Raw genomic sequence first — 49,426 nt, forward strand, 5'->3', positions numbered from 1 at the left:
GATTCGGTCCGATGCGCCTAGAAGCTCTTGAGAAGCGCCTCGTTCGTAGGGAACTTCTGCAGCAACGTCAGCAACCCCTGCATCGCCTCATCGGGCTTCTTCCCCGCGAGGACGCGGCGGAGCATCTGAAGACGCGGAAGAAGGTCCGGCGGGACCAGTTTCTCCTCCTTGCGGCTCCCGCTCTTCGCGATGTCGATGCAGGGAAAGATCCTCTTCTCGAAGAGGTCGCGGGATAGGACGAGCTCGGTGTTTCCCGTGCCCTTGAACTCCTGGAAGATCACCTCGTCCATGCGCGATCCGGTATCGACGAGGGCCGTGCCGACGATCGTGAGGCTTCCCCCTTCCTCGATCTTCCTTGCCGCGCCGAAGATCTGCCGCGGGGCCTGCATGGTCGAGGCATCCAGCCCGCCGGTCAAGGTCCTGCCCGTCCCCGAGAGGACATTGTTGTAGGCCCGCGCGACGCGCGTGATCGAGTCCAGGAGAAGGAGCACGTCCTCGCCGGCGAGCACCTTCTGCAGGACCTCGGCCATCGCCTCCTCGGTGCGCTCCACATGCTCGGTCGCGGAGAGATCGGACGACGCGGCATGGACCTTGGCCCTGACCCCTCGCCGGAAGTGCGTGACTTCCTCGGGACGCTCATCGACCAGCAGCACATGGACCGCCATCTCGGGGTGATTGCGCTCGACGGCGTGGGCGATCTCGATCAGGAGGGTGGTCTTGCCGGCCTTCGGAGGGGAGACGACCAGGCAGCGCTGTCCCCTGCCGATGGGGGCGATCAGGTCCCAGGCCCGCGTCGAGAGGTCCCGCGGATCCCCCTCGAGCCTGATTCTCTCGAACGGATCGATGCTCGTTCCCCGCTGGAGCATCGCGAGGAGGCCCTGGAGATCCGCTCCCCTCTGTCGAGGGGCGGCCTGAGGAGGACGGGCATGAGGGAACCTCCGCTCGCTCCCCCGCGATCCCGCTCTCGGGCGGCGACGGTCGCCGCGTCCACTCGACCCGACGTTTCTTGCTGGCACTCGTTCTCCTGAACTGGTGACGCCACGCCCCCGCCTCACTCCCCGGCGAGCCTAGCCCTTCCCGCGCCCGGATGACAGCGCGAGATGCCCGCCGGGAGGCCAGGTCCGGGCTGGCGGCCGACTCTACCCGGTCCTAAGCTCGGTGCTCATGAGGGGCATCTGTCTCACGCTCGGCTGTCTCGCGCTCGGCTGTCTCGCGGCCTGGGCCGCCCTATCCCCGCCCGCTGGGGCGAATGAGGCAAGCGTGCTGGAGACATCCTTCGTCGGGCCTTCGGCCGGCGAACGGCTTGACCTCTATTTCGAATCGAAGGTCCCCCTGGGCTTCTCCGGCGTCGTTCTGGTCTACAAGGACGGACTGATCGTCCTCCACGAGGCGTACGGCTCGGCGGACCGCTCGACCGGCGCCCCCAACACGGTCCAGACCCTCTTCCCGATCGGAGGAATGTCGAGGCAGTTCGCTCTCGCGGCCGTCCTTCGTCTCGCGCACGAGGGGAAGCTCGACCTCAGCCGGCGGGTCGACGCGTTGCTGCCCGGGGATATCGTGGACGGCGCGGATCGAACCATCGCCGAGTTGATCGCGAGGGCGGATGTCGAATCGGGCCGCCTGCTCGAGGCTATCGTCGAGACCGCCTCCGGCACGAGCTATGAGGAGTACCTGCGCGAGAGGATCTTCCGCAAGGCGGGCATGACCAGCACGACCTTCGCGCACCGCCTCGCGCGAGATGGAGAAGGGATCGCGCGCGGCCACGAGGGGCCCCACGCCCTCCTCGAGGCGATGGGTCGCTCCTCGACCCTGCGCCCCTTCCTCTCGATGCTGGACTCGAGCCTGAGGCGAGCGGCGATCCGGCTTCGGCCGGCGGAGGCCTCTGCCGCCGGCGCCGATGGCCTCGGAATGCGCGAGATCGCGACGACAGCCGCGGATCTCTTCCGATGGGAGCTTGCCTTGCGCGGCGGGGAGATCCTGCCGGCGGAATCGAAGCATCTCCTGTTCGGGGTCCCGCGCGGAGCCGAGAGCCGCTGGTTTCTGCCGTTTCAGATCTCTGGCGACTCCCCCGGGTACCAGACCGGGCTTCTGCGCCGCGGCGACCGTGACGTCGTGATCGTGATCCTCCAGAACACCGATATCGGATGGCGGCGCGCTCTCGAGGCGGGAGTGGAAGGAGCTCTCTTCGGCGGAACCGAGACGGGATTGAACCTGGTCATCGCGCTGATCGCGGTGGCCGTCTCGATCTGGCTCTTTCTGGCCACGCTGCGGACGAGACGCTCGAGGCGCCGGAGGCGGCCCCGTCTCGGTCCCCTTCTCCCTTGATCGGAAAGGGCCTAATATGCCGGCGGAGTTGGGTGTCGGAGTCTGTCGTCCCACAAGAAGGAGGTTCGCCATGAACCGTAGCCGTTCGTCGAGAGGAGCAATCGTCGGCTGTATGGTCCTCGGAGCCATCTCCCTGTGCGCCGCGCCCGCGCCCGCGACCACCACGCGGTGGAGCAGCATGCAAGTCCCGGTCGGCCTCGGCCGGGATGACGCGAGCGTGGAGTACTTCCCGACCCTTGCCGACGAGATCTCGAGCGGCATCTATGCCGACCCGGGTCTGGACCGAGGCTGTCCCTGTCCCCCTGGGATCTGCCGAGAGGAATCGGCCAACCTCGCGCCGTCATCGAGAGTCCCAAGGGTCCTGTGGATTCCCCCTCTTCGATCCCCTCGCCTCTTCCTGGCCGCGCGAGGATCAGAGGAAGTCCGCATCGGAGCGACGGGATGGCGGCCGGGCGGAGTCATGATCGGGATTGCCGGGCTCTACAGCCACAGGTTCGATCAAGCGACGGAGGAGTACCGCCTGGTGACGCAGTCCGGGCCGGAACTGCGTCATGGGGACCGGTCTACGAAGAGAGATCTCTACTACGGGATCCTCGGGTGGCGCGCGGGGGATCCGGGCGGAACCTGTCTCGACGGAGCGCTCGGATTCGGATTCGATCGGCGCTCGATCGAACGGCGCCAGATCGATAGCCCGCGCGAGGAGATCCTGCGGACCGATCCGATCGACCGGCCGAGCTGGCAGGCCACCGGTCTCTTCACACAGCCACTCCGGGGAGGAAACCTGCGCGCCCTGTTGGGAGGCGGATGGGAGCGAGGCGAGCAGGACGTGAAGAAGTACAGCATCGACGGGCTCGATGTCGCTCCCGGACATCGCGCAGCCGGACCGCGCACGAGCAGCGTCTATGGAGATCTGGCCTGGATGGGGCAACTCGGACAGGTTCGCCTCTTCTGCTGCGGCCTCTCCCTCACCCGGACCCAGATGCGCGACACAGATTTCCCCGGCCCGGTTGTCTCGATCCGTCAAACGACGGCGCGCCGGTTCCAGGCGACCGCTTTCGCCGGAGCCGAGGTCATCCCGCTTCCGTGGCTCGCCCTCCGCGCCGGAGCTTCGAAGTGCTACGAGGATGTTCGTTCGAGCAGCGAGCTGGAGCGGAGCTGGCCGCACGCCTCCGTTTCAGTGAATGAGACAGACACCAGCCGCGGCTTTCGCGCCCCGGCGGTCACGACAGGGATCGGGCTTCGCCACAAGAAGCTCCGCGCCGACCTTCAGCTCGACCTGGGGACCGCGCTCTCCTACATGTTCAACAGGGCGTCCGTGAGCTACGAGTTCTAGAGTGGGTTGAGGGCATCTGGTTCAAACTGGCGGCTACACATCGGGCCGCATCCCTCCGATAGATAGGCGGGGCGGCGGCCGGGGGCGGGGAGAACTCCCCGATCCGGCCGGGGCTCCGCCCTTTCACGGAGGGATCCACAGCATGGCCACGCAGAGCGTCCTGTTCCTTGAAGTCATCGAGTGGTTCGACCCGAGCGGCAAGGAGATCGTTCACCGGGTTCCCGAGCAGGGGTCGGCCGAGATCAAGTGGGGCGCGCAGCTCACCGTCAGGGAGAGCCAGGCCGCGGTCCTCTTCTATCAAGGCCGGGCCTACGACGCCTTCGGACCGGGGCGCCACACCCTGAAGACCGCCAACGTGCCGATCCTGACCAAGATCCTGAGCATCCCCTGGGGGATGACCAGCCCTTTGCGGGCCGAGGTCGTCTTCGCGAACATGAAGCTCTTCACGAATCTCAAGTGGGGGACGCGCGAGCCGGTCGCCTTCAAGGACGCGGAGCTGGGGCTCGTGCGCCTGCGCGCCTTCGGCATCGGCAACATCCGCGTGGCGCAACCTGTCCTCTTCATCAACACCGTCGTCGGGACGCAAGGGATCTACTCGACGGCCGACCTCGAGGAGTACCTGAGCCGCGTGATCGTCTCGCGCCTGAACGACCACCTCGGCGAGGAGCTCGACACTCTTCTGAATCTGCCGGGGCGTTACGAGACCCTCTCGCAGGGCCTGATCGCCCGCCTCAGGGACGACTTCGACCGTCTGGGGCTCGCCCTGGCCGACCTCTACATCGATTCGATCACTCCCCCCGAGGAGGTCCAGCGGGCGATCGATGACAAGAGCCGCCTCTCCCTCTTCGAGGACCTCAACAAGCTGCTTCGGATGAAGGCTGCGATGGCCGTCGAGAAGGCTGCCGCCGCCGAGGGGGCGGCCGGGACGGGCCTGGGCATGGGGATGGGGATGATGATGCCCGCCTTCTTCGCCCCTCATCTCGCTCACGGAATGCGGGAGGAGATCGGTCCGGCCGGCAAGGACGCGATGACCCAGGAGGGACAGGCATGGGGGGCCGTCTCGACGTGCTCCGCCTGCACGCATCCGATCCAGGCGAGCGCGCGGTTCTGCCAGCATTGCGGCCAGCAACAGATCATCCACGCCCGGTGCGCTTCCTGCGGCGTGGAGTTGCCCCCGGACGCCAGGTACTGCCCGGGCTGCGGAGTCGCGGCATCGGAGAAGCCTCGCCCCAGGACGTGCCCGCATTGCGGGACCGAGAACATGCATCATGCGACCCACTGCAACCAGTGCGGCGAGAAGCTCGACTAGCCCGTCCCTGCGGATCCTGCATGAGTGCCCGCAGTGCGGGGGCCCGGTCGATCTCGAGGAGACCGATCGGCTCCTGACTTGCGGCTATTGCCGCGTCCGGCTCCAGATCGCGGGACCGGGCCCGCGCCGCCTCTTGCTCCCGCCGAAGGATCCGTTCGATCCCGACCTGTTCTACATCCCCTACTGGCGGATCAAGGGGCAGGTCCTGACCTGCACCTCATCCGGGCTCGTCCACTCGATCGTCGATCGCACCTTCAGGGCGATCGAGGACGACGCCCTCCCCTTGACCCTCGGCTTCCGGCCCCAGGCGATGAGACTTCGCTTCGCGACGCCCGAGACGCAGGGCCGCTTCCTCGCTCCGAGCGTCACGCTCGAGACTGCGGTGGCGGCCACCCTGAGATCGCTCCGCAGTCCCCTAGAGGAATCGAGGATCTTCGAGACCCTCCTTGGCGAGACGATGAGCGTCGTCCACCTTCCGGTGATCCTGCGCGACGGCATTCTTGACGCGGTCGTGGGGGCGCCGCTCACCTCGGCGGACAGGCTCCTCGCCGCGCGGCGCGGGCCGCTCGCGGCCGCGGGCCGGCGGGTCTCCGCGGGGGGCGGCCGCCCGCTGGATGCCGCGAATCAGATCGACAGAGAGAATCTCGGCGTGCAGTTCCTGCCGACCCTCTGTCCGGAGTGCGGATGGAGCCTGATCGGCGAGCGGGACAGCCTCGTTCTCGTTTGCCCCACCTGCCGGACCGCTTGGGAGGCCGACGACCGCCGCTGGAGCAAAGTTGCCCTGGCCAGCCTTCCCGGCGTATCGGAGAGCGCCCGCCTCCTCCCCTTCTGGCGCATCCGGGCGAGCATCGAGGGCCTGTCTCTGAGGACGCGGGTCGATCTGGTCCGCCTGGGGAATCTGCCGGAGACTCCCGGCGTCGGTCGCGAGGACGGGCCCCTCCACTTCTGGAGTCCCGCCTTCAAGCTCCACCCCGAACACTACCTCCGGATCGCCGCCACGATGACCCTCGCCCGCCCGGAGCCGTCAGCCGAGGCGAATCTGGAGAGCCTCCCGATCCACCCAGTCACCCTCGCGCGAAACGAAGCGATCGACGCCGTCAGGGTGATCGTCGCGCGCATGGCCCGTCCCGCCCGCCCGGTCATGTCTCGCCTTGCCGGGGCGCGCATCGATGTCGAGGAGGCGACCCTGGTCTGTGTCCCGTTCGAGTCGCATGGATCCGATCTCATCCAACACGCGATCCCCCTCTGCGTGAACCGGAACCTCCTCGAGCACGGCAGGCACATCTGACCGGCGGCGCGACCGCTCGCCTCTCGGATCCGGTCGAAGACGTCCAGCGCCCTGCCCTCCGAGCCACGCGCGGCGCCGTGCTATCCTCCATCCTTGTGAAGCGCAGACGGCATCTCGGGCTCCTTTCGCCGATCGCGGCGCTCGCGCTCCTCTGTTCGCCGCACCAGGCCGCGCGGCCGCAGTCCTCCGTCGACGCTCCGCGCGTCGGCCTGATCGAGATCGAGCGCCTCCCGATCTTCCCGAACAACGCCGAGGCCGGGCTTCCTTGGTTCATGCGGGCGACCAATCGCCTCCACGCGATGACGCGCGAAACGGTGATCCGGCGCGAGCTCCTCTTTCGCGAGGGGGATCCCATCGACACGCTTCGCCTGCGGGAGTCGGAGTACCTCCTGCGGCAGCGCGGGCTATTCGAGTGGGCCGCGATCGATCATCAGGTGCGCGACAGCATGGCCGTCGTTCGCGTTCGAACACAGGATCTCTGGACCCTGGGGATCATCCTCTCCTACGAGAAGCAGGCGGAGATCTCCTCCCTGACATTCGGCATGCGCGACCGCAACTTCCTCGGAAGCGGCAACACGCTCTACTGGTCGCAGATGCTCTCGACCGACCAGGACGCCTTCATCGGGATGGTCGAGCTGCCCCGCCTGGCTGCGACCCGCGGGAGCCTGTCGTTGCAGTTCTCGGAGCAGGGCGAGGCTGCCACGCGCTCCATCGGTCTCGGGCGGCTGCCCGAGACTCCGCTCGATGAGTGGGGATGGGGCATCGGCGGGCATCTGACCCGCGGAGAGAAGCGGTTCTTTCAGTCCGGCGAAGAGGTCGGCTCGTCGGGCTTCGAGAGACAGAGCGCGGGCGTCCACCTGGGGCGCTACCCGTCCGGAGCGCTTCAGGTCGGCTACGGCGCCGGATGGGTGGAGCGACGGATCGATCCGCACGGTGAGGCGAAGAGCCTCCTCGAGGAGGCGCCCCCCCCGCCGGCCTTCGAGAAGCGAAGGCACGGCGGGCCCCTCGCCTTCGCATGCGCGACGAGCCGCCGCTTCGTCCCCGCGATGAACCTCGAGCGCTATGGCGTGGTCGAGGACTATCCGGTGGGCTTCATGGGCCACCTCACCGCCCTGCCCAACAGGAGATGGCGAGAGGATCGAGACCATGCGTTCCTGCTCCAGTCGACTCTGGCCGGCGCCTTGATCCCCCTGCCTCATCTCAGCATCGGTATCGAGGCCTACGGCGATCTCTTCCTCCGCTCGGACCGCCGCGCGGGAGATCGGCTCCTTCGCGGCGCGATGACGGCGATGTGGCAACCCTCTCCCAGGCTTCTCACGATCGCCCAGGGATTTCTCCTCCGAGGCAAGGAGCGCCCCGCGACTTCGGTCCACTACCTTGGGGGCGCCTCGGGCCTGCGCGGCTTCACCACGCGGGAGTTCGAGGCGAGAGACTATCTTCTGGCGACGCTCGAGCAGAGGATCTGGAGCGGAATCGAAGTGGCGTGGGTCGGAATCGGCGCCAACCTCTTTGTCGATGCCGGGCTCCCCTCTCCCCGGGAGGGATTCCGCGGCGTCTCCTGGCGCGGCGGTTTGGGCGGAGGGCTCCTTCTCGGCCTGCGCAAGTCATCCCAGAAGCCGATCCGCGTGGAGATCGCCTGGAGAACCGACCGAGAGGCAGATCCGACCGTGTCGATCGCGACCAGCACGGTCTTGCGTCTGATTCCCAAGCTCGCGATCCCGACGCCGATCTTCGACCCGCCCCGCTAGGGGAACTCGACCGGATCTGAGGGGCGGCCGGACGGCGGCAGGCCCGACCGGGAGTCGGGGCCGGGGCTTTCGTGAACTAGGAGGGCTATTGGGGGGCTTTCTCCGCCCGGGAGGTCTCCGGATTCAGGAAGTCGTAGAGTGCCTTCACCTCGGCGTATCCCCGGCTCTGGCGTCCGGAGGAGCTTGTCCCCATCCATCGACTGAGCTGTCGCTTGACCACTCCTCTTCTTGCGCCGCCGACAAAGAACGCCTCGTAGATCATCTCCTCGATGTTCTCGATCCTCTCTCGATCGGTGACGCTTGCAAACGAAGCGAGCAGCTCCTTTCGATGACACGCCAATCAAGGCCGTCCGACTGGCGGTGTCCTGTCGAGCCATCTCCCTTCGATCTCCTGTCGAATCCCCTGTCGAGTCTCCTATCGAGCCATGTCCTATCGAGCCATTGCGAAGCCAACGGCCAAGCCGTATGCTGGTTGCGCTCGGCAAAGCAGGAGGAGCGCCATGAAAGCCCTCGCAGTCCGAATCCTCTTGCCGGCGATCGCGCTCGCCGGCATCGCCAACCTCGGTTTCGGAGCGATCCCCTATCTCACCTGGGATGATGCGGAGGTGGTGGATTCGCCGGTCACGATCCTCCCGTCCTCCTCCGGAGCATCGGCCATCTACTGGGAAGGCCAGTGGCGCGTCGTGTACGAGAAAGAGGGCGACATCTACCTCTGCACCAAGGATGCCGCGGGATGGGCCACGCCGTTTCCCGTTGCGGACGGTGCCTCCGACTCACGCAACCCGCACTTGGCGGACATGATGGGGAACCTCTGCGTCGTGTGGGAGGACGATCGGTCAGGCCATACTGAGATCTGGTCCCGCAGACTTCATGCCGGGCAGTGGACGCAGGAGGAATGTCTCACCTGTGACGACGTCTCCTCCAGGGCTCCGGCCGTCGCCGCGACCTACTACGCCGGTATGGTCGCATGGGAGGACAGCACAGCGAGCTCCTTTCGCCTGTGGGCAAGAACGTGGTCCGGCACAACATGGGGACCGCCATCCAGCGTCTCGACGAATCCGGCCAACGCCCGCGATCCGTCTCTGGCTTGTTCCTGGATGCAGACGATCTTCGTATCTTGGGCCGATTGGCGCCACGGACTCCCTCAGATCTACGTGAGAGAGTGGGAGTCCGGGTGGGGAACCCAGGAACGAACACCGCCGGTCTCATCGCCGTGCCGCCATCCATCGATCCAATCCTCCGTCTGCTGCGGCGACGCTCTTGTTAATGACATCTCAGTCGCATACGAGGTAACCGAACCGGACGGCATCACGGAGGTCTGGCGCACGGACCGGCGCTTCTACGACTGGACTGTGGAGCGTGTCTCGACCGACGATCAGATCCCGTCAATCTGTCCCAGCACCGCCGGTCTCGACTACAGCGTCGGTGAGTGTGGGGATGGGGGTTACGTACCCAAGTACTATGAAACCTTCACTGAGGTCCTGCTTGGCGGTCTCCGACGACATACGGCGGTCGAGCATCCCGGGGTTGGAGCGGATCAGTTCGACGTTCTTACCGAGAGCGGGCTCGACAAGTCTTCGATCGCCCTGACCACGGACGAGCAGTTCGCCGACATCTTGGTCTTCTACATCGAGATGAGGGACGGCGTTCCCACGCTTCTCGTGCGCCACGGGGTTGCGCCGCGTTACGACAGCGTAGTCTACGAGACCCCGCGCGCGTTGCTGATCTCGCCAGCCGGCCTCCCCGGGACCGCTGTCCGCGCCTACAACCGCTGCCCAATCATACCCCCGCCTGTCGGCCACGCTCTCGAGATCGAGTTCTCCGCCCCGCTCGATGCCGCCCTCACGTGGGACGCCGGGCAGGAACACCCGTTCGTCCATGCGGTCACCGACAGCGGGGGCGTGGCTCTTTTCTCTATCTCCGGCGGCGGTTGTTCCCAAGCGGGGTCCGCGGACCTCAGTTGCGACGGATTCCAAATGCCCCTGCGAGTATGGCCCGGCGCCAAGTCCCCTGACGTGAACGGCGACTGCGTCGTCCTCGAGGACGACGTCGCTTACGTCAAGGCCCGGCTGGGTTCCAATGACTTCTGCGCTGATCTCGACGGATCAGGGCTCGTGAATGAAACCGACCTGGCGCTCGTAGAGGCCACCCTGGGAGATATCTGCCCATCACTTGCGGCGATCGAAGATACCCGCGAGGGGCGCACCATGAGTCTCACCTCCAGCCCCAATCCGGCGAGCAGGAGCGTTGTCCTTCGCCTCTGGCTTCCGGTCGGCGGCGAGCGCGCTCAACTGCGCATCGTTGACGCGGGCGGCCGGCTTGTCCGCTCTTGGAACCGTGGTTCCTGGTCCGCCGGCACAAACACGGTCCTGTGGGATCTGCGCGACATCTCCGGCCGGTCGGTCTGTCCGGGGATCTATTTCGCCACCGCCGCCTCAGGCAAGGACCGATCCTCCCGAATGATCGCTGTCGTCAAGTAGACCGTCGCACCCCCTTGACTCTCCTTCCGCGCGCGGAGGATCATCCTTCACGATCGAGGCCGCCGGAACTCTCCGGGGAAGGCGATCGCGTTCGCTCCCCGCGAGCAGGCGGCGGCCGGGCCGCGGACCGGAACTCCCTGGAGGGGCCAGTGATGAAACCTGCAGTCCTTCTCTTATCGTTCCTGCTGATGATCGGCGCGCCGGCGCGAGGGCCGGCGATGAATGACCCGCAGGCCGCCGCCGCGCTCGACAGGTTCATCGAGGCGACGGGAGGGCTGGAGGCGCTGCGAGGACTGAAGAACATCTCCCTCCACGCGACCGCTGAGGCATATGGCAACCAGTACGACTTGAAGCTCCTCTCCGACGGGCGCTTCCGCATGGAGGCGCGGGATCGCATCACCGTCTTCGACGGCGAGAAGTACTGGCAGTCCTACTACGGAATGTCGCGGGAGCTCACGGGGGAAGCGATCGAGGGGCTCCGGGAGGTCGGCTTCAGGGAGGGCTTCCTCCATGGCCTCCTCGACCGGGAGCTCAAGCCGATCCCCCTTGCCCACGCGGGCCGCGAAGCCAAGCGCGGACGCTCGTGGGATCTGCTGTTGTCAGCGCGGGAAGACGGCGCGCGCAGGACCTTCTACTTCGACGGCGAGACGGGCCTGCTGGACAGGATCGTCGAGATCGTGCCCGACTCGACTCTCCGGGAGAGAAAGAACCTCTACACTTTCTCCGACTACCTGGATGTCGGCGGACTCAAGCTTCCGACTTCGATGCACGGCACCTGCGTCACCAACGGGAACGAGTTCCAGCCGCTCACGCGCTTCACGGATCTCGCGCTCAACGCGGAGATGGAAGAGTCCTCGTTCTCGAGGCCCGAGACGACGGCGCCCGCCGCCGTCGCCGCGGACGGAGCGCTCTCGGGGGTGGTGCTCGGCGTCTCAGGCCGGGGCAGCCTGATCACCAACATCACGAACGCCGACCTTGAGAAGCTGCAGGCCGAGGATCGGTCGACGCTCGAGGTGGAGATCAGGGGCATGCGGACCCGCCACCTCCTCCTCAGGGATCCGCAGGGGCTCTCGGATGTCTCATCCGGCGACTATGTGGCGACCTTCAATCAGACCCCGGCGCTCTGGCTCGTCAAGGCCTACGTCGGGATGACAAGCGACCAGCCCTATGAGGTGGGTGACGCGCTGCGACTGAGCGTCGCTCGGACTCCCGAGAAGGAGGAATGACCATGAAGGGCTCCATCGTCACGCGGCCATCCGGTAGGACAGGAATCGGAGGGGAGGCGCTGTCGGTGCGCAGGCGGCTTTTCGGGCTCCCGCTCGCCATCGCCCTCTCGATGGCGGCCGGCGCGGCCCCGGCGGCCGATCCGCCCGCGCAGACCACCCCGTCGGCGGACCAGGGCCGAATCCGGCATTACAACACCCTCGGCAAGACGGGGCTCAAGGTCTCGGACATCGGCTTCGGCGCGGGGACGGTCACGGAGGCCGCGCTCGTCGAGTATGCGCTGGATCTGGGCATCAACTACTTCGACGCGGCCGAGAGTTACGCCCGCGGGGGGTGCGAGAGGGCGATCGGGGAAGTCGCGGCCCGGCGGCGGGGCGAGATGGTCATCTGCACGAAGCTCGATCTCGACGGCAACGCCACGAAGGAAAGCATCATCACGAGGCTCGACGGCTGCCTGGAGAGGCTGAAGACCAGCTATGTCGACATCCTGATGATCCACGGCGGGAACCCCGATGCGGTTGCGAATCCGGCCGTCTACGTTGCGTTCGACGAGCTCAAGAAGCAGGGGAAGATCCGCTTCACGGGCATCTCCCATCACGGCCCCAACCTCGCCGCCGAGCTCAGGCCCGTGATCGACGCGGGCAGGATGGACGTGATTCTCTGCAGCTACGATCCTTACGGCGATCCCGACATCCCGGCGATGCTCGAGGAGGCGCGCAAGAAAGAGATCGGCCTCGTGGCCATGAAGATCCTGACCTCGGCGCGCGCCGACAGTCTCGCCGAGTTCAAGTCCGGCAAGCATCCGTTCCACATCGCCGCTCTGCGGTGGGCTCTCAAGGAATCGGGAATGGACACCGCGCTGATCAGCTTCACGATGATGGATCAGATCGACGAGTTCATCCAGGCATCCGGAGCGGCGCTGGATTGATCCGCGCGGCGAGTTTTCCCTTCCTATGCGTCTCGATGCTGGTCGCGGCTCCTGGGCCGGCGGTCGCCGCTCCTGAGCCGGCAGTCGCGGCGGAAAAGGCGGCCGCGGCGCACGAGGTCGAACAGGCGATCTCGGCGGCCGTCCTCCCTCCCGCGAACATCCTTCCGGGATGGTCGCTCGCGGAGGCGTGGCGTCGCTTCGAGGCGGAGGATCTCTGGCGGCACATCGACGGCGCCGCCGACCAGTACCTGAGCTTCGGCTGCAGGTCCCTCGATGCGGCCTACTACCGGGAAGAGGGAACGGATGCCGAGATCGCGGTCGAGATCTACACGATGGCCGATGCGCTCGGCAGCTTCGGCCTCTACATGCTCGAGCGCTCCTCCACCGGTCCCCGGCTTCCTCTCGGGGGGCAAGGCTACCGGAGCGGGGGCGATCTCGCCTTCTTCGGCGGAACCTCCTACGTGAAGCTCCGGGCCTATCCGGACGATGAGCCTCGGCGGACCGCGTCGCTGCGAGTCGCCGATTGGATCGCGGCCAACGCCCTTGCCGCAAGGGCCTTTCCCCCGGAGCTGCAGGCCTTCCCCCGAGAGCGGCTCATCGAGGACTCCTTCGGCTTCGTCCCGCGGGGCGCGCTCGGCCTCGCGGGCCTGGAGCGCGCCCTGACCGCCCGCTACCGCAAGGACGACGCGGAGCTGACCCTCCACTGGACGCGCGGGACCGACGCGGACAGCGCCCAGGTCCTCTTCGCCAGGCTCGGGTCGTCGATCGAGAGGCGAGGCGTCGGGCGGCTCCGGCCGATCAGGATCGCCGATGCCGACGGCTGGACGGCCGAGATGAAATATCAAGGCCCCGTCATGGTCGCCCATCGAGGGAGGGACATCATCCTCGCCTCAGGCAGCGCGGACACTGTCTGGATGGCGATCTCGATCGAGCGCCTGCTCTCGAATCTGCGCTAGCCCACCCGCAGCACGGCGGCCTGCGCCGAGAGGCGATCCTCCTTCAGACGGATGAGCGCCTCGTTGGCCTCCTCGAGCGGGAAGACCTCGATGTCCGTCCGGATCCCGATCCTCGCGGCCAGATCGAGCAGCTCCCTCGCGTCCCGCCGCGTGTTGGCCGTGACGCTCACCAGCTCTCGCTCCTGGAACAGGTGAGCGTCGTAGTCGAGCTCGGGGATCCGATCGAGGTAGATCCCCGCGATGGCGAGCCTGCCCCCCCTTCTCAGGGAGCGGAGGGCCCCGGGAATGACGCTGCCCGCGGGCGCGAAGGTGACGGCGCAATCGACGGGCCGCGGGGGTGTCTCGCCCGGCCCGCCGCTCCAGGCCGCTCCCATCCGGCGCGCCCGCTCTTCGGCCTCCTTTCCGCGCGTGACGACGAAGACCTCGCAACCCCACGCCCGAGCGATCTGGATCGCGATGTGGGCGGCGGCGCCGAATCCGTAGAGGGCGATCCGCATCCCCGGCTCGAGGCCGCTTCGCTTGAGGGCGCGATACCCGATGATCCCCGCGCAGAGCAGCGGGGCCACCTGCGCGTCGTCTCCCATCTCTGCCGGGATCGGGTGGGCATACGAAGCTGGGACGGCGACCTTCTCCGCGAAGCCCCCATCGCGATGAAGCCCCGTGAAGACCGGCGCCTCGCAGAGGTTCTCGCGCCCCTCGATGCAGGGATCGCAGCATCCGCAGAGGCGGTTGACCCAGGCGACGCCCACCCGGTCGCCCGGGCGAAACCGGGTGACCGCGGAGCCGAGCGCCACGATCCTCCCCACGGCCTGGTGGCCGGGAATGATCGGAAGTCGCACCGCTGCCAGCTCCCCTTCGACAACGTGGAGATCGGTCCGGCAGACCCCGCAGGCGGAGACGCTGACGATCACCTCGTCGGGACGCGGCTCCGGATCGGGCACCGACTCGAGCGAGAGCGGGCGCGTCGGCGCCATGGCCGGCCTCGCAAGCAGCATCGCGTGCATCTCATCCTCCGCGACTCAGGAAGCGACGGCTTCCATCAACGAAAGTAGGCTTCCCCCGCAACCGATGGGAGGCGGCCGTCGATGTCGAAGTAGCCCGCGGCCCTAAACCCCGCCCATCCGTCCCGCCTCACCTGCGCGTCGTAGATCAGAAAGTCGGGATATCCCGATCCCGAGGAGCAGGGATTCGAGAGCAGGGCGAGATCGAAGCCGGCCAGATCGGTCCCGGCGATGACCTCGACCAGTCGATCCGGCGCAAGCGGGTTTGCCGCAACGAAGCGGGCCGCCAGCCCCTTCCCCTGATAGAAGCGTCCGTCGCCGGGATCGGGAGGCTCTCTGCGCGCCTCGGCGAAGTCGTGCCTCCCGATGGTGGCTTTCCTGTCCCGTCCGCGAAGCTCGACTCCGAAGGGTTCGACCGCGATCGGGAGCGACGACTCGATCTTCGCGAGAACAGCGTTGGCGCCGGGAATCGCGTAGAGGATCAGATTTCTCGTCGCGATCAACTTCTCGGTCACCGCCGTGTCCGCGACAACGGGCGCGAAGCCATCGGCGCGAAGATACCAGGCCTGGGCATCGAGGACGGCCGCCCTCCGCATCGCTCGATTCTGCGCTTCGTCCCCCCCCGTCCCGTAGACCAGAACGAACGGATCGAAGAATGCGGCCTTCAGCGGTCCGCGGAAGCGCCGCGACCGCTCCGCCCCGGAGAACTCCCAGCGCCCGCCCTCCAGGCGGAAGAACACCGATCCCTCGCGCCACTCGGTCCTCAGCAGACCGCCGTCCGCGCGGAAGGAGAGCGGACCCGGCGCGGCGACGCCTGATGGGTCGATCGAGAATGCGCGCACGCCCGCGGTGCGAATCTCGAAGCCGGTCTCCTCCCCGCGCAGAACGCGGGCCTCCACCTCGATTCGATCCAGGGGGCGCATCGCCTCCTCCACAGTCAGCCAGTGGGCGCGGGAGCAGACGCCCAGATCCGCACTCACGAGATGGACCGTATCGGGATCGCTCCTGCGACGCTGCGTCGAGAGAAAGGCCATCATCTCGGAGTCGTCGACGCAGTCGACTCCGGGCGTCTCCGGACGATCCCACCAGTGTCCCATCCCCGGCGCCTCGCGGTAGATCACCCTCGCCCCCGCCTCGCGCGCCCTCTGGCTCAGCATCCGTCCGTGAAAGACCGGCACGTTGTCGTCGGCTCCGCCGTGCAGGACGAAGACCGGCATTCCGCGCGCGTTCCCCATCAGGGGAAGCGGATTGTCCGGAGCCATCGCCCGCTCCCAGAGGACCCGAAGGCGCGGATCTGCCGCCGCCGCGTCGCGCCGGAGCGTGAAGGGGACATAGAGTGCGAAGCTCGCCCAGCCGGCGCTCGGCGCCAGGGCGGCGAAGCGGTCGGCGTGCGCGAGCCCCACGTGCCAGGTGCCGTGCCCCCCCATCGAATGCCCCGTCAGGATCACCCGATCCTGATCGATCGGGAAGCGCTCGAGAATGTTGTCCAGCGTCTCCATCGCGTTGCGCCTGCCCCAATCCTGCCAGTCGAAGCCGAAGGGGCGCGTGTTCGTCGGGGCCGCGACGTAGGCCCAGTCCTTGGGCGCGTAGGAGCCCGCCTGAGGATCCGGGCGGACGCCGGCCCCGTGGAGAGAGAGGATCAGCGCGAATGGCCCGCGACTGTCGCTTGATGGCGGCAGGAGGGCACAGTGCTGGACCGATCCGTCCTGCCTCGATCGAAAAGTCAGGATCCGCGAGGCGGACTTCTCCCGCACGCGAAGGGAACAGGGGTAGGCCCGATCGACTCCCTCCGCCGAGACGACGATCTTCCCACGCCAGAACGCCCCGCCCGGCGCGGACGACCGCGCCCACACCGGAAATGGGAGCTTCAAGATCCCCTCCGGAGGAAGGCACGGGATCGGGATCTCGACCGTCTCCTCCTCGACCATGCCCTCATCCCCGAACCGCAACAGGGCGCCGCGGATCTCGCGTCCGCTCGTATTGACGATCGGAGCGGCCCCCCAGCCCTCGAGCGCCTCACCCTCGACAAGGTCGGGGAGCGTCAGGTCGCCCGCCAGCAACTCGAGCGGACCTCTCGATCGCACGAGACGCAGCGAGACTTCGCGGGGACCGAATCCGGAAACGCGGACGACCACCGAATGCCGCCCCGCCTCCAGATCGATCGGCGCGCGAAACTCCCCGATTCCGTACGGATTCCCCACATAGCGCGCCCCGTCGATGTAGAGCGTGCCGATCCCCGAGGTCTCGATCCCGTAGCTCCCCGGCGAGTCGAGGTCGATCGTTCCATGGGCCAGCGCGGCGCCGACGATCCCCGCGACCCCCCATTGATCGCTCAGCGCATCCCAGTCGACCCCCTGGTGCTCGAGCTTGAGCATCCCGCCGTCCGACGAGACGCGGGTCCAGCGCGCCCACCCTCCCGGCGCCATCAGGCTCGGGACGGAGTCGCCCTCGACGGGCTCGACACGCGCGGGATCGATCGGCCAGGCCGGATCGACGAGCCCTTCGCGTGATCCCACGGGGAATGGCCCGATCACCAGCCACTGGGCGACATGGAGGGTATCCCCCGCGCCTGATATGGCCGGAGCGAGCGTCGCGCCCAAGGAATCCGCCGCGCCCGCGGGCGATCGGATGGGCGCGCCAAGGGCGAGGACAATCACGAACGCCCCGCATGCGCGCGATAGCGCGGCCGGCGAAGCGGGAATGCCCCGGCGCGCTCGCGTCGCGTCTGCTCGCCTCTCAGACTCCGTCAAGCCCATCTGGGCCGCCGGGCCGCGGCATCTATCGTTCAGCCTCCGGCCTCCTGTGCACCAGGGTCGCCGACGCCTGGGCGGTCGGCAGCAAGAGGACCTCCGCCACATCGACATGCGCGGGGCGCGTCGCGCAGAAGAGAACAACCTCCGCGACGTCGTCGGGCGTGAGCGGCTCAAGCCCCTGGTAGACGCGTCGCGCCCGCGCCTCGTCCCCGTGGAAGCGGACGAGACTGAACTCGGTCTCGACCAGACCGGGATCGACGGTCGTCACTCTGATCGGCGTGTCGACGAGGTCCATCCGAAGCCCCGCGGAGAGCGCGCGGACCGCCGCTTTTGTGGCGCAGTAGACATTCCCTCCGGGATACGACTCGTGGCCCGCGATCGAGCCGATGTTGATGATCTGTCCCCTTCCCCGCCGCAGCATCCCCGGCAGGACGGCGCGGGTGACATGAAGAAGCCCCTTGATGTTCGTGTCGATCATCTCCGCCCAGTCGTCCGGGCGCCCGTCCTGCAGCTTGTCGAGCCCGCGGCTCAGTCCCGCGTTGTTCACGAGGAGATCGATCGAGGACCATGCATCGGGAAGAGCGGCGATCGTCTTCTCGACGGCCAGCTCGTCACGCACGTCGAGGACGAGCAGATGGATCTCCGTCCGGAGTCGATCCGCGATCCCCCGCGCCGCTTCCGCGAGCCTCTCGCTCCGGCGCGCGGCGAGCAGGATACGCGCCCCTTCCCGCGCGAACGCTTCGGCGCAGGATCGGCCGATCCCGCTGCTTGCCCCGGTGATGAAGACCGTCGAGCCTCGGAGCGTCATGGCAACCGACTCTAGGTGCCGCCCCCGAAGGGGTCAAGCCGGCAGGATGGCCGGCAGAACAGCGCTCCCCGGCTCTCGCAGCGGCGGCGCCATCGCCCCTGGACAGATCGCGGGCGAAGCCCGCCGCGCGGCTTCGCCTCTTCCCGCCCCGCCTCCCGGCTGCTAAGATCTCCTACTGGATTCCCGAAGGGGAGGCGCGGCCGCCCAAGAGGGCGGGCGGGGCGGAGGGAGCCGTCTGGGCCTGCAGGGCCCCGCGGCGCGACTGCTCGCTTCTCAGTGGCCGCCAAACCGGTCTAGGAGGGGAACGTGAACCACAGTATCCATCGAATCTCTGCGTTGTTTCTGGCCGCCTCGACTCTCATTGTCCCGCTCGCCCTCGCCGAGGAGACGGGAGGACCCGCGGGATCGCTCGCAACACGCACCGTCAACACCATCCCGACCGCCGACGGCGCGGTGCAGATCACGATCCCCCCGGGATGGGAGATCAACACCCGCCTCGCCGAGGACTATGTCGTCTTCGCGTTCCTGCATCCAAGCGGCCCGAAGCTCGGCGATGAGATCCCGGTATGGCTGATCGTCGATCGGTGCCAGCGATACCTCGCCGAGGACTTCGAGAAGCTGCTCAAGCGGGTCCTGCTGCAAGGAGCCGAGCAAGGATATGTCCTGCGCGAGAGCGCGAGCATACCCACGGCCGACGGCCGCCTCGTCACCAACTGCGCCTTCGAGCCGACCGAGGACGGGACCGAGCGCGGCCTCGCTCTTCTTCCCTCCGCGAGCGGCGCGATCACCTTCCGCTATCAGTGCGCGTCCGCAGAGGAGTGGAAGGCCCGACGGCCGGAGATCGAGGGAGTCCTCCGCGGCCTGCGCTTCTTTCCGATGCAGGCGACCAAGGAGGCTCCGGCCCCGGAGAAGTGAAGCTCCGCGCCGGCTGTGGAGGCGCGCCGCCAGGTCCCCCGGAGGCGGGGGAGCTAGAGTCTGATGGAGGCGAGGAGCGAGAAGCCGATCGTCTTGGCGCGCCCTCCGCCGGGGCGGTTCCCCGGATGGCGCACGAGGCTTCCCCGCGTGAGCAAGCTCACGCTCACGTTGTCGCGAGGATCCCAACTCCACCGGAGCGACGCTCCCCGCTCCCGCTCGACAGGCCCGCTGACCGTGAGCGCCCGCCTCGTCGGACTCGTCACTGCCGCCAGGCTCTCCGACCAGGCCTCTCCCAGATCTCCGGCGCCCCGGTTGGCGTAGAGGAGCCCGATCTCGATTCTCAGGTCTCTCCCCGCGTAACGCCCCAAGCGAAGGCGAATCGCTTCCTGATCGGGCCCGTCCCGTTCGCCGATTCCTCTGCCTTGGTGGATCCAGCCGAGATCCCCATCGTGTCCGTAGTAGACGCCGTAGGCATACCGCGAGATCTTCGCGGCCTCGAGGCCGACATCGATGGGCGCGCCTCCGACGGACGGCATGAAGGCGACGCCGATCCGAAATCCGACGCGGGCGGGCGCCTTGCCGCTCGCGGCCGGCAAGTCGTCGACGAGAAGCTCCGCATAGGCCAGGCTCCGCGCGGCCGGCCTCCAGCAGACGTCGGCGCCGGCGAGGACATTGTTGCGCTGGCGCATCCTGAGCGAATCGACCGCCGAGTCCTGCCAGTCGAGCCTCTGGACGAGCGTATAGGGAAGCAGACCGAGCAGGTAGAGAGGGTGATCGAAGCCTCCATAGAAGCGGACCCCCTCGAAGATCGCGACGCGCAGGTCGGGGCCGAGGGGAACCTCCAGTCTGTGGGCGGCGATCCCGCGCTCCTCGGCAACATTGAGGCTGCCGGAGAAGGATCGAAAACGGATTCCCGCCGGGAGCGAGAGATCGTACTCCAGGAAGTTGATCGGGGCCGACGCGCCGTCGAGGAGGAGAGCGGAGCCCCAGCCGGGCCCCCAGCGGTGTCTGCCTCGGGCGAGACGCGCCCAGAATCCGTCCGCCGCGACCGCTGCGCTCGCTTCATCGAGGAAGTACAGGATGTCCGTTCCCGCGACGAGCGGGTCGCCGAAGGAGCGTCCCTCGCGGATCTTGCCGACAAAGATCTCCCCCTGCAGGGCGACCGTCCGTCCAAGCAGGAAGACGCCGTAGATTCCGGCGCGCGTCGAGTCGCCGATTGTCTGCAGGCCGTCCCTGCTCCTGCCGTGCAGAGAAAAGGCGCCTCCCAACCTCAACTCGCTGGAGGCTCCATCGAGGGCGAGGCTGTTCTGAGGATGCGGCCGCTCCGCGAGCAGGATCGCGGGTGGAGTCTCCCTGTGCCGAGGCCTCTCTCCAAGCCTTCGCAGCTCCCTCGAGAACCGCCGGTCGAGACGAGCGAAAGGAATCTCAGAGGCGGCGGAAGCGACCGGTCCGGCGCGCGAGGCGCCGGCGATCCATCGCGCGGCTTCTCCCCGGGGGATCGGCCGCATGGAGGAGATCCCCGCCGGCATAGCGCCGGAGAGCTCGAGCAGGTAGAGATCTTCCCAAGCCGCGTCGCCGGCGTTCAGGATCTCGGGGGCGAGGCGATCGCCCCGCGCTCCGGCGGCGAGCAGGCCGAACAGAGCCGCAAGGAAACCTGCCGATAAGGCGCTTCTTCGAGAGGCCAACGCCATCACGACGGCAGTCTCGGTCCGATGCGCCCCGTTTGGAAGGGGAATCTCGCCCACGACCGCTCGATCCTCCTTGCTCCGCCCGCGTTCGCCCGCAAGAATCGCCCCATGGTTGCCGCGCTGCCATGGGTCCTGCTCGCCACGACGCTCCTGCAGAGCGCCGCCGGCAGGCAGGTCCCGCCGGAGGCAGTCCCTCCGGCGCCGGGAGTGCGCGATCCCGTCTTCGCCTACCTGATAGGCATGATCGATATGCGCCTCCATGGGACGATCGATTCCGAGACGCTCGCGGGGGCCATCGGGCGCTCCGGGAATCCAAGCGTTCTCCCCTACGATCGTCTGGCGACCCTGAGCCGACTCCCGGAGGAGGAAGCGCGGACCAACCGGATCGATCTCTCCTTTCGCAAGCCGCTGCGCATCCCCGTTCCGTACCGGATCCTCGGGTACGCGCCCGGCAGCTTCCGCGCGTCGCGGCGCGTCGAGCTGCGGGAGTGGGATCTGGGCGGGATCGTCCTGCGCCACGACGATCCCTCGGGTCCGGTCGATCTCCACCTCTCCGACGTCCATCTCTTCGGCATCCTCGAGGGAGAAGTCCTCGTGGACGTGGATGGCTGGCTCGACTCGCTCCTCGGCGGGCGCCTCGACGACACGCGCATCACGGGCCTCGTCCTCTTCCGCCACGCGGGCGAGCTCTGGGGGATGGCGGTCGGTTACAACCGCGCATGGAAGGGGCGGTCGGGGCTCTTCAGCTTCAAGGAGGACCGGATCCGCTTCCCCAGCCCGCCGCAGATGAAGACGACGGCCTGGAAGATGCGCCAGATCCTCGAGGGGCTCGAGCCGTCCCTGCGCCCGGACAGTCTCCGCGCCTCGACTCTCCGCGACGCCTCGCGGGGCTGAAATTAAGAGATCCGGGGCGCGAGGCCCCGGATCTCAGGCATGACCAGACTGAGCGGTTCGGCTTACCTGTAGTTCGCCTTGATCTTGCCCCAAGTGGTCGACTCGGTCGCGATCGGCGGCTCACCCCAGTAGATGACCCACGCCGAATCCCAAGTCGCCCAGCCGGGCACGATGATCGAGACACCGGTCCAGTTCGTGGCCGGATCGTTCCAGGTGTCCCACCAACTGGCCTCGCACACACTGATCCCGAGGCCCGGATACATCCGGTGGAACCACTGGGTTACGCCGGTGTCTACCGCAGGCGTGCCCGGATCGTCATAGAGATCGAAGTCGAAGTCGGCCGTGACGCTTGTCCAGTACCACTTGTCGAGGACCGGGAAGAACGCCGGGTGCAGGTAGATGCACGCGCCCTCATGCCGAGCCATACCAGTGGTGATATCGACCGTGGTGAACTGGCCCGTGGGAACGTACTCGTTGTAAACGATCGTTCCGATGGCGCCCTCGCCGGCGATCGTACCATCCGGACACCAAGGATACATCCCGCCCATGTCGACCGCCTCATAGAACTTCACGCAGAAGCCATGGAGGCCGCCGACATTGTGGCGGTATGCCCAACCGGAGAGGTTGTAGCGCGCCCACAGCTTGATGGCCGTGATCGGACGCTCCTCGTAGCAGATCCAGTCGTCGGCGCCCCGGCGGCCGTCAGCGGGGAAATCCCCGGCATTGATGGCGTTCACGAAGCAGCCGCCGCTGTACGCGGTGGAGCTGGGGGGGGTGTACTCGTCGTACATTCCCGTGTCCCAGTAGACAGTGATGTCGCCAGCGCAATCGAAGCGCCCACCGGTACCGCCAGCGGGGATACCGTCGTTCACATCGAATGTCGCGACGTCTGCAAACGCGGGAAGGGTCAGGGCTAGGAGACCCACAGCCGCAATAGCAAAGACCTTACGCATTGGCTCCTCCCTACGCGGGGTAAGTATTGAACAACTAGAAAGTCCATGGACTCAACGAGCCGCGCCCGGAACCCGCCGTGATCCCACGGACCTGCTCTTCCGACCCGAGAAAGGGACGTGCAATCCCGAGCCGCGTTGCAGGTCTTGGCTTGGCTACGGAATATAATACCACGTTTCCCCCTTCTGTCAATGGGCTTATCGGTGCGGGAGAGCGCCTTCTTTAGGAAACTTGACCCTTGGCGGCCCCGAGTCTAGCCTCCTTTGCAGGGATGGAATCGACTCACTCCAGGGAGGTTCTAGGATCATGTCCGACAGAAGTTCGAGCGGCGACAAGCTGGCCTATCTGCTTATAGGAGCTGGAATTGGAGCGACGCTAGCCCTGTTGTTCGCTCCCAAGTCCGGCCGGGAGCTCCGGCGGGACATCGCCGGCGTGACGCGCAAGACCTACCACAAGGGGGAGGAGCTCGCGCATAGCGTCGGCGACAAGGTCTCGGAAGGATTGGGGCGCGTCCGGGAGACGGCGGAAAAGGAGAAGGGCAAAATCGCCGCCGCCATCGAGGCCGGCAAGCAGGCCTACCGTGAGGAGCGCCAGAGGGGCGATTCCTAGAGCCTGTCTCCACCGGGCCTTTGAGGCCAGCGGTGGCCATCGGCAGGGTTCTCCGGGCGGGAGCCGGCCGAGCAGGAGGTTCCCATGTCGGCCTTCGAGATCGTTCTCGCCTCTGCGATCATCATCGCCGCGGCTCTTCAGGTCGTCGTCCTCTTCTTCCTCTATCGGGTCGTCGCGCGACTCGCCGAGCGAACGGAGAAGCTCCTGTCGACTCTCGAGCCCGAGCTGGATGACTTGGCGGTCGGCATCCGCGCCATCCGGCGGGCGGTCGAGTTCTCGACGACCGAGATCCAGTCGACCCTCGCGGCCGTCCGCGCGACCACCGACGAGCTGACGGCCATCGCGACGGAGCAGGGGCAGGAGATCGCCCGCGTGGTCGGGAAGGCCTCCGCCGCGGCCGAACGGCAGGTCGCCGAAGTCGACCAGGCCCTGGACCGCGCGCGGGAGCATGTCGCCGAGATCGGCGATCAGTTCGACCGGGTCATCCTTGAGCCGGCCCGCAACATCCTCGCCGTCGCTTACGGCGTCCGTCGCGCCGTCGGGTATCTCATCGCGCCGCGTCGCGGGCGCGAGGAGCCTCATGGGGAAGGACCGGATGTCGGATCTCCGTGAGCAGCTCCGCAAAGCGGGCCTCGTCTCCGGCAAACAGGTCAAGCAAGCGAAGCACCAGGATCGACTCCATGCGAGCGAGGTCGGACACGCCGGGCTGCAGGCCGAGCGCGAGGAGCGCGAGCGGAGGCAGCGCGAAGAGGTCGCGGCGCAGAGACAGGCCGACCGCGCGCGGGGGGAGGAGCGCCGCAGCCGAGAGCGCGAGGAGGCCGGCCGCCAGAGAGTCGCGCAGCTGATCCGCGGCGGATGGCTGCGGGAGGCGACGGCCGGGGCGCGCAGGTTCTTCTTCGTGACTCCGGCCGGGAAGATCAGCTTCCTCGATCTGACGGAAGTCGCCCTGCGCCGGCTCGCGAGCGGATCGGCCGCGATCGTCGCCACGCGGGGGCATGTGCGCGGGGACTTCTGCGTCGTCGCCGACCGGGCGGCGGAGGATCTGGCCGGACTCGAGCCCGGGATCGTCTGCTTCTGGAACCGCGGCTCAGACAGATCGGCTCCCGCCGCCGGGGAGTAGTACGGCCGGGAGCGCTACGTGTTGGCGATCTCGCTCGCGGGGGCGTTCATGGCCTGCTTGCGCGAGAGCCTGATCTTCCCCTGCCCGTCCACGCCTAGGACCTTCACGACCATCTCATCCCCCACGCTCGCCAGCCTCGCGACGTCGCGCACCTCTCCCGGAGCGAGCTCCGTCACGTGAACCAGCCCCTCGATCCCCTCGAAGAGCCGCACGAAGACGCCGAACTCCTTCACTCCGGTCACGGTTCCCCTGTAGATGCAGCCGACCTCCGGCTCGCCGGTCAGATCGCGCACGCGCGCGAGGGCCGCATCCAGCGAGGCCGCGTCCCTCGCGTAGATCCGGACCGTACCGTCGTCGGCGACATCCAGACGGGATCCGGTGTCGGACTGGAGGGCCTGGATGACGCGTCCGCCGGGACCGATCAGATCGCGGATCCGATGCGTCCCGATCTTCACGAGGCGCACCCGGGGCGCGCGCGGCGAGAGGTCCGACCGTGGCTTCGAGAGCGTCCTGCCCATCTCGCGCAGGATCCGTAGCCGTCCCTCCCGCGCCTGCTCCAGGGCTCCGCAGAGGACGCGGAGCGGGAGCGCCCCGAGCTTGTTGTCGAGCTGGACCGCGGTGATCCCGACATCGCTCCCCGCGACCTTGAAGTCCATGTCTCCGAGGTGGTCCTCCTCCCCCAGGATGTCGGACAGGATGACGAGCCGCTCCCCTTCGCGCATGAGACCCATCGCGATCCCGGCCACGGGGCGCCGGATGGGAACGCCGGCGTCCATCAGGGCGAGGCAGCCCCCGCAGACGCTCGCCATGCTCGAGGAGCCGTTCGAGGAAGTGATCTCCGACTCGAGCTTGATCGTGTAGGGGAAGCGCGCGGGATCCGGCAGCACGGCCTCGAGGGCGCGCCTGGCGAGCGCTCCGTGGCCGATCTCGCGCCGGCCGGGAGCCCGCAGAGGGCGGACCTCCCCGACGGAATAGGACGGGAAGCGGTAGTAGAGCTGAAACGCCTCCCTCGTCACGCCCTGCAGTCCCTCGACCTCCTGCTCGTCCTGTCCCGTTCCGAGAGTGCAAACGACCAGAGCCTGCGTCTCCCCGCGGGTGAAGAGAGCCGAGCCGTGGACTCTGGGAAGCAGCCCGACCTCCGAGGCGATCGGCCGGATCTCCGCGGGCGCCCGGCCGTCCGCGCGGACTCCGCCATCGAGGATCGCCTTGCGAAAGACCCTCTGCACGAGATCGTCGAAGGCATCGCTGAGCGCGCCTGCCGAGCCGTCGAACCGCTCGGCGAGCGACGCGAGGATCGACTCGCGCGCGCTTTGCAGCAGCTCGCGCCGCGCCTGCTTCTCCGCCGTCGCCGCGGCGGCGGACACCTGGGCCTCCGCCTGCTCGGCGACCATCTCGGCCGGCGACGCCTCGCGCTCCTCCCGCTCCGGCCTGCGCTTCTGCTTCCCCTCGCCTCGAAGCGAGTCGATGGCCTGCAGGAGCGGCTGCGCCCGCGTCGCCGCGATCTCCACTGCCCTCGCCAGCTCGTCTTCCGGAAGCTCGGTCGCGCCGGCCTCGAGCATCACGAGACCATCGCGATGGAAGGTCGCGATCAGATCGAGATCCGACTCCTCGCGCTCGATCGATCTCGGATTCGGAAGGACCCCCCCCTCGGGGGAGCGGCCGATCCGCAAAGCGGCGATGGGACCGTCCCAGGGGATGTCCGACAGATGCAGCGCGGCGGCCGCGCCCAGGATTCCGAGGATCGCCGGATCTCCATCCGGGTCGATGGTGAGGACCGTCGCCAGAATCTGCGTCTCGCAGCGGAACCACTCCGGGAAGAGGGGGCGGATCGACCGGTCGATCAGCCGGCTCGTCAAGGTCTCCGCGGTGGTGGCTCCCCCCTCGCGCTTCCTGTACCCGCCGGGGAACTTCCCGGCGGCCGAGAAGCGCTCCCGGTACTCGACCGTCAGGGGAAAGAAGTCCGTCCCCTCCCGCGGCTCCGGGGCTGCGACCGCGGCGACCATGACCACGGTCTCGTTCTCGCGAACGAGGACGGCTCCTGCCGCCTGGGGAGCGAGCTTCCCCCACTCGATCGCGAACGTTCGGTCCAGAACGCGCGCTTCGACCCGACCCACGATCCCCTCCATCCCGCGATGCGCCGGCGCGAAGCGACTCTCACCAATCGCGCGGCGGAACGCGGCCGAGGAGTTCGAGGTAGGTCCAGAGCTGGCCGCGGTGCTGCGCGTGGTGCATGAAGGTGAAGGTCAGAAGGGTCATGAGGGAGTTCTGATCCCCCGGCGACGGCTTGCCCTGGAGGGCTTCCGCGGGCCAGTCGAGAATCGACGCTACACCCTTCCAGCTTCGTTCCAGGGCGATGCGAATCCCCACGCTGTCCCGATCACCCTCGGTCACGGCCGCCAGGCGCGAGACCGACTCGTCGCAGATCAGCTCCGGCCGCGGGTAGGCCGTCTCGCCAACCGCGCCCTCGACGAACTTCTTGTCAGCATCGACGATGTGCATCAGGATCTCTCTGACACTCAGGAGATGAGATCCCTCGGGCGCCGGCGGGCGGTAGTCCATCTCGTCGTCACGAAAAGAGTCGAGCGTCGCCGCCAGCAGGGCGCGCTCGCGCACCAGCGCAGGGCAAACCATCCCGATGGTCGCCTTCCGCGTTCTCTTCATGTCCCCTTCCTTCCGAGGCGACTACTCCGCGACCCCAAACACCACCGGGGCTGTGACGATCGGTCCCGGCCCTTGCGGCGGACCGGGAAGCGGGAGGCTCCCGCGCGCCTGGTAGCGTCCCGGACCAACGATCTCTCCTCCATCTGCGCGGCCGTCCCACGACTCTTCCCACACAATCCGTCCTCGCGCGGGAATCGTGACTTCCGTGAGGACGGTCGCGAATCCCTTGCCGGAGGACCACCGCCAGAGCGGCAGGGGACGCATCATCCTGGGATCGTCGATCGCGAAGTCGTACGTCTGGGTGGATGGGAAAGTCAGGATGACCGGAACCGCCGAGCGATTGGCCACGATGAGCCGGAGCGTTCGAGGAGAGCCCGGCGGCGCGACGGTCGGCTCCAATGTGAGGCGAACGGCGAGAGATGAATCAGGCGGCGGGGACTCCGGGGCGACGCCGATCCGCCGCGGCCTCACCGGCACCGGCCGATGCGCCGGAACGATCGCGGTCGCCTCATAGCGTCCCTCCTCCGCGACGCCGCCGTCGTTGTGAACTCCAGGCCATTCGACCTCGAAGGAGAGGCTGTCTCTGGGGCCGAGGATCAGTTCCGTCGGCACGTCGTTGAAGGGTCTTCCATAGGCCCAGTTCCAGACGAGCGAGAGCGGATCGCCCGGGTGTCCGCCGCCGGGATGGTCGCCGCCCCGTCCACGCCCTCCGCCGCCGCCTCCGCGGCCATGGCCGTTCCCCATTCCCTGCGGATCCCCGTCGCAACCACCGGAGTCCCTCCCCGCACCTCCGGGAAGCGAGTCCGGGCCGAGGATCATCGGTCCCTTCACCAGGGCATCGAACGTCTGCGACGTGCGGAACCGGAGGGTCTCGGGTCTATCGGCTCTGTTCAGCAGGCGAAGTCGGATGGTGCGCGTCGTTCCCTCGATGGCGACTCGCGGCACGACATCGACACGCCCGACGATCGCTCTGCGCGGATGGATCCGAATGGGGTACTCGATCTCGCCCGAGCCTCCGCGGATCCGGACGACGCACTCCCCCGCCGCCGGCGCGGTGACCGTCGCGATGCCTCTGAAGCCTCTTTCGCCTGCCGGCTCTCCGGCGCGCGCCCCGACGGGGGTAACTGTGATCAGGCGCCCCTCTCGGAGAACATCGAAGCCGGAGAAACGCCAGGACCGATCGGGAGCGCTTCCCCAGATCTCGACCTCGAACATCTCTCCTTCCTCTGCCGCCTCGGGGACGATCGCGCCGTCGACATCGGGGAGAATCTCCTCGATCCTGGTTGGGGTCTCATCGCCGCAGCCGGCGACCACGGCAAGGGCAAGGAAGACGGGCAGGATGGCCGCGAGACGCGGAAGGATGGAAACGCGGCGAAGCGCAGGGGATCTGGCATCCATGGGTTCCTCCGTGCTGGAAGGCGGCCCCGTACCGGGGATCGTACTCCTTTCGATGGCGCCTGAGAACCGCCTTCGCTCCCGTCCCCAGACCGGCGCGATCGCCCGCCCCTCGGGGCTGGACCGTCCCGCGCTCATCTGAGACACTCGCATGGTGCATCTGCCCCGCGCCGCGAATGAGAAGATGGCGGGGCGAAGAAAGTCGGCGGAGGCGTCCTGGCCTCACGGTGTCGCGCGAGGCCAGGCCACAGGGGGTCGCCATGCAAGAGCGAGCGTCGAAGCCCGAGCTGATCGCCGCGCTCGAGGAGCACCACCGGCTTCTCGATCTGCAATGCAGGCTCGCCCGTCGTTTCGCCCAGTCGGTGCCGTGCGGGTTCGAATCCTGGATCGTCGACATTCGTGCCGAGTTGAGGCAGATGAGGGACCTCCTCGTCGACCACTTCAAGCAGGAGGAGGCCGGGAGGCTCCACGAGGAGATCGCGGAGGCTCTGCCAAACGCCACGCTCCGCCTCCGGCTCCTCATCGATCAGCACGCGGAGATCCTCGGTTGCATCGAAGGTCTCCTCGATTGTGCCGTCTCGTGCGCCACGGCTGTGGAGGGCCCCCCGCTCTGCGTGACCGCGAGCGAGTTCTTCGCCCTTCTGGATCAGCACGAGAGAGCGGAACGCGAGCTGTTTCTCCTCGCCATCGAGGGGGAAGGAGGGGCGCCGGACGCATGATGAAGGCAGGGATGACGGCGTTGATTGCGCTGCTCCTCTCGACTCTCGGGGGGTGGCCGCAGGCAGAGGCGCAAGGTCGCGCGCAACCCAGACCGCACGGGACTCGGATCGAGGTTCCCGCCGACCGGATCGAGGTTGATGACGGCGACACGGTGACGATCGATTGGCCGGACGGCGATCGCGAGATCGTGCGGATCCTGGGGATCGACACGCCCGAGACGCAGCACATCGCCCACGATCTGCCGTTTGATCAGTCATTCGGGCGGGAAGCCCTCGGTTTCGCGCGGGGCGCCTTCGCGACGGCGACGAAGGTGGAGATGGTCCGCGCGTCGACGAAGGACACCTACGGCAGGACGCTCGGCTATCTGTTCCTCAACGGCCGGAACTACTCGGCCATGATTCTCGGGGCCGGGTTGGCGGAGGAGTCGGTCAGCAGATATGGCGACAACGGCCTGCCCGCGGAAGCGGAGGCCTGCCTCGCGGCATCGAGGGAAGCGGGGCCGCTCCCCTTCGAGAGCCCCGGCGAGTTCCGCAAGAGGATGCGGGAAGTTGCGCGCTGGATGCGCGACCGCGGCCTTCTGCCGAAGAAGGAGAGCGACTAGCCCGCGGAACTAGCCGATCACGACCCTCCTGCCATCATAGGCCGGGCGGACGACCTGCTTGCTGCGGATGTAGTCCGTCAGGACCTGGAGCCTCGACCTTCCGGTGTCGGCGACCGGCACCTCCTTGAGGGCGAAGCCGGCGAAGTAGGAGTTCGTCGCTCCCGTGTAGATGGCGTCCTCCGCGATCGGCTCGCCCGCCACCGTCGCCTCGACCAGCTCCCCGTACTCGATCCGATACCGGATTCCGGAGACCGCGGGGGCGTGACGGAGCAGGAGCCTCTTCAGGTCGCGCCCCGCGATCTGGAAGGTCACGACCGTGTTGCCGAAGGGCTCGAGAGTGACCAGGTCGGCCAGGGTGATCTCCCCCTTGATCAAGGGGGACCGCACGCCTCCCAGGTTCTCGAGCTCGAACTGCGTCCCGAAGGTCTCGCGAACGGCGTCGGCGACCAGGTTGTACTCGGCGCGATCGTCTCCCCGTCCGCAGAAATCGGCGCTCGCGCGGCCGATCACCTCCCCGTAGCGGGCGGCGATCGGATCCCAGTACTTGCGCACGACGGCCTCGACCACGGAGTCGGGCCGGATGTCGGCCGTCACGGGGATCAGCCGCGCCCTGTAGCGGTCCACCCGCCAAGTTCCTCCCTGCCCCTTGGAGAAGAGAAGATCGAGCCGCCCCAGCTCTCCTCCCCACTGATGCGCCTGGACGATCACGGTCCCGTTCTGGTCATCGGCGATGAGGTCCTCGGACCGCCAGACGACTTCCCCCGAAGGAAGCCTCGAGTGCGAGTGCGCGCCAACGATCACGTCGACCCCGGGCACCTCGGAAGCGAGCCGCTCGTCCTGCTCCCGGCCGATGTGAGAGAGGACGACAACGATGTCGGCCCTCCTCCTGGCGTCCTCCACCAACTTCCTGGCGGCTTCGATCTCGTCTATGACCTCGATTCCCTCCTTGGCCGCGGGGTAGCCGGCGGCCTCTCGCGTCACGAGCCCGATGAGAGCGACGCGGACCGGTCCGACCTTCTCGATCACATACGGCTCGGCGAGCGGCCTGCCCGTGCTCCTTTCCGTGGCATTGGCGCAGAGAACGGTGTATTCGGCGGCCTGAATGAGCTTCTTCAGCCGGGCGAGGGTGTTGTTGAACTCGTGGTTGCCGAGCACCGCGTAGTCGTATCCCGCCGCGCTCATCGCAGCCACATCCGCCTCGCCGCGGTATTCGGTCGAGAAGGGAGTCCCGTCACAGATGTCGCCGGCGTCCACCAGCCAGACTTCCGTCCCTCTTTTCCGGAGATCCTCCCGGATCTCCCTCGCCAGGGTCGCCCGGCGCGCGATGCCGCCGATGTCGCTCCGCACATCAGGGTCTTCGTCTCCCGCCGAGAGAGTCGGATAGCTGAATGGGAGCAGATGGCCGTGCGTGTCGTTGGTGTGGAGGATGGTGAGCGCCGCCGTCTCCGCCAGAACGGAAGTGGACGGAGACAGGAAGGCGACGGCCGCAGCCGCCAGGAATGGAGCGAACGACTTCACGGTTGACCTCCTTGTGTCGACCCTGGACCAGGGGAGCGCACGGCGCGCCCTACGGGCGCGGACCTCCGCCGCGGCGACCGATCGGCGCGGCGGAGACTGGGCGCGTAAATGGGAAGATAGCGGCGGCGACTCAGTCGGGCAACGCCCTTACCTGTGGAGCGAGCGAAGCGCGCCCCACGATTGCCTCACCACCGACGGGGCGATGATCGCCGTCGGCAGACGGCATTCCCCCTGGTCGATCCCGACAACTGCGGGCGCAGACCCGGGGCCTTCCACATCCACCTCCACCTGCCCGCACAAGCCAGCCCCGCGCCAGACACGGACGAGGTAGCGGCCAGGAGGAATGCCCGCTGCCGCATAACCTATGTTGAAGCAGCAGACGCAATCACAGTGGGGGCCGACATCGCCTTCGCTGAAGTCGAGGATCTGCCCATCGATCCGGAGGTCGACAGTCAGGTCCAGGCAGCAGTTCATCTCCGCGTTCAGATGCTGCACGGAAACCGTGTCTCCCCTGGACGCGGCCAGGATGACATCGTCTCCGCAGTGCCCCCCGGCGCAGGCGGCGGGCGACACGAAGGAGCACAAGAACATGATGACGAGAACCCCGCGGGACGCTCTCATGTGAGACACCTACTTCGCGGACGCCGGCCGATCCGGCCACTGGATCCCCGACGCCTCTATCCCCGGCGGTCTTTCCTCACAACGCCCCAGAGCCCTACCAGTAGAGGGTCCTGAGCTTCCCCCAGCTCGTCAGGCGCCGCTCGGATCCGGGGGGATCGTCGACGACACCCGGTTCGAGGCACTCGCCTTTGTCCACTCCGCCGGCGAAGGGCTGCGTCCCGGATCCGAGGACATCCACCTCGGTCTCGCCGATGAGGTTCCCGAATCCGTCCCAGACCCTGACGATGTAGTGGCCGGGCGCGAACCCCGCCCCGTAGTAGCGCAGGTTGAAGCAGCAGGTGCAGGTGCAGAACGGCTCGAACTCGGTCTCGTAGAAGTTGGCGATGAACCCTTCCGTCTCGAGATCGATGACAAGGATGGAGCAGCAGTTCTTCGGCGCCTGGATGTGGTGGACATAGATCGTGTCGGCCCTCGAGGAGGCCTGGATGGCCTCTCCCGTGCACCACTGCGCCAGCGCCGGGGCGGGCGCAAGGGGTGCGAGCAGCAGAAGAGCGACCAGCGGTAGAAGGGCGATTCGGCCGCGCATCATGGCACGGTCCCTCCTTTCCCCCGGCAAGAGGATAGCCCTTCGACGTCCTCGCATCAAGGAGTCCCTCGGCGCCGGGGTGAAGCCCGGGGGTGAAGCCCGGAGATTGCTCCCGCGGGCCGGAGGGAGTAGCCTTGGCGGACTTATGTGGTGGTTCGAGGATGAGGAGCTGCCCGAGGACATCCGCTATGTCCGGCACCTTCCGTTCCGCGAGATGCTCGGTCGGATCGTCCCGCTCTTTCGGCCGCAGATCGGCCCGCTTCTGCTCGGCACGTTCCTGCTTCTGATCTCCGTGGGCGCGGAGCTGGCGGGACCCCTCGTCCTCCGCCGGCTCATCGACCAGAACATCGCGGCGCAATCGAGATCGGGCATCCTGCAGAGCGCCACGCTCTATGCCTGCCTCTTCGCCGCGGCGACCGCCGCCAGCTACTTCCAGGTCGTCATCCTCACGAAGATGGGCCTGGCGATCGTCACCTCGCTGAAGCAGAGCGTCTTCCATCACCTGCTCGGGCTCTCCCTCGCCTACTTCGACAAGAACCCCTCGGGAAAGCTTCTCGCGAGGGTCGAGTCGGACACCGAGAGGCTTCAGGGCCTCTTCTCGGAGGTGGCCCTTTCGCTGCTGCGGACGCTCATCCTGATGCTCGGGATCCTGGGGATCATGTTCGCCGCGAACTGGCGCATCACGGTCTCGATTCTCGTCCTGGCGGCGCCGGTCGTGGCCGGCACGATCATCTTCTTCCGCTGGATGCGCGGCCTCTACCGTCGGGTCCGCGGGTTCTACGCGCGGATCTCGGCCTTCGTGTCGGAGTACCTCCAAGGAATCCCCGTCCTCCAGGTCTTCGGATACGAGCGCAGGGCGGCCGAGCGCCTCTCGGCCCTCAACAAGGACAAACTCGTGGCCGAGCGGAACGCCTCGATCTTCGAGTACGGCTTCTGGGGATTCCTGACGGGGCTCGAGGTGGTCGCGGTCATCGTGATCCTCTACCTCGGGTCGGGACGGCTCATCGGCGCGACGATGACGGTGGGAACGCTGGTTCTCTTCATCGAGTACACGCGGCGCGCCTTCTGGCCCCTGGCGATGTTCTCCGAGCAGGTGAACTTCATCCAGCGCTCCTTCGCGTCCGCCGACCGGGTCTTCGGCGTCCTCGACACCCCGTCGCGGACGCCCGATCGGCCCGACGCCCTGGAGCGGATCCCGGAGGACTGGCGGGAAGTGGCTTTCGAGGATGTCTCGTTCGAGTACGACGGGGGCGCCAAGGCCCTCGATCGCGTCTCCTTCCGCGTGCGGCGCGGCGAGAAGATCGCAGTCGTGGGCCTCTCGGGGGGCGGGAAGACGACGATCACGAACCTCCTGCTTCGCTACTACGAGCCCACTTCGGGGAGCGTCACGCTCGACGGCGTCGACATCCGTTCCTTCGCGCAGAAGGCCTGGCGGGCTCGGATCGGGCTCGTGCTTCAGGAGATCCATCTCTTCCCGGGAACCGTGGCCGAGAATCTCCAGGCGCTCGCGGAGGAGATCCCGCGCGAAGACCTCGAGAGGGCCGTGCGGGTCGTCGGGGCGGAGGAGGTGATCGCCCGCCTTCCGAAGGGATACGACGAGCCGCTCGCCGAGGGGGGAGGCAACCTCTCGATGGGCGAGCGCCAGCTCCTGAGCTTCGCGCGGGCGGTCGTGCGCGACCCCGACCTGCTGGTCCTGGACGAGGCGACATCCTCGATCGATCCGGGGACGGAGCGCAGGCTCCAGAGGTCGGTCGATCGCCTGCTCGCCGGGCGGACGTCGCTCGTCATCGCGCATCGCCTGGCCACGATCATCTCCGCAGACAGGATCCTGGTCCTGCACCACGGGCGTCTGATCGAGGAGGGGACGCACGAGGAGCTGTACGCCCGGGACGGGATCTACCGGGATCTCTTCGATCTGCAATTCAAGAGCGGGGCGGCGGCATGACCGGCGGCGCGCCGCCGCGCCCCTCGGCCGAGGGCGCCGTCCGCCTGACGACCAGGGAGCACATCGCTTGGCTCGCCGCCTTCTGGAAGCCCCACCGGCGGTTCCTGGCCTTCCTGCTCTTCTTCACGCTGGTGTCGAGCGCGGTCGTCATCGCCTATCCGCTCGTCTTCCGCAAGGTGATCGACGGGGTCTATGGGGCGCTCGAGACGGCCTATCCCGAGAAGACGACGCTCCATCGCCTCCTCGGCATCCTCGTCCTGATCGCCGTGGGCCGTACGATCGCCGGCTTCTATCCGGCCTTTCGGGCCTGGATGAACCTGAAGCTCGAGAAGGACGTGCGCGAGCGGGTGTTCGGCTCGATCCTCTCGAAGGACTACACGTTTCTGGGCAGGTTCAGGACGGGCGACCTCGTCACCCGCCTCACCGACGACATCGCCGAGTATCCGCGCATCGCCTGGTTCGGCTGCTCCGGCGTCTTCCGCTTCGTCGACTCAGCGTCGAAGTTCCTCTTCTGCGTGGGGGCCATGCTCTTCCTCGACACGAAGCTGGCCCTTCTGTCGATGATCCCCGTCCCCTTCATGCTCTATGTCTTCTATCTGGCCCGCCAGGAGCTGGGAAACACCTACAGGAAGCAGCAGGAGGCGGTCTCCCGCACAAACAACACGATCGAGGCGGCCTTCTCCGGCATCCGGATCGTGAAGGCTTTCAACGCCCAGACGGGTCAGCAGAATCGACTCGCGTCCATCCTGCGCGAGCGGATCGCCATGCAACTGAAGCTCGCCAAGCTCGTCGTCCTCGTTCACGAGATGGACAACATCGCCAGCCGCCTGGGCCAGGTCGTCGTTCTCTCGCTGGGCGGGCTCGCCGTCATCGAGGGGAGGCTCTCGGTGGGCACGCTGTACGCTCTCTATGTCTACCTGGACATGTTGATCTTCCCGATGATGGACATCCCGAACCTCTTCGTCAGCGCGCGCCAGGCATTCGTCTCGATCGATCGCGAGGAGGAAGTCCTGAGACATCCGGTCGTCGTCCGGCATGACTGCTCCGGCGACCCGCCCGGACCGATCCAGGAGATCGCCCTGGAGGGTGTGGGGTTCCGCTTCCGAGACGATCTCCCCGCCGCGCTGCGCGAAATCACGTTCCGCGCGGCGCGTGGCCGGAGGATCGCCATCGTGGGGCCGGTCGCGAGCGGCAAGTCGACCTTGCTGCGGCTGCTCGCCGGCCTGCTGCCGGCGCAGAGCGGGACATACTCCGTGAACGGACGGCCGTTCGAGGAATGGGACTGGAGCTCCCTGCGCCAGAGGATCGGCTACGTCCCTCAGGAGTCGGCGCTCTTCTCGGAGACGATCGACGAGAATGTCTCCTTCGGCCGCGCCTGCGATCCGGAGTGGACCCTGCGCTGTCTGGAAGTGGCGCAGATGGGGCCCGATCTGGAGCAGATGAAGGAGGGGATCCGGACCCAGCTCGGCCAGCGCGGGACGCTCGTCTCAGGCGGACAGAAGCAGAGGATCGCGATCGCGCGCGCCCTGGCGGGGCGGCCCGACGTGCTCCTGCTGGACGACTGCACCGCCTCTCTCGACGCGAGGAACGAGGACCTCTTCTGGACGGGACTCGACGCGCTCTTCCCCGACGCCACGAGCTTCATCGTCTCGCACAGGCTGGCCACCATCAAGCGAGCGGACGCGGTCCTCGTCCTCGACCGCGGGAGGATCGTCGATCAGGGCACGCACGAGGAGCTGGCCGCCCGGTGCGACATCTACCGGGACTTCCTCCAGACGGAGGAGCGGAAGAGCCATCTGGAGGTCGCCCCGGTGGACGCGTAGTGCGCTTCGGGCGCGGGCGGGGCGATCAGCGCGCCCCGCCCCATCCGAGTCCGAGTCCGACAAGGGAGGGCCGAGTGGAATCATGCGCTTGGGCCGCGGAGTTCCCGGCGGCGATCACCGTGTGCGATCGCGACGGGATCATCGTGGCGATGAACGAAGGATCGGTCGCGACATTCGAGGCCGACGGCGGCCGGGGGCTCGTCGGGAGGAACCTGCTCGATTGCCACCCGGAGCGGGCGCGGAGCAAGCTGCGCGCGCTGCTGGCCGCGGGGGGAACGAACACCTATACGATCGAGAGGGGGAAGGTCCGCAAGCTCATCCACCAGGCCCCCTGGTACCGGGGCGGCGAGGTCGCCGGTCTGGTGGAGATCTCCTTCGTCATTCCCGAGACTCTCCCCCACTTCGTGCGCGACGCCGCTCCTTGACGCCGCGTCTCGCGGATGGACGCGAGCCCGCCACCCCGTCCCCGTCGCGGGAGGTCGGCGCGCTCATCGCGCTCGGTCCCCCAGCGGAGGCAGGTCCTTGCGGACGTGGATGCCCCAGCATGGGCCTCCGAGCCGGACCTGCTCGTAGCGGTAGTCCGACCTGAGTCGTGGATCGCGGACGATCGCCTTGTTGAACTCCCCCCAGACCATGCGAGCGGCGGTCTCCTCCGGCACCGCGGCGGGCAGCGGGAGATTCAGCAGAAGAAGGTAGGAGGGACGCTCGGAGAGGATGTAGTCGACATCGAACTTCTCATGCCCCGGATACCCGAGCCCCAGCGTCTTCTCGCGCCGTCCGATCTCCCGATTGACCAGGCCATGGGGATCGATGACCCGCAGATCGGAGTAGTAGCCGATCGCTCCGATCGCGGCCGTGCTCAGGGAGGCCCCCTCCGGCGCCCGATCCCTCAGATGCTTGCCCATCGTCGACCAGCTCTGCGCATAGCTCGCCTCCCGCCTGAACCGCTCGAGATGGGAGACTTGATACTCCTTGTACTCCACGCCGGCCAGAGTGAAACAGGACGCGAGGAGGACCGCGGGGCCGATCGCGCCGATCGCCTCACGGGCGACCGGAGGCAGCCGGTTTGCGCGAGCGAGCCTGCTCCAGAAGTGAAGCGCGAGGAGGGATAGCAGGGGGAGGATCGGAACCATGAAGCGAAACAGCGCGAAGTGATCGCCTCCCTCGTAGACGACGGTCAGGATGTGGATCCCCGCGAGCAGCAGGAATCCCCGCACCCACGCGAGACGCCCTCTCAGGAAGATGGGCGCCGCCGCGCTCAGGGCGAGGAGCGGGGCCGCGATCGCGAACGACCCGACGTAGCGCAGGCCCCGCAGCGCCAGATGCTGGTTGCCGTAGTCCAGCTTGGCGTAGAACGTGTTGGGGAAGAGCGATTCGAAGTGGAGCGCGCGCAGCAGGAAGTAGACCCCGTAGGCGATGGCGAACGAGACTGCGAGTCGCCCCGCCCCTCGCCGCGTGCCGCCTCCCGCCACATGCAGGAAGAGGAGAGCAGGGAGCAGGACGACTCCCTCGGGGCGAGTCATGGCCGCTAGGGCGAGCAGGCCAGCGACCAGAAGCGGGTTCGCGCCGCCCCCCGCTCCGAGAACGCTCGTCGCCAGGAGGAAGAGCAGGAGCGCGTAGATGGGCGTCTCCATGCCCGAGAGGGTCCAGCCCAGGACGGCCGGGTTCAGAGTGACGAGGAGCCCGGCGAGGGCGGCGAGGACGGGCCGCGTAGGATAGAGAAGGCGCCCCGCCCAGAAGGCGATCGTCCCCGCGAGCGCTCCCAGGGCGGCCCAACCGACTCCCTTCATGGCGGTCAGCGGATCGATGCCCAGGCGGATCGCCGCCGCCTCCAGGAGGACGAGAAGGAAGTTCGTGTACCCTTCGACCCGCTCGCCGGGATTGAAGACGAGCCCCATCCCCCCGGCCCAGTTCCTCGCGTAGCGGAGAGAGATGAAGCCGTCGTCGACGGGTCCAAAGCGGAGCAGATCGGCCAGGACGGATCCGAGCAGCACGGCGATTCCGCCCGCGGCAACGAAGGTGAGCCAGTCCTGCCTTCGGGCGGGGCCCAGCCGATCGCCCGGGATCTCGGTCAAGAGTCTCCCTCCTGTCCGCCTGCCGCCTCGCGGCCGGTCGACCGCGGTTCAGCTCTCCACGATAGCACGGCCGTCGGACGACGCCCGCAGGTACCGGGCGACCGCGGGGAGCAACGCGAAGGCCGGCAGCGCGAGCAGGAACGTGAAGGCGAAGTAGGGGGCGTATCCGAGCCGCTCGACGCCCCAGCCGCTCGCCGCTCCCGCTATCGATCGCCCGAGGCCGAAGAGGGCCGTCAGGAGCGCGTACTGGGTGGCCGCATGCTCCTTCTGACAGATCGACATGAGGAACGCCAGGAAGGCCGCCGTGCCCAGGCCCGCCGTGAACGACTCGACGAGAGAGGCCGCGTAGATCGCCGCTGCGGCCGAGGAGGTCGCCGCCACGCCCGCGTAGACGAGATTCGACGCCGCCTGAGCGAGACCGAGTATGATGAGCCCCGCCAGGATCCCTCGCCTCGATGTGAACCAGCCGCCGAGGAGCGCCCCCGCGATCGTCGCTCCGACACCGAGCGTCGTCGAGATCATCCCGATCTCGAGGAGGCTCATTCCGCGATCGACCCAGAACGGCTTCACCATCGGCGCCATCGCGGCGTCGCCGAGCTTGTAGACAAGGATGAAGAGGAAGACCCACCCCGTGGCGGGCCTCCGAACCCAGGCGAGCAGCGGAGGGAAGATGCGTCGCCTCTCCCGCTCATCGCGCGCGATCGGGGTCGAGAGCAGGACCGCGCCCGCGATGAGCGCGAGCAGAGCGGCCGTCAGCGCGAAGAGGCTCGACCACGGCCGCGTCTCCGCGAGCGCGACGATGCCCCCTCCTCCCAGAATCAGGGCGATCCTATAGGAAGTGACCCGGATGCCGTTTGCCGTCCCCACCTGTCGCGGCTTGAGGAGTCCGATGGTGTAGGCGTCGATGGCGATGTCCTGAGTCGCTGAGGCGAGCGTGAAGAGCGCGAGGAGCGGGATCAGGTATTGCGTCGGGCGGCCGGCGTCCACTCCACCGAGAAGAAGGAGCGCGATCGCCATGGCCGCGAGAGCGGTCGAGATCCAGGCCTGAGGCTTTCCGAATCGATCGACCAGAGGAGCCCAGAGAACCTTGAGGGTCCACGGAAGGCCGAGAAGAGTGAGGAGCCCGATCTCCTGCAGGCCCGCCCCGTGAACCCTCAGGTAGACGGGGACGCACTCGGTGAATACCCCGAAGGGCAGGCCCTGCGCGAGATAGAGGATCGCGACCCAGCCCAAAGCGCCCCCGGTGCCCTTCCGCGGCGCGTTCATCAAGTGTCCGGCGAGGAATGGGTAGCCACAGCCACGCTCCGGAGAGTGTTGTCCCTTACCGCCAACTCAAGCGACTATACGACATTTCAGTTGACCAGCCCTGATGCGCGCTCCTAGACTGCGTCGGAGTCAAAGAGGGGGGGGCGCGGAATGGCTTCGTTCCAGTGGAGTCCCCTGGTTTTCTCGGAATCCATGGGAGCACTTGCCTGATCCCCCCTTCGGGAGGCCGCGCAGATACCGGATTGCACCCGCGGCAACTCCCGCGCTGGACGATGTGGCGGGAGTTGGCGGGTTCCTTGACAGGCGATCCGAATGGCGACTTTGGTCTGGCGACTTCGAGTCGTGGGCCGCCTTGAGAAGGGAGATCAGGGGCCGCAAGCGGAGTGACCGCTTCGCCTACCCGAGATTCCCCCCGCAGCGAACCATAGCCCGTTCAGGATCTTCGCGCTAGCATCTTTCGGCTGGGCGGCCGTCGGCTCGCGCAGGGCGAAGCCGGTCCAGGCGCCCGAAAAGGAGGTCCCGATGTCCGGCGCGACAGATCCGAAGGGGAGGCTCCCGGAGGCCCCCAAGGCGTTTCGCAAGTTCCAGGACGCGCACCCCGAGGTCTCGGCGGCCTACGAGGCTCTCGGGGAGGCCGTGAGGAGGGCCGGTCCGCTCACGGGGCGTGAGGTCGCCCTCGTGAAGCTGGCGATCTCGATCGGCGCCCGACTGGAGGGCGCGGCTCACGCGCACTCCCGCAAGGCGCTGGCGGCAGGAATAGAGCCGGAGGCCCTGAGGCAAGTCGCGATTCTCGCGGCGCCGACCATCGGCTTCCCTCCGATGATGGCGGGGCTGGGCTGGGTGGAGGAAACGATCGAGAAGCGGGCTACTTGAAGCGGTAGGTGATCCGTCCCCGGCTCACGTCGTAGGGGGAGAGCTCGACCAGAACCTTGTCCCCGACGAGGATCCTGATGAAGTGCTTGCGCATCTTCCCCGAGATGTGGGCCAGGACAATGTGCCCGCCCGTGACCTCGACGCGGAACTGGGTGTTCGGGAGGGTTTCTAGGACCATTCCCTCCATGACGATGGCGTTTTCTTTGGTCGGCGGTCCCGGCTCCGGGTCCTGCCTCGCGGGCCGGCTCGACTTCTTCGGATAGAAAACCCTCTTCTTCCTCAAACAATCTCCTTCGGTATACGCGGGAATCGCGCGGGAGGACGATCCATCCCGCATGCTACGGACAGTGGGCGGAAGGCCGGCGCCACAGCCATGAGCCACCGGGAATGTTCGGCTAGAGCCCCCCTCTGGTCAAGCGGAATCAGGCATCCGCCCCCGCGTCGCGGCGCCTGCCGCTCACCGGTGCGCGCCGGAACCCGCGAGCCAAAGACCGTTCGCGTCTCGCTCGAACCTCCGGAGCAGCACGGCCCGGAAGTCCGGCCACCTCTCCGGAGAGATGACGGGCTCGGCGACGACCAGCTTGCGCCGGATGCGGACGCTTTTGGGCTCCGCATCCACTTCCGTCTCGACCAGGCATCCCCCACCCTCGAATCGCCCCGCCGCGGGAAGGATCGTCGGCCGCGTCGCCGGCGGAAGGTCAACTCTCAGGTCGATCTCCTCCTCGATGAGGAAGGGGAGCCGAAGGGGCGTGTCGCGCTCGGTCCGCGAGAGCGATACGCCCTCGGGCAGAATCGCTTCGGGCATCCCCGGCAGCGACGGGATGGGAAGCATGCGCGCTCGGGGCCCGATCGAATCGCCGAGGCTCCCTCCCGTGAAGGAGAAGAGGAGGGACAGGGTGTCGGGGCCGAGAGCATCGACGCGGTAGCCGGCGACCTCCGCTCCCTCGGCGAGTCCCGACGCGAACCCGTCGAGGAATCCTTTCAGATCCTCGTGGGAAGCGAACCGGCAGATCGCGCCCTTCATGTCGAGCACGGCCTCTCCGGCGACTCCCCCGTCCTCATCCTGTCGCAGCCTCAACGAGAGGCGTCCTCGGCTTCGTCTATCACCCAGATTCCGGAACGTCGCCGCTTCGCCCGCGCATGCCAGGACCTCTTCCGCGGCGCCGGGATCGATCGCCGGGCCCGAGATTCCCTCACGCACCGCGAGACGATGCGCTCCGCGCTCTAGCCAGATCTCGTCGAACTGCAGGAGTGCGGGAACCTCCCGGATGACGCGCGGAACTGCCGGTCGCAACACGAGGTCGGTCTTGAGGCCGAGGGCCTGCAACGCGGCAACGGCCAGCGCGGCTCGATCGAGCATGTTGCCGCAGGAGGTCGCGAACGTGCGGGAGGCCGGCCGCGCGGGAAGCTGCCAGTCAAGAGTCGGATCGTCCGCCGCGTTCATCCGCTCTCGCAGGAGCCACGACGCCGTGGCGAGGCGGTCCTTGTCTCCGAGGGGCGGCCTTCCGCTCGGCATCGGCCCGCGCGTCCAGCTCTCGATCGCCTCATCCGGAATCGCCGCATCCATGACGCGGCCGCGGATCCATCCCGCAAGGGAACCCCATCCCTGGCAGGTGGAGTAGAGCAAGTGAGGCCGCCTCTCCAGGTCGGAAAGGCCGCCCTCGTAGGGGTATGCGGGAATCTCCGTGAAGCGCCAGCTCCGCCGATTCCCCTCGATCCGCGGAGCGGTCCCCGCATCGACTCCGCCGCCCGCGGCCGCCCAGTGGAAGGTCGCCCCGGAGGGAACGGTGATCCCCACCTCGCAGGCCATGACCGGAGCCTCGTCGCCAATCCCCTCGGCCCCCTCGAGCCAGGGCAGCCAGGATGCGCGATCCTTGATCGCGTAGTCGAGTTCGACCAGGCAGCCCCGCTCGACGCCAAGGAAACTGATCACGATCTCCTGCAGACCGGCCCGATCGGGACAGCGCGACACGCGATCGGGCGTCGTGCGGTTGAATGCCCGGGGAAGGGCGGGCACCTCGGTGCCGTCTTGCATGAACGCCCTGCATACGCTGACGGCGAGCTCTTGCCTGGTCGTGTCGAACGCCACCCGCCTGTCGCCCCTGTGGGCGATCGCCGCGTCGGTCAGCAGGCGCTCGACCTGGCGGATCCGCCGGCTCACCCGCCCATCCGGATCCAGGACGACCTCGACCCCGCGGAAGAGAATGACGCAGTCGTCGCTGTGATGCGTCCTCGCCGTCGCCTCGATCGCGAGAAGATCCTGCGTCGGCGGACCGAGGGGCGTCTCGGCAGAGACCCCGACTCCCGGCAGGGTCGACGCGCAGATGAAGCAGAACAGGAAGCGCCTCGTGATCGACATCACTTTCTCCTCGCCCAGCGCTGTCTGGTCCCGAAGGCCCGCAGCGAGTCGGCCGCCTCGACGCCGCCGGCCCACTCTCTTGCCGGAACCGTGCGCCGCTTGCTCACGGCTGTCATGGTTGTCCGGACCTCGCCGCCCGAAGGCGTGTAGTGCCCGCGGACCGACGCGGCGTCCCGCTCGACGGAGACGGAGTCGACGCCTGCGGCCGACCGGAATCCCGGGGGAAGCGTGACCCGCTCGCTCACCTCGACCCGCTGGCTGAACCAGAGAAGCGCCTCGTAGGCGCGCTCCTTCTCCCCTGCGAAGGCCAGCAGCCGGGTCAACCGAGCGGTCTGGGACGCCACCCGAAGAGCGGGCGGGACGAATGTGAGGATCGTCTCCGCGACCGCGGCATAGCGCGGAACGCGATAGCCGATCCGGATCGAAGTGTCTTGCGAGAAGTCGCGGGGATCGAGGTAGCGGGCGTCGGTCAGCTCGGCCGACGGACCCAGGGAGGAGAGCAGACCGATCAGCGCCTCCGCTCGCTCCGGGCTCGGGGTCTCGCCGATCAGTCCCCTCAGACGCGCGTCCGATGCGCCGGTTCCCACGATCGTCATCTCCCCGGAGAGAGTTCCGTCAGGCTCGAGCCTCGCCCGGCCCTCGATCGTCATGCGGCTCTCCTCGGGCGAGAACGAGCGGATCCGCTCGCGCCCCTCGCCCCTGGGCGATCCGATCACGTAGTGCTGCTCCCCCTCGTAGCGGGACCAGACGCTCCGGTTGAAGGGCGCCCACGTGGGGTCGAGCATCGTGAAGCTTCCATCCGGCCGCTCGACGGCCACGACGCAGTGATTGAACTGGTCGGCCGGAATCGCCTCCACGCGCGCTCCGGCCTGCGTCATCGCCGGGTAGGTCGTGAAGCCCGCCGCCCTGAGCATCGTCACCAGCATCCCGGCGATGTCCTTGCAGACCCCGCAACGGTCGGCGAATGTCATGATCCCCGGATGCAGAGTGTATCCCTCTCCCTTCCCCATCGAGAGACCCGAGTAGCGGATCTCCTGAGCGACCCAATGCAGAAGCGCCGCCATCTTCTCGTCGTCGTCCTTCAGTCCCGCCGTCAGTTCCGCCACCTTGCGGCGAATCCCGTCGTCGGCCTCGAAGACCGGCTCGTTGACCTCGAAGAACCAGCGCGACTTCTGCGGCCAGCTCTCGACCGTCGCCAGAACAACCTTGGGAAGATAGTCGGGCGGATCCGGCGCGCGGTCTTCCTCCTCGTACGCCTGGACGTCCCTCGCCTGCCATGTGTAGACGAGGAAAGAGTCGGCGAAGACCAGGGATGACCGCAGGGCGCCGCTGTAGATCGCGTACTGGACCGGCTTGTCCCGCGCGACACGCAGGCGGTAGGTCTTCTCCTTCATCGGGTGCTGTTCCTGGAAGAGAACGACATCGTAGAAGTGGCCGCGCATCGGGGGAATGTATCTCTCGTCGTCCTCCGGCCGATCGGCGCCGTCCCCGAGATAGGCGATCTGGAATCCCTTCTTGTAGGTCCGCACCTCGACGGCGTCGCCGACGTTGAGCCTCGGCAGGGAGAGGATCTTCATCCTCGCTCCCCAGTAGATCATGTCGGCCGGCGCGAAGAGATCGACGGCGTCGGCGGCGTCGACAGGCAGGACGGCGCCTCCCTCGCGGTGGATCCTCACATCGTCGATACGGATCATGTTCGAGGCGGGGTCATAGTCGAAGCGCAGCGTCGCCAGCGACTTCGCCCCTTCCTCCGTCAGGACTTTCGTCAGCGTCCGCCGGCGGACATGTCCCAGTCCGCTCTCCTCGACCTCGACTTCCGACCGATCGAAGACGGCAACGAGAGCGGCGTCGGGCCAGTCGGTCGAATCGCCCGCGGCGGCGATCCAGTGCGCGATCGAGTCGGCCGCCTCGATGGATCCGAGCGACGAGCTTCCGCGAGCCAGGCCCGCGGAGAGCGATCCGGCCCTCGCCCCCTCGGGATGGGGGATGGGCCAGGCCGCGGCGATGAAAAGAGACAAACAGATGCTGCCCGCGCGGATCGATCGATCCATGAATCCTCCCCAGAGAGTCTGCCGAGAATCGGCCGGCGCCGACAGGCCAGAACGCGCTGAACGATAGGGACATCGCCGGCCACTGTCCACCTCCCGGCGGGGCGACGGCGGGGACGGGCGGCTCCTTGCGGGCGGCGGAGACCGGGCGGGACGCTCCCCCATACCTCTCTTCACCCAGAGGGACCGACCTGATAGGCTCACTTGCGGGCCAACGGTCTGGAGGATGAATGAGCCACGACACTGAATCGAACCAGATGCCCGATGAGGCAGGGAGCCCCGCCGAGAAGAAGAGAGGCGAGGACAAGGCCGACTTCCTGGAGGTGCTGCGCGACCTCGACACCGTCCTGCCGATTCCCGATGTCGGGCAGCGCGTCCATGCCAAGATCCTGAGCCTTGGCGACGATACGGCCTTCCTCGACTACGGAGGCAGGAGCGAGGCCACGATGGAGACGCGACATCTGCGGAAGCCCGACGGCTCTCTGCAGGCCAAGATCGGCGACACGATCGACGCTTATGTCGTGGCGAACGAGGACACGGTCGTCCTCTCCCCCGCCTTCATCCCGTCCCACGACGACGGCCTGGAGATTCTGCGGGAAGCCCTGCGCAGCGGCGCTCCCGTCAGCGGGAAGGTCTCCGGGGTCAACGCGGGCGGTCTCGAGATCGACCTTGGAGGGCGCCGCGCCTTCTGTCCGGTTTCGCAGATCGATCTGGGCTACTGCCCCGACGCGTCCGTCTATGTGGGGCAGACCCTGGAGTTCAAGATCCTCGACCTCGGCGACAAGGGGCGGAGGATCGTCGTCACCCGCCGCGCCCTCCTGCAGGCGCAGCGCGACGAGGCCGCCGTCAAGCTCCGCGCCAGCCTCTTCGTGGGGATGGAGCGGGAAGGGACTGTCGCGCGCCTCGAGCCTTTCGGCGCCTTTGTCGATCTCGGGGGGATCGACGGGATGGTCCATGTCTCCGAGATCTCGCACGACCGCGTAGCCCATCCCTCCGAGAGCCTGAAGGCCGGAGACCGCGTCCGAGTGAGGATCCTCGAGCTGGGCAAGGATGCGAAGGGCCGCGACAGGATCTCTCTCTCCATCAAGGCCGCGCAGCAGGATCCGTGGCACGAGTTGCCGGAGGAGATCAGGGCGAACGCCAAGCTCTCGGGCGAGGTCGTGCGCATGGCCGACTTCGGAGCCTTCGTCCGCCTCCGCCCCGGGATCGAGGGACTCCTTCACATCTCCGAGATCGGCGACGACACGCTGGCGCACCCGCGCGACGCGCTCCGCGAGGGACAGGTCATCGACGTGAAGGTGCTCTCGGTCGATCCTTCGAAGCGGAGAATCTCCCTCTCGATGCGCGAGAATGTCGAGAAGTCCCCCCTGGCGCACATCGGGAAGACCCTGGAGGGAGTCGTCCGGGCTCACAAGCCCTACGGCGCGTTCATTGATCTGCCATCCCTCGGCAGCCGCGTCAGCGGACTCCTCCCGCTGGAGGAAGCCGGCGTCGGACGAGGCCCGGGGCTCGCCAAGAGACTCCCTCTGGGCGACAGGGTCGAGGTGACGGTCCTGCAGATCGACGAGAAGGGGCGGATTCGCCTGGGCATTCCCCAGACCGGCGGGGCTCAAGCCGCAGGGCCGGCCGCCAGCCGCGGCGTGCCCAGCGCGATGGCGGAGGCGCTACGGCGAGCCTTGCAGCAGAAGGACCAACCGGCCGGCTAGGACATCTCTTGACCGCCGCCGAGACGCACGGATTGCGCATCGCCTCGTGTCTCGGGTGCGGCCGAGCCTGTCCGGAACCCCGTCCATGATCCCTGACAGCCGCGGAGGCGAGAGGCAGCTCGGTCCCGAGGAGCTGCGCCGGTACGCCCGTCAGATCGTTCTGCCCGAGGTCGGGGAAGCGGGCCAGGAGCGACTCAAGAAGGCGCGGGTTCTCTGCGTAGGCGCGGGCGGGCTCGGCTCACCCCTGGCGATCTATCTGGCGGCGGCCGGCATCGGCAGGATCGGGCTCATCGATTTCGATCGGGTCGATCTCTCCAACATCCACCGCCAGATCCTCTACTCGGCTTCCGACGTGGGAGCGCCGAAGGTCGCCGCGGCGGCCGTTCGACTGAGGGACATCAATCCTCACGTCGAGATCGATGCGCATGAGGAGCGACTCACCGGCGCCAACGCCATGGAGATCGTCGCGCGGTACGACATCGTGGCCGATGGAGCCGACAACTTCGCCACGCGCTATCTGGTCAACGATGTCTGCGTCCTCTCGGGCAAGCCGAACGTCCAGGCGAGCATCTTCCGCTTCGAGGGACAGATCTCCACGTTCGGCGCGCGGCGGGGTCCTTGCTACCGGTGCCTCTATCCCGAGCCGCCCGCGCCGGGGACCGTGCCGGCCTGCGCCGATGCGGGCGTGCTCGGCGTCCTGCCGGGGATCCTGGGGACGCTCCAGGCGCTCGAGGTCCTGAAGCTGATCCTGGACCGCGGCGAGACCCTGACCGGGAGGCTCCTTCTTGTCGATGCGCTCGCGATGCGTTTCCGGGAGATCTCCTTTCGCAAGGACCCGGCTTGCCCGGTCTGCGGCCCGAATCCGACGATCCGCGCTCCGATCGACTACGAGGAGTTCTGCGGAACCAGGCATGGCGGCGCGGACGAAGAGAAGGAGGCGGGCGCAGGCGCGATCAGCGTCGAGGAGCTGGCCGCGCGGCTCCGCGAGGGAGAGTCGATCGTCCTGATAGATGTGCGCGAGCCTTTCGAGCAGAGGATCGCGACGATCCCGGGAGCGAGGCTGATCTCCCTCGCGGATCTCTGGACAGAGCTTCCACGCCTCGATCGGAGCGCGAAGCATGTCGTCTTCTGCCACACGGGAGTCCGCAGCGCGCATGCCGTGGCGATGATGAAGAGGGGGGGGATCCCCCGCGTGCTGAATCTGACCGGCGGGATCGACGCCTGGTCTGTGCGCGTCGACCCCTCGGTCCCCCGCTATTAGCGCTGTCGGGCCGCCGCGGATCCGTGGTACGGTCTCGCGATGGCCACCGAATGGTCGGAGCGCGCCCAGAGCCTGGGGCGCTCCGCAGGCGGAAGGAGGATGCGATGACCGGAGGGGTCTACAAGTACATCGATCTGGTGGGTATCAGCGGCGTCTCGATCGAGGACGCGATCAAGAACGCCGTGGCGAAGGCAGCGCAAACCGTGCACGAGATCCGATGGTTCGAGGTCACGGAAACGCGCGGACGGGTCGAAAAGGGAGCCATCGTCGAGTATCAGGTCGGCATGAGACTGGGATTCAAGCTCGACTGAGGCGACCCGGGCGGCGCGGCTGATTCCTTCCTTCGATCCCGCTTCACGCCCGACGGCTTCCGTGCAGCTTCGAGTCGCTTACGCCCTGTTGTGGGCCGTGCTGGCTCTGCGAGCCGGGGCGACCCTCTTTCCCTCCTCCTGGCTCTGGGGGCTCGATTCCCTGGCCGACCGCGGTCCGGCCCTGAAGGCCATCGGGCTCCTGCTCTTCGCGGCCTCCGCAATCCCTGCCGTGGGGAGGGCTCTCCTCCGCCCGCTCTCTCCCCCTCCCGCGCGGGCGGCAACCATGCTTTCGGCCGGGGCGGGGATCGGGATCTTCCTGGGAGTCCTGATACTCCTGCGTTCAGGCAATCCGCTTCTCGGCGACGCGCAGACCTACCTCTCGGCGATCGACAAGGGGGTGCGCTCCGCGGGCGCGGCGCACCGGGAACCGCTTTCGCAGGCGGTCGTCATCGGATTCCATCGGCTCGTCTCCGCTCCTCTCGGCTGGAGCAGCCATGCGAGCTTCGTCGTTCTGGAGGCCGCGCTCGGCGTCGGCTTCCTGCTGCTCGCGCACAGGCTGTCGGTCGCGCTGGCGGACTCGCCCGCTGCCCGTGCGCTTGCGTTCGGCGTGATCGCGCTCGGGGGAGGCCTGCATCTCTTCGCCGGCTACCCGGAGTTCTACGGCTTCGGACTGACCGCGTTTCTCCTCTTCGCGTGGCTCGGCGCGCGGTCCCTGGCCGGCGACTCCCCCGTCGCCCTGGCCGCGCTTGCCTTCGTCCTTGCGGCTCTCTGCCACGCGCAGGCGCTCTTCGCGGCCCCCGCGATCGGGTATCTCCTGATCAAGGGATGGCTCGACGGCAGACGCCGCGACGCGCTGCTCGGGATCGTCTCGATTCCGGCGGTCGGTCTGCTCGCGCTGATCCTCCTGCGCTATCCCTTCGGCGACCTGGCGGGCGAGGCGGCGAGAGAAGGCGCCTTCCTTCCCCCTCTCGGCCGCTGGACGGCGCGCACAGCATACGGCCTCTACTCCCCGGTCCATCTCGCGGATCTTGCAAATGCGCTTCTTCTCGCGGCGCCCGGGCTTCCCGTGGCCCTTGCGCTCGCCTGGAGGGCGAAGGCCGGGACGGACGCGATCGCGCGCCGCCGCGCGGTCTTCCTCGCATGCCTCGCCGTGGGGCCGGCTCTCTTCGCGCTCGTCGCAAACCCCCAGCTCGGAATGGCGCGGGACTGGGACATCTTCGTTCTGCCCGCGGTCGCGATCGCGATCTGGTCGGCGGCGACCGCGGCGGGCGGGTTCGCGCGCCCGTCGCCGGGCCACCGGGGTCTGGCGGGAGCGTTGCTCCTCACA

The 49,426-nt window shown here is 67.7% G+C and carries 40 protein-coding genes; 22 read left to right on the forward strand and 18 right to left on the reverse strand.

Translation table 11 applies throughout. The annotated features are described in order from the left end of the window. Nucleotides 1-17 precede the first annotated feature (17 nt). The gene (locus FJY88_02240) at nt 18-866 is read right to left on the reverse strand and encodes a transcription termination factor Rho (protein MBM3286157.1); all 849 of its coding nucleotides are present in this window, start codon (nt 864-866) and stop codon (nt 18-20) included. A gap of 298 nt (nt 867-1,164) precedes the next feature. Between FJY88_02240 and FJY88_02245 the strand changes: the two genes are divergently transcribed. The 5 genes from FJY88_02245 to FJY88_02265 all read left to right on the forward strand — a co-directional run bounded on the left by FJY88_02245 (nt 1,165) and on the right by FJY88_02265 (nt 8,003). Beyond that, the gene (locus FJY88_02245) at nt 1,165-2,325 is read left to right on the forward strand and encodes a beta-lactamase family protein (protein MBM3286158.1); all 1,161 of its coding nucleotides are present in this window, start codon (nt 1,165-1,167) and stop codon (nt 2,323-2,325) included. Nucleotides 2,326-2,395: 70 nt separating this feature from the next. Then, the gene (locus FJY88_02250) at nt 2,396-3,658 is read left to right on the forward strand and encodes a hypothetical protein (GenBank protein MBM3286159.1); all 1,263 of its coding nucleotides are present in this window, start codon (nt 2,396-2,398) and stop codon (nt 3,656-3,658) included. Between the two features lie 142 nt (nt 3,659-3,800). After that, the gene (locus tag FJY88_02255) at nt 3,801-4,967 is read left to right on the forward strand and encodes an SPFH domain-containing protein (GenBank protein MBM3286160.1); all 1,167 of its coding nucleotides are present in this window, start codon (nt 3,801-3,803) and stop codon (nt 4,965-4,967) included. After that, nucleotides 4,927-6,255 carry a hypothetical protein gene (locus FJY88_02260; GenBank protein MBM3286161.1) on the forward strand — a complete coding sequence of 443 codons (1,329 nt, stop codon included), beginning with the start codon at nt 4,927-4,929 and terminating at the stop codon, nt 6,253-6,255. Before FJY88_02255 ends, FJY88_02260 begins: the two co-directional genes overlap by 41 nt. Before the next feature lie 77 nt (nt 6,256-6,332). Next, entirely contained in the window at nt 6,333-8,003 is a 1,671-nt protein-coding gene (locus FJY88_02265; GenBank protein MBM3286162.1) for a hypothetical protein, read from the forward strand. Nucleotides 8,004-8,088: 85 nt separating this feature from the next. Here FJY88_02265 and FJY88_02270 read toward each other — a convergent pair whose 3' ends face one another. Beyond that, nucleotides 8,089-8,343 carry a hypothetical protein gene (locus FJY88_02270; GenBank protein MBM3286163.1) on the reverse strand — a complete coding sequence of 85 codons (255 nt, stop codon included), beginning with the start codon at nt 8,341-8,343 and terminating at the stop codon, nt 8,089-8,091. Between the two features lie 160 nt (nt 8,344-8,503). Here FJY88_02270 and FJY88_02275 point away from each other — a divergent pair, with 160 nt between their 5' ends. The 4 genes from FJY88_02275 (at nt 8,504) to FJY88_02290 (ending at nt 13,591) form a co-directional block, all read left to right on the forward strand. Continuing rightward, a complete protein-coding gene (locus FJY88_02275) occupies nt 8,504-10,483 on the forward strand; it encodes a hypothetical protein (GenBank protein ID MBM3286164.1) in 1,980 nt (659 codons plus the stop codon). Nucleotides 10,484-10,635: 152 nt separating this feature from the next. Then, complete coding sequence (locus tag FJY88_02280; GenBank protein MBM3286165.1) at nt 10,636-11,709, forward strand: hypothetical protein; 1,074 nt, start codon at nt 10,636-10,638, stop codon at nt 11,707-11,709. After that, the gene (locus FJY88_02285) at nt 11,706-12,635 is read left to right on the forward strand and encodes an aldo/keto reductase (protein MBM3286166.1); all 930 of its coding nucleotides are present in this window, start codon (nt 11,706-11,708) and stop codon (nt 12,633-12,635) included. Before FJY88_02280 ends, FJY88_02285 begins: the two co-directional genes overlap by 4 nt. Continuing rightward, nucleotides 12,632-13,591, forward strand: a complete 960-nt coding sequence (locus tag FJY88_02290; protein ID MBM3286167.1) for a hypothetical protein — start codon at nt 12,632-12,634, stop codon at nt 13,589-13,591. Before FJY88_02285 ends, FJY88_02290 begins: the two co-directional genes overlap by 4 nt. On the opposite strand, the gene FJY88_02295 is transcribed toward FJY88_02290, so the two are convergent. The 3 genes from FJY88_02295 to FJY88_02305 are packed head-to-tail and all read right to left on the reverse strand — an operon-like array spanning nt 13,588 to nt 18,153. Further along, on the reverse strand, nt 13,588-14,595 hold the full coding sequence (locus FJY88_02295) for a zinc-dependent alcohol dehydrogenase family protein (GenBank protein MBM3286168.1): 1,008 nt from the start codon (nt 14,593-14,595) through the stop codon (nt 13,588-13,590). The genes FJY88_02290 and FJY88_02295 overlap by 4 nt on opposite strands. A gap of 35 nt (nt 14,596-14,630) precedes the next feature. Beyond that, nucleotides 14,631-17,456 (reverse strand): hypothetical protein, encoded by a 2,826-nt coding sequence (locus FJY88_02300; protein MBM3286169.1) that lies wholly within the window; start codon nt 17,454-17,456, stop codon nt 14,631-14,633. Next, the gene (locus tag FJY88_02305) at nt 17,371-18,153 is read right to left on the reverse strand and encodes an SDR family oxidoreductase (protein MBM3286170.1); all 783 of its coding nucleotides are present in this window, start codon (nt 18,151-18,153) and stop codon (nt 17,371-17,373) included. Before FJY88_02305 ends, FJY88_02300 begins: the two co-directional genes overlap by 86 nt. Before the next feature lie 306 nt (nt 18,154-18,459). Between FJY88_02305 and FJY88_02310 the strand changes: the two genes are divergently transcribed. Further along, nucleotides 18,460-19,068, forward strand: a complete 609-nt coding sequence (locus FJY88_02310) for a hypothetical protein (GenBank protein MBM3286171.1) — start codon at nt 18,460-18,462, stop codon at nt 19,066-19,068. Between the two features lie 53 nt (nt 19,069-19,121). Here FJY88_02310 and FJY88_02315 read toward each other — a convergent pair whose 3' ends face one another. Then, entirely contained in the window at nt 19,122-21,320 is a 2,199-nt protein-coding gene (locus tag FJY88_02315) for a capsule assembly Wzi family protein (GenBank protein MBM3286172.1), read from the reverse strand. A gap of 30 nt (nt 21,321-21,350) precedes the next feature. Between FJY88_02315 and FJY88_02320 the strand changes: the two genes are divergently transcribed. Then, complete coding sequence (locus tag FJY88_02320; GenBank protein ID MBM3286173.1) at nt 21,351-21,650, forward strand: hypothetical protein; 300 nt, start codon at nt 21,351-21,353, stop codon at nt 21,648-21,650. Between the two features lie 62 nt (nt 21,651-21,712). Here FJY88_02320 and FJY88_02325 read toward each other — a convergent pair whose 3' ends face one another. After that, the gene (locus tag FJY88_02325; protein MBM3286174.1) at nt 21,713-22,603 is read right to left on the reverse strand and encodes a hypothetical protein; all 891 of its coding nucleotides are present in this window, start codon (nt 22,601-22,603) and stop codon (nt 21,713-21,715) included. Between the two features lie 304 nt (nt 22,604-22,907). Here FJY88_02325 and FJY88_02330 point away from each other — a divergent pair, with 304 nt between their 5' ends. Both FJY88_02330 and FJY88_02335 read left to right on the forward strand, forming a co-directional pair. Then, nucleotides 22,908-23,210 (forward strand): YtxH domain-containing protein, encoded by a 303-nt coding sequence (locus FJY88_02330; GenBank protein MBM3286175.1) that lies wholly within the window; start codon nt 22,908-22,910, stop codon nt 23,208-23,210. Nucleotides 23,211-23,658: 448 nt separating this feature from the next. Continuing rightward, the gene (locus tag FJY88_02335) at nt 23,659-24,330 is read left to right on the forward strand and encodes a DUF2058 domain-containing protein (protein ID MBM3286176.1); all 672 of its coding nucleotides are present in this window, start codon (nt 23,659-23,661) and stop codon (nt 24,328-24,330) included. Nucleotides 24,331-24,344: 14 nt separating this feature from the next. On the opposite strand, the gene pnp is transcribed toward FJY88_02335, so the two are convergent. Genes pnp through FJY88_02350 form a run of 3 tightly spaced genes read right to left on the reverse strand, consistent with a single transcriptional unit; the run spans nt 24,345 to nt 28,389 of the window. Beyond that, nucleotides 24,345-26,456 (reverse strand): polyribonucleotide nucleotidyltransferase, encoded by a 2,112-nt coding sequence (gene pnp, locus FJY88_02340; GenBank protein MBM3286177.1) that lies wholly within the window; start codon nt 26,454-26,456, stop codon nt 24,345-24,347. A 28-nt stretch (nt 26,457-26,484) separates the two neighbouring features. Next, on the reverse strand, nt 26,485-26,991 hold the full coding sequence (locus FJY88_02345) for a DinB family protein (protein MBM3286178.1): 507 nt from the start codon (nt 26,989-26,991) through the stop codon (nt 26,485-26,487). Between the two features lie 21 nt (nt 26,992-27,012). Continuing rightward, on the reverse strand, nt 27,013-28,389 hold the full coding sequence (locus FJY88_02350; protein ID MBM3286179.1) for a hypothetical protein: 1,377 nt from the start codon (nt 28,387-28,389) through the stop codon (nt 27,013-27,015). Nucleotides 28,390-28,537: 148 nt separating this feature from the next. Here FJY88_02350 and FJY88_02355 point away from each other — a divergent pair, with 148 nt between their 5' ends. Continuing rightward, on the forward strand, nt 28,538-29,707 hold the full coding sequence (locus FJY88_02355; protein MBM3286180.1) for a thermonuclease family protein: 1,170 nt from the start codon (nt 28,538-28,540) through the stop codon (nt 29,705-29,707). A 9-nt stretch (nt 29,708-29,716) separates the two neighbouring features. Here FJY88_02355 and FJY88_02360 read toward each other — a convergent pair whose 3' ends face one another. From FJY88_02360 to FJY88_02370, 3 genes are all read right to left on the reverse strand, one after another. Then, a complete protein-coding gene (locus tag FJY88_02360) occupies nt 29,717-31,225 on the reverse strand; it encodes a bifunctional metallophosphatase/5'-nucleotidase (GenBank protein ID MBM3286181.1) in 1,509 nt (502 codons plus the stop codon). 147 nt (nt 31,226-31,372) lie between these two features. Then, entirely contained in the window at nt 31,373-31,846 is a 474-nt protein-coding gene (locus FJY88_02365) for a hypothetical protein (protein ID MBM3286182.1), read from the reverse strand. Between the two features lie 94 nt (nt 31,847-31,940). After that, nucleotides 31,941-32,435 (reverse strand): hypothetical protein, encoded by a 495-nt coding sequence (locus FJY88_02370; protein ID MBM3286183.1) that lies wholly within the window; start codon nt 32,433-32,435, stop codon nt 31,941-31,943. Here FJY88_02370 and FJY88_02375 point away from each other — a divergent pair. From FJY88_02375 to FJY88_02385, 3 genes are all read left to right on the forward strand, one after another. Then, a complete protein-coding gene (locus FJY88_02375; protein ID MBM3286184.1) occupies nt 32,332-34,377 on the forward strand; it encodes an ABC transporter ATP-binding protein in 2,046 nt (681 codons plus the stop codon). The genes FJY88_02370 and FJY88_02375 overlap by 104 nt on opposite strands. Then, entirely contained in the window at nt 34,374-36,200 is a 1,827-nt protein-coding gene (locus FJY88_02380; GenBank protein MBM3286185.1) for an ABC transporter ATP-binding protein, read from the forward strand. The genes FJY88_02375 and FJY88_02380 overlap by 4 nt, the downstream gene beginning before the upstream one ends. 74 nt (nt 36,201-36,274) lie before the next feature. Next, nucleotides 36,275-36,625 carry a hypothetical protein gene (locus tag FJY88_02385; GenBank protein MBM3286186.1) on the forward strand — a complete coding sequence of 117 codons (351 nt, stop codon included), beginning with the start codon at nt 36,275-36,277 and terminating at the stop codon, nt 36,623-36,625. 63 nt (nt 36,626-36,688) lie between these two features. Here FJY88_02385 and FJY88_02390 read toward each other — a convergent pair whose 3' ends face one another. Further along, complete coding sequence (locus tag FJY88_02390) at nt 36,689-38,275, reverse strand: hypothetical protein (protein MBM3286187.1); 1,587 nt, start codon at nt 38,273-38,275, stop codon at nt 36,689-36,691. Between the two features lie 48 nt (nt 38,276-38,323). Beyond that, a complete protein-coding gene (locus FJY88_02395) occupies nt 38,324-39,541 on the reverse strand; it encodes an AmpG family muropeptide MFS transporter (GenBank protein MBM3286188.1) in 1,218 nt (405 codons plus the stop codon). Nucleotides 39,542-40,063: 522 nt separating this feature from the next. Between FJY88_02395 and FJY88_02400 the strand changes: the two genes are divergently transcribed. Continuing rightward, nucleotides 40,064-40,414, forward strand: coding sequence for a carboxymuconolactone decarboxylase family protein (locus FJY88_02400; protein MBM3286189.1), 351 nt, complete (start codon nt 40,064-40,066; stop codon nt 40,412-40,414). Here FJY88_02400 and infA read toward each other — a convergent pair. The 3 genes from infA to FJY88_02415 form a co-directional block, all read right to left on the reverse strand. Then, entirely contained in the window at nt 40,407-40,751 is a 345-nt protein-coding gene (infA, locus tag FJY88_02405) for a translation initiation factor IF-1 (GenBank protein ID MBM3286190.1), read from the reverse strand. The two genes, FJY88_02400 and infA, sit on opposite strands and share 8 nt — an antisense overlap. A gap of 120 nt (nt 40,752-40,871) precedes the next feature. Continuing rightward, complete coding sequence (locus FJY88_02410) at nt 40,872-42,773, reverse strand: DUF3857 domain-containing protein (protein MBM3286191.1); 1,902 nt, start codon at nt 42,771-42,773, stop codon at nt 40,872-40,874. Beyond that, on the reverse strand, nt 42,773-44,986 hold the full coding sequence (locus FJY88_02415; protein MBM3286192.1) for a DUF3857 domain-containing protein: 2,214 nt from the start codon (nt 44,984-44,986) through the stop codon (nt 42,773-42,775). Before FJY88_02415 ends, FJY88_02410 begins: the two co-directional genes overlap by 1 nt. A gap of 65 nt (nt 44,987-45,051) precedes the next feature. Between FJY88_02415 and FJY88_02420 the strand changes: the two genes are divergently transcribed. From FJY88_02420 to FJY88_02435, 4 genes are all read left to right on the forward strand, one after another. Beyond that, nucleotides 45,052-46,527, forward strand: coding sequence for a S1 RNA-binding domain-containing protein (locus FJY88_02420; GenBank protein ID MBM3286193.1), 1,476 nt, complete (start codon nt 45,052-45,054; stop codon nt 46,525-46,527). Between the two features lie 85 nt (nt 46,528-46,612). After that, on the forward strand, nt 46,613-47,788 hold the full coding sequence (moeB, locus tag FJY88_02425) for a molybdopterin-synthase adenylyltransferase MoeB (protein ID MBM3286194.1): 1,176 nt from the start codon (nt 46,613-46,615) through the stop codon (nt 47,786-47,788). A gap of 104 nt (nt 47,789-47,892) precedes the next feature. Next, on the forward strand, nt 47,893-48,099 hold the full coding sequence (locus FJY88_02430; protein MBM3286195.1) for a dodecin domain-containing protein: 207 nt from the start codon (nt 47,893-47,895) through the stop codon (nt 48,097-48,099). A gap of 61 nt (nt 48,100-48,160) precedes the next feature. After that, the coding region (locus FJY88_02435; protein MBM3286196.1) for a hypothetical protein at nt 48,161-49,426 on the forward strand (1,266 nt) is incomplete at its 3' end.

Source organism: Candidatus Eisenbacteria bacterium (assembly GCA_016867495.1).
Lineage (GTDB): Bacteria > Eisenbacteria > RBG-16-71-46 > CAIMUX01 > VGJL01 > VGJL01.

Excerpts from the sequence above, each read along its gene's own strand:
- FJY88_02355 (MBM3286180.1), top strand. The coding sequence starts at position 28,538 with ATGGTGCATCTGCCCCGCGCCGCGAATGAGAAGATGGCGGGGCGAAGA.
- FJY88_02395 (MBM3286188.1), bottom strand. The coding sequence starts at position 39,541 with ATGAACGCGCCGCGGAAGGGCACCGGGGGCGCTTTGGGCTGGGTCGCG.
- FJY88_02325 (MBM3286174.1), bottom strand. The coding sequence starts at position 22,603 with ATGCGTAAGGTCTTTGCTATTGCGGCTGTGGGTCTCCTAGCCCTGACC.
- pnp (MBM3286177.1), bottom strand. The coding sequence starts at position 26,456 with ATGGAGGGGATCGTGGGTCGGGTCGAAGCGCGCGTTCTGGACCGAACG.
- FJY88_02260 (MBM3286161.1), top strand. The coding sequence starts at position 4,927 with ATGCGACCCACTGCAACCAGTGCGGCGAGAAGCTCGACTAGCCCGTCC.
- FJY88_02255 (MBM3286160.1), top strand. The coding sequence starts at position 3,801 with ATGGCCACGCAGAGCGTCCTGTTCCTTGAAGTCATCGAGTGGTTCGAC.
- FJY88_02280 (MBM3286165.1), top strand. The coding sequence starts at position 10,636 with ATGAAACCTGCAGTCCTTCTCTTATCGTTCCTGCTGATGATCGGCGCG.
- FJY88_02250 (MBM3286159.1), top strand. The coding sequence starts at position 2,396 with ATGAACCGTAGCCGTTCGTCGAGAGGAGCAATCGTCGGCTGTATGGTC.
- FJY88_02285 (MBM3286166.1), top strand. The coding sequence starts at position 11,706 with ATGACCATGAAGGGCTCCATCGTCACGCGGCCATCCGGTAGGACAGGA.
- FJY88_02245 (MBM3286158.1), top strand. The coding sequence starts at position 1,165 with ATGAGGGGCATCTGTCTCACGCTCGGCTGTCTCGCGCTCGGCTGTCTC.
- FJY88_02300 (MBM3286169.1), bottom strand. The coding sequence starts at position 17,456 with ATGTCGATGTGGCGGAGGTCCTCTTGCTGCCGACCGCCCAGGCGTCGG.
- FJY88_02400 (MBM3286189.1), top strand. The coding sequence starts at position 40,064 with ATGTCCGGCGCGACAGATCCGAAGGGGAGGCTCCCGGAGGCCCCCAAG.
- infA (MBM3286190.1), bottom strand. The coding sequence starts at position 40,751 with ATGCGGGATGGATCGTCCTCCCGCGCGATTCCCGCGTATACCGAAGGA.
- FJY88_02380 (MBM3286185.1), top strand. The coding sequence starts at position 34,374 with ATGACCGGCGGCGCGCCGCCGCGCCCCTCGGCCGAGGGCGCCGTCCGC.
- FJY88_02305 (MBM3286170.1), bottom strand. The coding sequence starts at position 18,153 with ATGACGCTCCGAGGCTCGACGGTCTTCATCACCGGGGCAAGCAGCGGG.
- FJY88_02315 (MBM3286172.1), bottom strand. The coding sequence starts at position 21,320 with ATGGACGTCGGAGAGGTGGAGATCGACCGGACCCGAGGGATCGTCGTG.
- FJY88_02330 (MBM3286175.1), top strand. The coding sequence starts at position 22,908 with ATGTCCGACAGAAGTTCGAGCGGCGACAAGCTGGCCTATCTGCTTATA.
- FJY88_02335 (MBM3286176.1), top strand. The coding sequence starts at position 23,659 with ATGTCGCCGAGATCGGCGATCAGTTCGACCGGGTCATCCTTGAGCCGG.
- FJY88_02345 (MBM3286178.1), bottom strand. The coding sequence starts at position 26,991 with ATGAAGAGAACGCGGAAGGCGACCATCGGGATGGTTTGCCCTGCGCTG.
- FJY88_02420 (MBM3286193.1), top strand. The coding sequence starts at position 45,052 with ATGAGCCACGACACTGAATCGAACCAGATGCCCGATGAGGCAGGGAGC.
- FJY88_02410 (MBM3286191.1), bottom strand. The coding sequence starts at position 42,773 with ATGTCGATCACGAGGCGCTTCCTGTTCTGCTTCATCTGCGCGTCGACC.
- FJY88_02295 (MBM3286168.1), bottom strand. The coding sequence starts at position 14,595 with ATGCACGCGATGCTGCTTGCGAGGCCGGCCATGGCGCCGACGCGCCCG.
- moeB (MBM3286194.1), top strand. The coding sequence starts at position 46,613 with ATGATCCCTGACAGCCGCGGAGGCGAGAGGCAGCTCGGTCCCGAGGAG.
- FJY88_02350 (MBM3286179.1), bottom strand. The coding sequence starts at position 28,389 with ATGGATGCCAGATCCCCTGCGCTTCGCCGCGTTTCCATCCTTCCGCGT.
- FJY88_02275 (MBM3286164.1), top strand. The coding sequence starts at position 8,504 with ATGAAAGCCCTCGCAGTCCGAATCCTCTTGCCGGCGATCGCGCTCGCC.
- FJY88_02375 (MBM3286184.1), top strand. The coding sequence starts at position 32,332 with ATGGCCTCTCCCGTGCACCACTGCGCCAGCGCCGGGGCGGGCGCAAGG.
- FJY88_02240 (MBM3286157.1), bottom strand. The coding sequence starts at position 866 with ATGCTCCAGCGGGGAACGAGCATCGATCCGTTCGAGAGAATCAGGCTC.
- FJY88_02370 (MBM3286183.1), bottom strand. The coding sequence starts at position 32,435 with ATGATGCGCGGCCGAATCGCCCTTCTACCGCTGGTCGCTCTTCTGCTG.
- FJY88_02415 (MBM3286192.1), bottom strand. The coding sequence starts at position 44,986 with ATGGGGGAGCGTCCCGCCCGGTCTCCGCCGCCCGCAAGGAGCCGCCCG.
- FJY88_02430 (MBM3286195.1), top strand. The coding sequence starts at position 47,893 with ATGACCGGAGGGGTCTACAAGTACATCGATCTGGTGGGTATCAGCGGC.
- FJY88_02365 (MBM3286182.1), bottom strand. The coding sequence starts at position 31,846 with ATGAGAGCGTCCCGCGGGGTTCTCGTCATCATGTTCTTGTGCTCCTTC.